Below are 57,170 nucleotides of genomic sequence, written 5' to 3'. Positions count from 1 at the left end.
GTTCATCTCGATCCGGTTGCTGCCCGCGTCCCTCGACGTGCCCGAGCAGACCCACTGGATCTCGCCGCTGTCCTTGTTGCTCGGGTAGCCGAAGATGTCGTAGTGGTACTCCCGGCCACCGCCGGTGAGCAGCCCGTTCGCGCCGACCGCGTCCACGATCGACCGGCTGCCGTAGACGAGCGCGACGGCCACGTCGTACTGCCGCTCACGCGTGCTGATCCAGCCGCTGGGCACCGCGAGCGTGGACCAGTCCCAGGTGCCGTACGGCTGCGCGCCGTTGCGGTACGACGGCACGAACATCCAGTTCGCGGTGTGCCAGTCCCGGCCCGGCCCGTCGTGCACGCAGTGCGCGGCGGTGAAGACCATGTTGCGCGCCGGGCTGTTCACCACGCTCGCCGAGCAGTAGTGGCCCAGGCCGTCGGTGGAGCTGGTGTAGAAGATCTTCCCCACCGTGATCGACTCGTTGAGCTGGGTGCCGAAGCCGCTGCCGTCCTTCGGCGCCACCGCCTCCGCGAAGCGCCGCACCCGCTCCGCCGCAGGGCTCTGGGTGACCGGGCCGGCGGGCTTCTCCACCTCGTCGGCGGGAGTGGCCGCCGCCATGCGCTCGGCCGTCCAGTAGGCCCTGGCCTGCGAGGACGACCCCGCCTTTCGCTCGATCGACGTGACAGCGGCCGGAGCGGCCGTGCCTGCGGCGGTGCCGGTGCCGGCCACTGCCGGCGTGCCGGCGAGGATCGCCGGCAGGATCAGGGCCGGCAGGGCCAGAAGTCTGATCGTCGTCTTCATGAAATCCTTCCCAGTGTTCGATTCTCGGATCGAAACTGGAGCGCCCCGTTGTTCATCGCGATGTCGGCAACGTATCGACGGAATTCGGAGCGTGTCAACGAATCATGGGCGTCGATTGTTTGCAGTGTCGGATGTGCGATCGGGGGCGAGGGGCATCATCGAATTGCAATTTCGACATAATCGCGGTTACCGCCTGCGGGCGGGTGCGGGGTCGCGGATTCGCCACGGAGGCGGCGGCCGCGTGTCGCGACCACGCGCGCGACCGGCTGGGCGTCGACCGCCTCGTCGCGATCATCCACCCGGACAACACGCCCTCCAAGCGGGTCGCGGAGCGGATCGGGTTGAGCTTCGAGCGTGCGACCACGTCCGAATCGGGGGATCCGGCGCACGTGTACGCCGCGCGCCTGGCCTGACCGGGCTCAGCGGCGAGTCGACGTCACGAACCGGGTGCACGCGGCCGGGGTGAAGGTATGCGTCGATCTCGGCGACTCGCTGAAGTGCGCGGCGGACTTCCGGGACAACAACTACACCTCGTAGCCGACAGAACCGCTCCTCGCACCTCCCGTGCGAGGACGCGAACAGCGCAAAAGCCGCCCGGAGGAATCCCTCCGGGCGGCTTCGCCGCCGCGGGGTCAGGGACCACGGCGTGGTCCCTGACCCCGCGGGTTCAGCTCGCGATCATGCGGCGCAGCACGTACTGCAGGATGCCGCCGTGCCGGTAGTAGTCCGCCTCACCCGGGGTGTCGATGCGGACCACGGCGTCGAACTCCACGCCGCTGTCGGTGGTGACCTTGACGGTGCGCGGGGTGTCGCCGTCGTTCAGTGCGGTGACGCCGCTGATCGAGAACGTCTCCGTGCCGGTCAGGCCCAGCGACTCGGCGGTCTCGCCGCCCGGGAACTGCAGCGGCAGCACGCCCATGCCGATCAGGTTCGAGCGGTGGATCCGCTCGTACGACTCGGCGATGACCGCCTTCACGCCCAGCAGCATCGTGCCCTTTGCCGCCCAGTCGCGCGACGAACCCGAGCCGTACTCCTTGCCTGCCAGGATGACCAGCGGGACGCCCGCCTCCTGGTAGGCCATCGAGGCGTCGTAGATCGAGGTCTGCTCGCCGGTCAGGTGGTTGACCGTGAAGCCGCCCTCGACACCCGGGACGAGCTGGTTGCGCAGCCGGATGTTGGCGAACGTGCCCCGGATCATCACCTCGTGGTTGCCCCGGCGGGAGCCGTACGAGTTGAACTCGTGCCGGGCCACGCCGTGCTCGGCCAGGTACTTGCCGGCGGGGGAGTCCGCCTTGATCGAACCGGCCGGGGAGATGTGGTCGGTGGTCACCGAGTCACCCAGCTTGGCCAGCACCCGCGCGTCGGCGATGTCCTGCACCGGGGTCGGCTCCTGCCGCATGCCCTCGAAGTACGGGGGCTTGCGCACGTACGTCGACTCGCCTTCCCAGGAGAACGTGTCACCGGTCGGGGTCGGCAGCGACTGCCAGCGCTCGTCACCGGCGAACACGTCGGCGTACGCGGCGCTGAAGCCGGTCGCGCCGATCGCCGAGGCGATGACGTCCTGGATCTCGGCGCTGTTCGGCCAGATCTCGCGCAGGAACACCGGGTTGCCCTGGGAGTCCTCACCGATCGGCTCGTTCGCCAGGTCGATGTCCATGGTGCCGGCCAGCGCGTACGCGACCACCAGCGGCGGGGACGCCAGGTAGTTCATCTTGACGTCCGGGTTGATCCGGCCCTCGAAGTTCCGGTTGCCGGACAGCACCGACACGACGGCCAGGTCACCGTCGTTGACGGCGGCGGAGACCTCCTCCGGCAGCGGGCCGGAGTTGCCGATGCAGGTGGTGCAGCCGTAGCCGACCAGGTTGAAGCCGAGCTTCTCCAGGTACGGCGTGAGGCCGGCGCGGTCGTAGTAGTCCATGACGACCTTCGAGCCCGGCGCCAGGGTGGTCTTCACCCACGGCTTGCGGGCCAGGCCCTTCTCCACCGCGTTGCGGGCCAGCAGCGCGGCACCGATCATGACCTGCGGGTTCGAGGTGTTGGTGCAGGAGGTGATCGCGGCGATCACCACGGCGCCGTGGTCCAGTTCGTACTCGACGCCGTCGGCGCCGGTCACGCGTACCGGATTGCTGGCCCGGCCGCCCGCGCCGACCGCGGCGGTCTCCAGGTCGCGCGGCGCGTCCGCCGGGTCGTTCACGCCGTTGGCGGGGGAGTCGCTGGCCGGGAAGGACTCGGCCGACGCCTCGTCGGCCGGGCCGTCGGCGCCGAACGGCTTCTCCTGCTGCGGCACGCCCGGCTTGCGGCCCGGGTCGCCGCCGGTCTCGTCGGCTGCCACGTAGTCGCTGAGCGCGGCGCGGAACAGCGTCTTGGCGCTGCCCAGCGGCACCCGGTCCTGCGGGCGCTTCGGGCCGGCCAGCGACGGCTCGATGGTGCCGAGGTCCAGCTCCAGGCGCTCGGAGTACTCCGGCTCGCGCTCCGGGTCGTGCCAGAGGCCCTGCTCCTTGGCGTACGCCTCGACCAGCGCGACCTGCTGTGCGTCGCGGCCGGTCAGCTCCAGGTAGCGGATGGTCTCGGCGTCGATCGGGAAGATCGCCACGGTCGAGCCGTACTCCGGCGACATGTTGCCGATGGTGGCGCGGTTCGCCAGCGGCACGGCGCTCACGCCCGGGCCGTAGAACTCGACGAACTTGCCGACCACGCCGTGCTTGCGCAGCATCTCGGTGATGGTCAGCACCAGGTCGGTGGCGGTGGTGCCGGCCGGCATCTCACCGGAGAGCTTGAAGCCGACCACGCGGGGGATCAGCATGCTGACCGGCTGGCCGAGCATCGCGGCCTCGGCCTCGATGCCGCCGACGCCCCAGCCCAGCACGCCCAGGCCGTTGACCATGGTGGTGTGCGAGTCGGTGCCGACGACCGTGTCCGGGTACGCCTGGCCGTTGCGCTCCATGATCGTACGGGCCAGGTACTCGATGTTGACCTGGTGCACGATGCCGGTGCCCGGCGGGACGACCTTGAACTCGTTGAACGCGGTCTGGCCCCAGCGCAGGAACTGGTAGCGCTCCTTGTTGCGCTCGTACTCCAGCTCGACGTTGCGCTCGAAGGCGTCCTCGCGGCCGAACAGGTCGGCGATGACCGAGTGGTCGATGACCAGCTCGGCCGGGGCCAGCGGGTTGACCTTTGTGGCGTCGCCGCCCAGGTCACGGACCGCCTCGCGCATGGTGGCCAGGTCGACCACGCAGGGCACGCCGGTGAAGTCCTGCATCAGCACCCGGGCCGGGGTGAACTGGATCTCCACGCTCGGGTCGGCGGTGGCGTCCCACGCGCCGAGCTGCTGGATGTGGTCGGCGGTGATGTTCGCGCCGTCCTCGGTCCGCAGCAGGTTCTCCAGCAGGATCTTCAAGCTGTAGGGCAGCCGCTCGTGGCCCTCCACCTTGTCGATCCTGAAAATCTCGTAGCTCGCGTCTCCGACGCGTAGCTGGGTCTTCGCACCGAAGGTGTCGAGGCTCGCCACGTCGTACTCCTTCACACCAGCGACCGTGAGTAGTCCTGAGCAGTTTGTCGCACCGACCGGGGCGCTGCCCTGCTTAGGCAACACTTACCTGCGTCGGTCTCTACAAAACCGTACGTCCGTCTTGCTATTCACGCAACCTCGTGCCACGCTGCGGGACGAGGAGGTGCCACCATGATCCATCACGTCCTGCTCGCCTGCCCCCGCGGCTCCGAGGACGCGTCCCGCTCCTTCTACACCGGCCTGCTCGGCCTCACCGAGAAGCCCAAACCCCCGGCCCTCGCCGCCCGCGGTGGTTGCTGGTTCACCGGGTACGACGCCGAACTGCACCTGGGCGTCGAGGACGACTTCCGTCCCGCCCGCAAGGCGCACCCCGCGCTCGTGCGCACCGACCTGGACGAGCTGGCCGCCCGCCTGGACGCCGCCGGGCACACCGTGACCTGGGGCGACGACGAGATTCCCGGCATGCGGCGGTTCCACACGTACGACCCGCACGGCAACCGGCTGGAGTTCCTGGCCCCCGCGGGCTGACCCGGCGCGGGTAGGGTCGACTGGTGGTCGACGTTCAGCACTGGCTCGCCGCGCTCCCGCCGGCCCTGATCTGCCTGCTCGTGGGCGGCGTGATCGGCGTGGAGAGCATGGGTATCCCGCTCCCCGGCGAGATCGTGCTGGTCAGCGCCGCTCTGCTCGCCGCCACCGGCGCGGTCGGGCCCGAGTGGGTGGCCGTCGCCGCGGCCACCGGCGCCATCGTCGGCGACTCCATCGGGTACGCGGTGGGCCGGCGCGGTGGTCGTCCCCTGCTGGAACGGCTCGGCCGGCGCTTCCCGAAACACCTCGGCCCGGCACACCTGGCCCGCGCCGAGCTGAGCTTCGCCCGGCACGGCGTCTGGGCCGTGTTCTTCGGGCGGTTCGTCGCGCTGCTGCGCATCCTCGCCGGGCCGCTCGCCGGGGCGCTGCGCGTGCCGTACCGCCGGTTCCTGGTCGCGAACGCGGCAGGCGGGCTGGTCTGGGCGTTCGGCACCACCTACCTGTTGTTCTACGTCGGGCAGGCCGCCGAGCACTGGCTCAAGGACATCTCCTGGGCCGGGCTGGTGCTGGCGGTGCTGGCTGGCGTGGCCAGCACCGCGTGGCTGCGCCGCCGCGCCAAGCGCCTGGAGCCGGTGGAGACCCCCGAGGAGCCCACCCCCCTCCGCGCAGCCGACCGCTGACCCACCCCGCCCCCCTCCCGCCCTCGCCCCCCAGGGGGGTGCCCTTCCCGGTTGATCAAGGAGTTCGCGTCCTGCGGCGGCTCTCGCAGTGACCCAAACTCCTTGATTACCGATGGCGATGAGGGCGGGAGACAGGGGAGGAGAGCGGGATGGAGCGCGGGCGGGGCCCGGCCGGTCGGAGTGCGCCGGGTGGCGCGGGGTGCGCGCGATCCCTGACGCCGACCGATCGCCTACCCCCGTCCCTGCCCTTGCCCTCCGCCCTCCCCCGCCCTCGGCCCGGTGATCATGAAGTTGGCGGCGACAAATCAGACAGAGACCGCAGTCAACTTCATGATCACCGAGGCAGGGCGGTGAGTCGGTGGAGATCTTGGTACGAAACGGCCCTCCCGGGGGCTCTCAGAGGGGCCGTTTCGTACCAAGATCTTGTGCGGCCTGCGCTTGGGGACGGGGACGGGGGCGGGGTGGGGTCAGGGGGCGGTGAGGAGGGTCAGCAGGGTGTCTCGGGCGGTGCGGACGGCGGCGCGGGACTCCTCTGTGTGATCGAGCGCGTCGAAGCCGTGCTGCCCGTTCGGCACGTCCACCACGTGCAGCGGGATGCCGCGCCGCCGCGCGACTGCGGTGAACGCCTCGATGGTGGGGGCGACCTCGGGCCGCTCCCGCCCGGCCCGGGTCAGCACGAGCGCCGGCCGCGTCGCGCCCTCCGCCGATCGCGCCGCGCCCTCCGCCGGCCGCGCCGCGCCCTCCGCCCGTGCGGCGTCGACGACCGCGTCGGCGGGCGGGTCGAGGGCGTCGATCGGGCGGAAGCGCGGGTCGACCGGCGGCCATCCGGGCAGCGGGGCCAGCAGCGGATAGGTCGCGGCCACGCCGCGCAGCCAGGCGGGCGGGTCGCGGAGCCAGTCACCGAGCAGCAGGCCGGCGCCGGAGAAGAACCAGAGGCCGAGCCGGTCGGGATCGACGCGCGGATCGGCGCGGAGCTGCGCGGCGGCGTCGGCCACCCGCGCGGCGACCGCGTACATGTCGTCCGGGCTCGCCACGGTGAGCCGGGGGATCGCGGCCAGCACGCCGGCCTCGGCGAGCAACGCGCCGTAACCCCGGTAGAGCGGCCAGTCCCGCGCGTCGGGGGCGTCGGGCGGGCCCGGTACGCCGTGCACGACGACCACCGCGGGATGCCGGCCGTCGCCGGTGGGCACGTGCAGGTCGACGTCGCCGTGCCGCTCCACGGCGGCCGGTGGGGGATCGAGGACGAACGGACTCTCCCAGAAAACGGTCTCCATCGTTGCGATGGTAGGAGAATCCGACCGTCCGATCAGGACGAGGAGGCCTTGGCGTGCCGCTCGCGCAGCCGGTCCCGGATCTCCTCCGGCGTGTACGCCCGGCGTCGCCGTTCCGCCCGGGCCACCACCACTCCGGTCGCCGCGACGCCGGCGAGACCCGCGAGACCGAGTACCTTCCACCACCGCATCCGTTGCCGCATCCGCATAGGGTAGTCCTCCATGAGCATCAGCCTGGACGAGGCCGTGGAGCTGACCCGCACCGGCGATCTGTGGGTGTTCCGCGGACGCAGCGTGCCCGACCGGGCCATCCAGTTCACCACGAACAGCCCGGTGAACCACGTGGGCATGGCCGTGGTGCTCGACGACATGCCGCCGCTGATGTGGCACGCCGAGCTGGGCCGAACGCTGCCGGACATGTGGACCGGCACCCACCAGCGCGGGGTGCAGTTGCACGACCTGCGGGACGCGGTCTGCGTCTGGGCCAACCGGTACGGCCAGCGGGGCTGGCTGCGCCAGCTCGAACCGCCGGCCGACACCGCGATGGAGGAGGCGGTGCTGCGTACCGTGGCACGGCTGGACGGGACGCCGTTCCCGTCCACCGCGCAGCTCGCCTGGCGGTGGGCCCGGGGCCGGCTGCCGGATCCGCGCCGCCTGAACCTCGGTGCCGTCACGGGAAGGATCGGCGACCGGGGCCGCACCGGTGACGGAGGCGGAAGTGTGGACGGGGGCGAGACCGCGGACGGGGGTAGGAACAGCGACAACGCGCTGGAGACGGCGTACTGCGCCGAGGTGGTGGCGGTGACCTACGAGGCGATGGGTCTGCTGCCCGCCGGCCGGCGGCCCAACTGGTACGACCCGGGCCGGTTCTGGAGCGGCGACGACCTGGGCCTCAGCGGCGGCGCGCACCTCGGCGCCGAGATCGAGGTGCGGGTCCCGTCGCGCTGAGGAAGGTTTGCCGCCGGCGCGGGCCGGTAATGAGGAGCGTCGTGACGGCTTCCACCGACCTCGACACGCTCACCGACTTCTTCGACCGGTACGGCGTGGCGCTGACCACCGCCGACGTGCCGGCCATCGCCGGCTGCTACGCCCTGCCCGGGCTGGTGGTCGCCGACACCTACAGCTTCTCGTTCACCTCGCCCGCGGCGGTGGCACTCAGCTTCGTCGGCGCCGCCCCCGACTACCAGGAGCGGGAACTCGTCGCCGCCAACGCGCAGATCGAGGACGTACAGCAGATCTCGGCGCTGCTCACCGAGGTGGCGGTGCGCTGGGAGTTCCTGGACAGCCAGGGCGGCGCGGTGCCCGGCGAGCGCTACCGCTACCTGCTGCGGGCCACCGACGACGGCCCGATGATCTGCACCGTCATCCGTACCGCCTGATCGTGCCGCTGTGGCGGCCGGCCGCGCGGGCCGGCCGCCACAGCGGTGTCAGCGGTGGTGGGCGCCGGCCCAGCGCTCGGCCTCGGGGGCCGGGTGCAGGCCGGGCTCGTGCAGGCCCTCCTCGGTGACCTGGCCGATCCGGCGGTACGTCTCCGGCCGGCTGGTGCGCAGCACCACGCCCCACAGCAGGCCGAGCACGCCCGCCGCCACCGGGATCGCCGGCAGCAGCCACTTCAGGTAGCTCGCGGTGTCGGGGGCGAGCAGCGCGTCGAAGTTGAACAGCAGCACCAGCAGCACGGCGGTGAGCAGGATCGTGCCGAGCGCCGGAGCGATCGACCGCTGCCACGCGCTCTCCGGGCCGGGACGGCCGCGGAAGAAGCCGACGACGGCGGCCGAGGTGAGCGTCATCAGCAGCACGACACCCACAGCGGCCGCGCCGGACAGCCAGGTGAACAGGTCGATGACCGGGTCACGGCCGGTCATCGCGAACGCCAGGAACACCACCACCGCCAGGACGCTCTGGACCACCGAGCCCGCGACCGGCGCGCCGCTGCGGCTGGAGGTGGCGCCGAGGAAGCGCGGCAGGACCCGCTCCCGGCCGAGCGCGAACAGGTAGCGCGCCACGCCGTTGTGGAACGACAGCAGGGCGGCCAGCACGCTGGTGATGAACAGGACGTTGGCGATGTCCGCGACGACGGCGCCGGTGTACTGGTCGAGCGCGCCGAAGATGATGCCCGGACCGGCCTCGGCGCTCGCCGCCGGTGCGTTCTCCGGGCCGGTGAGCACTGTGAGCGCCCAGGCGGAGAAGGCGTAGAACAGGCCGGTGAACGCGACAGCGATGTAGGTGGCCCGGGCCACGGTGCGCCGCGGGTCCTTGACCTCCTCGCTGTAGATGGCGCCGCTCTCGAATCCGGTGAAGGAGGCGATGGTGAACGCGAGCACCGCGCCGAAGCCGGCGCCGAACAGGTGGCCGGGGCTGATGCCCGCGGTGGTCACGGCACCGCCGTCCGGGTTGGCGAAGGCCACCAGGTCGAAGATCAGCACGGCCACGCACTCGAGGATGAGCAGCACCGCGAGCACCGTGGCGTTGAGGTCGATGCGCAGCACACCGAGCGCGCCGATGAACACCCAGGCCAGCAGCGCCCAGACCCACCAGTCGAGGCTGATGCCGGTCTTGGCGTCCATGAAGTCGCCCAGGATCGCGCCGAGCAGGCCGTACAGACCGATCTGGATCGCGTTGTACGCGGCCAGCGCGACCGCCGAGCCGGCCACCCCGCCGGCCCGGCCGAGGCCGTTGGCGATGTACGCGTAGAACGCGCCCGCGTTGGCGACGTACCGGCTCATCGCGGCGTAGCCGGTGGCGAAGACGGCGAGCACGGCGGCGAGCAGCACGTATCCGAGCGCGGCGCCGATGTTGCCGCTGACCGCGTACATGGTGGTCACACCACCGCCGAGAACGGTCAGCGGGGCGGACGCCGCGACGGTGAAGAAGACGAGGTGAGCGGTGCCGAGACGACCGCGGCGCAGCCCACCGTCGGAGAAGAACGGATCGGAGGACAAGGCTTCTCCAGGGGAGGGGGTAAGGGGATTGAGGTGTCTACTTCGGAACAACCTGAAGCAGGGTATTGGTGATCACGTATTGTGACAACCCCGCTTCGATATCGATTGGGGTGCGCGTGATCCGGCGGAATTGAGCTGTGCGTGGTCATGCCGTACCGTCCCGTGTCGACGATCACGGCCACCGTTCGAGGATGGACCATGACCTACCCCGGGGCGCAGGCCACTTACCGGCTTGCGGATGCGCTGTTCCTTATCGGACATGACGAGTTCACCGGCAAGCCACACGTCGCCGTCGACCGGCTGGAGTGCGGGCTGGCCGGCGCCGCGCTCGCCGAGCTGATGTTCGAGGGCCGGATCGCCCTCGACGGAGGGGGGATCGCCGCGGTGGATCCGCGGCTGTGGCAGGAGCCGCTCACCGACCTGCTGATAACCGAGATCCTGCGCCGCGAGGGAGCGCATCCGGCCCGGCTGTGGATCCGCTACCTGCGGACCCAGCTCAACATCAACGAACGGGTGGGCACCCGGCTGGTCACCGCCGGCGTGCTCCGCCGCGAGCAGGGCAAGCTGATCGGCCGCGCGGTGCGCTGGCCGGCCAACGACCCGAACCAGGCGGCCTCACCGCGGGTGCGGCTGACCGCGATGCTGATGCACTCGTCCCCGGCCGAGCTGGACCCGGGCACGCTGCTGCTGGCGACGCTCGCCGAGGCGGTCGGGCTGGCCGCGCACATCTTCGACCCGCAGGTGGCCACGCGGATGCGCGACTGCCGCCGGTTCCTGCCGGCGCAGCTCGACGGGCTGCTGGCCGCCGTCGTGGGCGCGCTCGACGTCAGCACCACCACGGTACGGCGATGACGTCCCGCCCCGGGCCGAGCCGGGGCGGGACGGCACCGGTCAGGCCGGGTCGCGCCACATCGGGTAGAGGCTGGGGCCCTCCGGCAGGTCGAGCGTGACCGGGCGGCGCCGGAACCCGAGCCGCTCGTAGAGCGCGGCGTTGCGCGGCGAACTGGCCTCCAGGTACGCCGCCGTGCCGGCCTGATCCAGCTCGGCCAGCCTGTTACGCAGCAGTGCCGACCCGACGCCCTTGCCGTGATGGTCCGGGTGCACGCCGATGAAGGGCAGGTACCAGTGCGGCTCACCCGGGTGCCGGGCGCTCATCATCTCGTCCAGCACGGCGAACCGCTTCATGGCCTCCGCGCCGATCGCGGCCTCCATCCCGTCGAACTCGCCGCTGTCCTCGGCGTCGTGGCCCTCGCCGGTGGGCAGCCACAGCGTGGCCCCCAGCCCGTCACCGGCGACGTACACCTCACCGGTGCGCAGCGCCAGCGCGACGAACGGTCCGAAGAAGGCGGCATGGACCCGCGCGCGGTGGTCGTCGTCGGGGAAGACCCAGCCGCTCACCGGATCCCGCATGAACGCCTCGGCGAGAATCGCTGTCACGGCGGCGGCGTCGGCCGCGGACGCCCGCCGGATACTGCCCTGCCACTCAGTCACTGGCCAACCGTCCTACCGGCTCGACGAGCCATTGTGGTCATTGATCGGCGTGCAAGGTATCAGGTGTGCGGTGCCGTGCGGCAGGGCTCGACAGCGATGCTCGCCGCGACCCGGTCCGGGTGGCTACTCTGGCCCGGACCCCGACAGGAGGACCATGTCCCGCACGCGTCGTCCCGGACCGCAGCCCGGGGCCGCCATGACCTCGTCCCCCTGGATCCTCGTCGCCGCCGGGGTGCTCGTGATGGTGGTCCTGCTGGTGGTGGCGCTCGGTTCGGTGCGGGGCCGCAGCACGTTCCCGTCGGCCGGACCGGCCGATCCGGTGATGTCGCTGCCCGGCATGCCGCTGACGCCCACGGCGGTCAGCGCCACCGGCCCCTCGCCGGTCGCCGCCACCGCGCCGGTGCCGGGCCTGTCACCCCGGTCCACGATGCTGCCCGCACGGCCGACGCCCGCCGCGCCGCCGCCGAGCCCGCGGGGCGTGGCCCGGCCGGTGCTGCCCCCGCCGCCTCCGCCCTCGCCGCCCGCGCCCTCCTCGGCGGTGGCCGGCCGGTACAGCGTGATGAGCTCCTTCGACGGCGGTTTCATCTCTGAGGTGCTGCTCGTCAACACCGCGCGTACGCCGCACGGCTGGACGGTGCGGGCGGTCTTCCCCGGTGGCCGGCTGGTCACCGCCTGGGTCGAGGGCGCCGAGCAGGGCGTCTTCGGCTTCGCCGACGGCGTGTTCACCTACCGCAGCGGATTTGACCTGGCCCCCGGGCAGTCGTTGCCGGTGCGCTTCCACATCGAGCGTGCCGGCACGCGGCCGGCGAGCTGCACCGTTGACGGCACGCCCTGCGCCGAGCGGTAGGTCCGGCACCCCGGGGCGGGGCCGGCATATGCGCCTCCCTTGCAAGGTAACTGCTTTGTTGCGGCATGGTTTGCAAGGTATTGCAGAATGTTTCGGCAAGGGCTAGCGTGCGGGCGAATCAGCGACCAGAGAAAGGCCGTCGATGAAACCCCCGCCGATATCCCCCAAGGCGCTGCTCGCCCTGGTCACCTCCCTCGTGCTCACTCTCGTCGGCGTCCCGGTGGCCCTCCACCAGCTCGGCGCCGACGCCGCCGGACCGGCCGCCACCCCCGACGTCCTGGCCGCCGGCAACGCTCCCCAGTGGAACCGCGAGCCGTCCCCTGACGCACTCCTCAAGGCCGCCACCAACACGGCGAAGGCCGAGCAGTTCTACTTCGTCCTGCCCGACCGCTTCGCCAACGGCGACAGGCGCAACGACACCGGCGGCCTGACCGGCGGCCGGCTCACCACCGGCCTCGACCCGGCCGACAAGGGCTTCTACCACGGCGGCGACCTCAAGGGCCTGATCGACCGGATGGACTACATCCAGGGTCTCGGCACCACCGCCATCTGGCTCGCCCCGATCTTCAAGAACCGGCCGGTGCAGGGCACCGGCGCGGACGTCTCGGCCGGCTACCACGGCTACTGGATCACCGACTTCACCCAGGTCGACCCGCACTTCGGCACCAACGCCGAGTTGAAGAAGCTGGTCGACCTGGCCCACCGGCGGGGCATCAAGGTCTACCTGGACATCATCGTCAACCACACCGCCGACGTGATCCGGTACGCCGAGGACAAGTACGGTTACGTGGACAAGAAGACCGCCCCCTACCGCGACGCGCAGGGGCGCCCCTTCGAGGACCGCAACTACGCCGACGGTACGCGCAGGTTCCCGGCGGTGAACGACAAGTCGTTCCCGTACACCCCGGTGTTCGCCACCCCGGCCGACGCGAAGGTCAAGGTGCCGGCGTGGCTCAACGACCCGACCATGTACCACAACCGCGGTGACTCCACCTTCGCCGGGGAGAACAGCGAGTACGGCGACTTCTTCGGCCTTGACGACCTGTGGACCGAGCGTCCCGAGGTGGTTCGCGGCATGACCGACATCTACGCCCAGTGGATCGGCAAGGTCGGCGTGGACGGTTTCCGCCTCGACACCGTCAAGCACACCAACCTCGACTTCTGGCCGCAGTTCGCCGGCGGAATCGACGCCGCCGCGAAGAAGGCCGGCAAGAAGGACTTCTTCATGTTCGGCGAGGTCTACAGCGCCGAGCAGGAGATCCAGTCGACGTACGTACGGCAGGGCGGGCTGCCCGCCACGCTCGACTTCTCCTTCCAGGAGGCGGCACGCGGGTACGCCGCCGCCGACGGCTCGGCCAGGACGCTCGCCGACGTCTACGCCAAGGACGACCTGTACTCGGCGCGGGACACGAACGCCAACCGGCTCACCACGTTCCTGGGCAACCACGACATGGGCCGGATCGGCTCGTTCGTCGCCGCCGCCGGCGGTGACGACGCCACCCAGTTGAGCCGCAGCCGGCTCGCCCACCAGCTCATGTTCCTCACCCGCGGCCAGCCGGTCGTCTACTCCGGTGACGAGCAGGGCTTCACCGGGCCGGGCGGCGACAAGGACGCCCGGCAGGACATGTTCGCCTCGCGGACCGCCGACTACCTCGACGACGACCTGATCGGCACCACCCGCACCCACGCCGCCGACCAGTACGACACCCGCCACCCGCTCTACCGGACGATCGCCGAGCTGGGCGAGCTGCGGGCGGCGCACCCGGCGCTGCGCGACGGCGTGCAGGTGACCCGGTACGCGGCTGACGGACCGGGCGTCTTCGCGTTCTCCCGCGTGCTGCCCGCCGACCGGATCGAGTACGTGGCGGCGGTGAACAACGCCGCGACACCGCAGACTGTCACAGTGGACACCTGGTCGGCCGGCGCCCGCTTCACCGGCGTGTACGGCGGCGCCGCGGGCGCGACGGCCGGCACGGACGGCAAGCTGAGCGTCACCGTGCCGGCCATGTCGGCGCTGGTGCTCAAGGCCGACCGGGCGATCCCGCAGGCCGGGGCCCCGAAGATCACGATTACCGAGCCGGGCGGCGACCCGGTCCCCGGCAAGGTCGCCGTCACCGCCCAGGTCACCGGCGACCCGCTCGCCTCGGTCACGTTCGCCGCCCGGGTCGCGGGCGGGAAGTGGACGCTGCTCGGCAGCGCGCACCGCGCGCCGTACACCGTGCACCACGACCTGACCGGCCTGCCCGGCGGCACCCGGGTGGAGTACAAGGCGGTGGTCCGCGACGGCAAGGGCCGCACCGCCACCGCCCGCGCCACCGGCACGGTCGGCACCCCGGCGCAGGGCGCGTCGCGGGACTGGGCGATCGTGCACTACCAGCGCCCGGCCGGCGGGTACGACGACTGGCGGCTCTACGCCTGGGGCGACATCGACCCGGCGTACGTGACGCAGTGGCCCGCCGGGCAGCCGTTCGCCGGTGAGGACTCCTACGGCCGGTTCGCCTGGGTAAAGCTCAAGCCCGGCGCGAAGTCGGTCGGTTTCCTCGTGATCGACGGCGACGGCAACAAGGACGTGGCGAACGACCGCACCATCGACGTGACTGCCACCGGCGAGGTCTGGGTCAAGCAGGGCGACCCGGCGGTCTACCCGACGAGGCAGGCCGCCACCGGCGAACCGGACCCGCCCGTCGCCCAGGACACCGCGCTGATCCACTGGCGCAAGGCCGACGGGAAGTACGACGGCTGGGGCCTGCACCTGTGGGACGGCGCGGCGAACCCGACCGACTGGGCCGCCCCGCTCAAGCCGGAGAAGATCGACGCGTACGGCGCGGTGTTCCGGGTGCCCCTCGCCGCCGGGGCGACCGGGCTGAGCTACATCATTCATTCCGGCGACGAGAAGGACCAGCCCGAGGACCAGCGGCTCGACTTCGCCTCCGCCGGACGCGAGGTGTGGCTGCTCGCCGGCGTGAAGGGGCGGCTGCTGCCGACCACCACGTCCGGCGCCGCCAAGGATCTCGACCTGACCAAGCAGAAGGCGCAGTGGATCGACAGGTCCACAGTCGCCTGGGCCACCGGGCCGACCGACGGCAGGCGGTACGCGCTCGCCGTCGCCCCGGCCGGTGGGATCGGCCTCGCCGACGGCGAGCTGACCGGCACGTACACCACGATCCCGCTGCGGGCGCAGCGCAACGGGTTGACCGAGGCGCAACGGCAGGCGTACCCCCATCTCTGGGCCTATCGCGCCTTCTCGCTGGACCGCGCCGACCTGGGCAAGGTGCCGGCGGCGCTGCGCGGCCAGATCGTGGTCACCGAGCGGGACGCCGAGGGCGCGCTGCTCGCCGCCACCGGCGTGCAGATCCCCGGCGTGCTCGACGACGTCTACGCGGCGGCGACCGGCGCGAAGCTCGGCCCGACGTTCGCCGGACGGGTGCCCACGCTGGCGGTGTGGGCGCCGACCGCGCGCACGGTGTCGCTGGAACTGTTCGACTCGCCCACGGCGCAGCCGGCCACCGTGGCGATGCGCCGCGACGACCGCACCGGCGTCTGGTCGGTGCGCGGCACGAAGGCGTGGAACGGCCGCTACTACCGCTACCGGGTGCAGGCGTGGCAGCCGGCCACGCAGAAGATGGTCACCGCGTCGGTGACCGACCCGTACTCCGTGGCGCTGGCGCCGGACTCCACACACAGCCAGATCGTCGACCTGACCGACCCGGCGCTCGCGCCGGCCGGCTGGGCCGACCTGCGCAAACCGGCCGCGCCGCCAGCGGCGAAGGTGCAGATCTCCGAGCTGTCGGTGCGGGACTTCTCCATCGCCGACACCACCGTCCCGGCCGACCGGCGGGGCACCTACCTGGCGTTCACCGACCCGGACACCGCCGGCATGAAGCACCTGCGCAAGCTCGGCGACGCCGGGGTCAACCACCTGCACCTGCTGCCGGCCTTCGACTTCGCCACCATCCCGGAGAAGCGGGCCGACCAGGCCCGGCCGGACTGCGACCTGGCCGCGCTGCCGCCGGACTCCGACAAGCAGCAGAAGTGCGTCGCGGCGGTCGCCGGCACCGACGGCTACAACTGGGGGTACGACCCGCTGCACTACACGGTGCCCGAGGGCGGGTACGCCACCGACCCGAACGGCGCGAAGCGCACCACCGAGTTCCGCCAGATGGTCGCCGGAGTGAACAAGGCCGGCCTGCGGGTGGTCATGGACGTGGTCTACAACCACACCTCGGCCGCCGGCGCCGACCCGAAGTCGGTGCTCGACCAGGTGGTGCCGGGCTACTACCACCGGTTGCTGGAGGACGGGACCGTCGCCAACTCCACCTGCTGCGCCAACACCGCCCCCGAGCACGCCATGATGGGCAAGCTCGTGGTGGACTCGCTGGTCACCTGGGCCAAGGCGTACAAGGTCGACGGTTTCCGGTTCGACCTGATGGGCCACCACCCGAAGGCGAACATCCTGGCCGTACGGGCCGCGCTGGACAAGCTCACGCTCGCCCGCGACGGCGTGGACGGGCGGAGGATCCTGCTCTACGGCGAGGGCTGGAACTTCGGCGAGGTCGCCGACGACGCCCGGTTCACCCAGGCCACCCAGGCCAACATGGCCGGCACCGGCATCGGCACGTTCAACGACCGGCTCCGCGACGCGGTGCGCGGTGGCGGCCCGTTCGACGCCAACCCGCGGGCGCAGGGCTTCGCCTCCGGTCTCTACACCGACCCGAACGGTGACGAGGTGAACGGCTCGGCCGCCGAGCAGCGGGCCCGGCTGCTGCACCAGCACGACCTGATCAAGGTGGGGCTGACCGGTAACCTGCGCGGCTACCGGTTCACCGACTCCACCGGCAAGCGGGTCACCGGCGCGCAGGTCGACTACAACGGCGCTCCGGCCGGGTACACCGCCGCGCCGGGCGAGGCGGTCACCTACGTCGACGCCCACGACAACGAGATCCTGTACGACGCGCTGGCGTACAAGCTGCCGCAGGGGACCTCGGCGCAGGACCGGGCCCGGATGCAGGTGCTCGCGCTGTCGACCACCGCGCTCGGGCAGGGCGCCGGGTTCGTCACCACCGGCTCGGAGCGGTTGCGCTCGAAGTCGCTGGACCGCAACTCGTACAACTCCGGTGACTGGTTCAACCAGATCCGGTGGGACTGCGCCCAGGGCAACGGGTTCGGCGCCGGCCTGCCACCGGAGGCCGACAACAAGGACAAGTGGTCGTACGCGAAGCCGCTGCTGGCCGATCCGTCGCTGGTGCCGGACTGCGCGGCGATCGACCTGGCCGACGCCCGGTACGCGGAGTTGCTGCGCATCCGCCGGTCCTCGCCGGTGTTCGGCCTCGACACCGCCGAGCAGGTGCAGAAGCGGGTGGCGTTCCCGCTGTCCGGCACGAAGGAGACGCCGGGCGTGCTCACCATGACGCTCGACGCGCGCGGACTGAACGGGAAGTGGAAGTCGGTGACAGTCGTCTTCAACGCCACCCCGGAGACGGCGAAGCAGACAGTCACCGGGCTGCGTGGGGCGAACGTGGCGCTGCACCCGGTGCTGCGGAACTCGGCCGACCCGGCGCTGCGTACCGCGTCGTTCGACAGGGGCGCCGGCACGTTCACGGTGCCCGCGCGCAGCGTCGCGGTGTTCGTCCAGAGCTGACCGTACGGCCGACCGGCCCCCCGCCACGTCACAGTGGCGGGGGGCCGGTCGCATACCCCGGACCGTCAGGTCAGTTGAAGCAGTCCTCGACGGTGTTGGCGCAGTTGGTGGGGTCGTTGTTGCTGATGAGGGACTTGTCGTCGAGCTTGACGCGTCCTTCGTTGTTGAGGACGCCGCCGGCTACCCGGTGGAGCTTGCTGGAGTCGGTGGCGGTGTTCTTGGTGACGAGGGTCTTGGTCAGGGTGATCTTCGCCTTGTTGTTGAAGATGCCGCCGCCGTTGAGGGCGGTGTTGCCCTTGATGTCGGTGTCGCGGATGGTGAGGGTGGCGTTGTCGTCCTTGTCGTACGGGCGGGCGAGGAAGCCGTCTTCGATCTTGATGAGCCACTCGCCGTTGTAGATGCCGCCACCGAACCGGTTGGCCGTGTTGTCGACGATCTTGCTGTCGGAGATCGTGGCGCTGGCGTGCTCCTTGTTGTTCGGGAAGCCCCAGTGCTTGCCACCGGTGACCACCACGCCGCCGCCGTTGCCGTCCGCGTGGTTCTTGGCGACGTGCACCTTGTCCAGGTCCAGGTCGGTGCTCTCGGCGTAGACGCCGCCGCCGTTCTCGCAGGCGGTGTTACCAGTGATGGCGGTGAAGGACACGGTGACGGTGCCGCCGCTGCTGAACAGGCCGCCGCCGTTCTTGCCGGCGTGGTTGTCCGACAGGCTCGACTCGACGCCGTCCTTGCCGTGGTCGGAACCGAAAATCTCGACGATGCCGGCCTCGTTGTGCTTGGCCTTCGGGTCGTAACCCTTCGGCGCGGCGGAGGCCCCCGGACCGTGCTCACCGGACAGGCCGCTGCCGTTGGCGACGCCGCCGCCGTTGCCGCCCGCGGTGTTGTCGTCGACGTGGGTGGTCTCGACCTTGAGGATGCCCTCGTTGTAGATGCCGCCGCCGTCGCCCTGGGCGTGGTTGTCGACGACCTTGCTGTCCTTCAGCCAGGTGCGGCCGTAGTTGGCCAGGGCGCCGCCGTCGCCTTCGGCGTTGTTGTCGGCGAGCTTGACGTTGTCCAGGTAGGCGCTGCCGCCGCGCTCGACGAGCAGCGCGCCGCCGTCACCCTCGACCCGCTTGTCGTCGTCCTTGCCGCCGTTCATGCCGTCGGCGACCGGCGTGACAGTGGCGGCCGTGGTCGCCGCGGCCGGAGCCGCGACAGCCGGGGCGGCGGCCGGGGCCGCTACCGCCGGGGCGGCGGCCGGCGGCTGGTCGCCGCCGGGGTACTTGAACTCGTTGGCGTTGCCGCCCTTGATGGTGAGGTCCTTGAGGGTGAGGTCGCCGCCGTCGGCGACGCGGAAGATGCGGAAGGTGTCTTCGGCGTCGCGCTTGATGGTGGAGCCGTTGCCCTTGATGGTGACGTCCTGCTTGATCTCGGGCAGGGCGGAGCCGACCTTGCGGTCCTTGACGCCGAGTTCGTAGGTGCAGTTCTCGGCGAGCTTGATGGTGCCGCCGTGGTCGCGGTTGGCCAGTTCGAGGGCGTCGATCAGGGCTTCGTCCTTGCAGGGGACCTCGCGGGTCTTGCCGTGGTCGTCCTTGCCGTCCTTGCCGCCCTTGTCCGGGCCCCATTCGCCCTTGTCCGGGCCCCACTCGCCACGGTCGCGGCCCTCCTGGCCACGGTCCTTGCCGTCCTTGCCGTGATCGTCCTTGCCGTAGTCGTCGCGGCCGTACTCGTCCTTGCCGCCCTTGTCGCCGTGGTCGTCGTCGCTGAGCTGCTGCGTGGTCGACCACTTCACGTCGGCGAGCCGGTGCGGGCCGGTGGCCCCGGTGGTCGCGTAGGCCACGCCGGCGAGGCTGACCGCTCCGGTCAGGCCCACGACGCCGGTGGCGAGCCACATCCGGCGACGCCGGAGCGGGGAGATGGTCTTGCTGGTGGCGCCATTGTTATTGCGAAGGTAGTTGGACATCGGAGCTCTCTGCCCTCTCCTTGTACCTGACAAGGTCGCTTCGCCCTGGCGAGGCGGCCTTCGCTACAAATCGGTTGTAGCTGCTGAAGACGACCGTATGAGAACCATCTTCGCCTCGTGGCCATATACGAAAAAAACCCGCATAAGGGTGCGGGTGGGATGGGTGGGCGCAGGGTGGTCCGGACGCCCCGGCGGGGGACACCACGGCCAGCCGGTCGGCTGCCGGGGTGGGAGCCCTCCTCACGCCGTACACGACGCGAGGAGGGCTCTCCGGTTATGTGGTGGTGCGGTTCAGTTGAAGCAGTCCTCGACGGTGTTGGCGCAGTTGGTGGGGTCGTTGTTGCTGATGAGGGACTTGTCGTCGAGCTTGACGCGTCCTTCGTTGTTGAGGACGCCGCCGGCTACCCGGTGGAGCTTGCTGGAGTCGGTGGCGGTGTTCTTGGTGACGAGGGTCTTGGTCAGGGTGATCTTCGCCTTGTTGTTGAAGATGCCGCCGCCGTTGAGGGCGGTGTTGCCCTTGATGTCGGTGTCGCGGATGGTGAGGGTGGCGTTGTCGTCCTTGTCGTACGGGCGGGCGAGGAAGCCGTCTTCGATCTTGATGAGCCACTCGCCGTTGTAGATGCCGCCACCGAACCGGCCGGCCGTGTTGTCCACGATGGCGCTCTCGGAGATCGTGGCGCTCGCCTCGCCGTCGGCCTTCTCGGCCCCGGTGGGCGTCCAGTCCCGCCCGCCGGTCGTCACCACGCCGCCGCCGTTGCCGTCGGCGTGGTTCCCGGCCACGAGGACCCGCTCCAGGAGCAGATCGGTGCTCTCGGCGTACACGCCGCCACCGTTGTCGCAGGCCGTGTTGCCCGTGATCGCGGTGAACGAGACGCTGACCCAGCCGCCGCTGCTGAACAGGCCGCCACCGTTGTGACCGGCCCGGTTGCGGCTCAACGTGCTGGACGCGGCGTCCTTGCCCTCGTGCCCACCGATGATCTCGACGGTGCCCGCGTGCTGCCGGCCGTGTCCGCCCTTGCCGGCCTTCGCGGCCGACGCCAGGTCGACCGGCCCGTCGTGGTGCGCGCCGCCGCCATTGGCGATACCGCCGCCGTTGCCGCCCGCGGTGTTGTCGTCGACGTGGGTGGTCTCGACCTTGAGGATGCCCTCGTTGTAGATGCCGCCGCCGTCGCCCTGGGCGTGGTTGTCGACGACCTTGCTGTCCATGAGCCAGGTGCGGCCGTAGTTGGCCAGGGCGCCGCCGTCGCCTTCGGCGCTGTTGCCGACGAGCTTGACGGCGTGCAGGTGAGCACTGCCGCCGCGCTCGACCAGGAGCGCGCCGCCGTCACCCTCGACCCGCTTGGCGTCCAGCTCGGCCGGGTCGGCCGCCTTCGGCGCGGACGGTCCCGGGTACTTGAACTCGTTGGCGTTGCCGCCCTTGATGGTGAGGTCCTTGAGGGTGAGGTCGCCGCCGTCGGTGACGCGGAAGATGCGGAAGGTGTCTTCGGCGTCGCGCTTGATGGTGGAGCCGTTGCCCTTGATGGTGACGTCCTGCTTGATCTCGGGCAGGGCGGAGCCGACCTTGCGGTCCTTGACGCCGAGTTCGTAGGTGCAGTTCTCGGCGAGCTTGATGGTGCCGCCGTGGTCGCGGTTGGCCAGTTCGAGGGCGTCGATCAGGGCTTCGTCCTTGCAGGGGACCTCGCGGGTCTTGCCGTGGTCGTCCTTGCCGTCCTTGCCGCCCTTGTCCGGGCCCCACTCGCCACGGTCGCGGCCCTCCTGGCCACGGTCCTCGCCGTCCTTGCCGTACCCGTCGTCGCCCTTGCCGCCCTCGGCGCGGGAGCCGTCGCCGGCGCTCTGCGGCGCCGCGGCGTGGTTGTCCGCCACCGGCTCGGTGCCGGACTTGTCGTCGCGGGCGGCGAGACCGCCGAGCGCCGCCAGCCCGACGACGCCGGTCAGCCCGGCCACGCCGGTGGCGACCCAGAGCGCCCGCCGCCTGCTCGTCCGCGGCGGAGGCGCCATCGGAGCGCCGCCGTCCGGTGTCGTTACGTCGTTCGACATGAGAGCCCTTTCGGTTCTTCCCAAACGGGTCGCACCGCCCCAGGACGGGCGACCAGCTACAAACCGGTTGTAGCCTCTGATCGACACCGTATGAGAAGGGTCCTCGCGAAGAGGACGTATCCGAGAAAAGCCCGCATTCCTCCCACTAATGGCGGTCGGTGAGCAACCACGTGTGCGGGACCGCAACGGCCCAGACGGCGGCGGGCCCCGTCACCGGACCATGGAGGCGCGGTGACGGGGCCCGACGAAGATCGCGGCCGCGGGATCAGCCGGGCAGGCGGGGGCCCGCCTCACGCTGCTCGGCCAGCCAGTTCTCCACCTCGGCGGAGGCGCGCGGCAGGCCGGCCGACAGGTTCACCGGGCCGTCGGCGGTCACCAGAATGTCGTCCTCGATCCGCACGCCGATGCCCCGCAGTTCCTCCGGGACCAGCTCGTCCTCCGGCTGGAAGTAGAGGCCCGGCTCGACGGTGAGCACGTACCCCTCGCCGAGCGGCCCCTCGCGGTAGTTCTCCTTGCGCGCGTTGGCGCAGTCGTGCACGTCGATGCCGAGCATGTGGCTGGTGCCGTGCAGCGTCCACCGCCGGTAGACGGTGGAGGCCGGGTCCATCGCCTCGTCCACGCTCACCGGCAGCAGCCCGAGATCCTTCAGCGCCTCCGCGAGGACCCGCATCGAGGCCAGGTGCACGTCCCGGAACGCCACGCCGGGACGGCACATCTCGATGCCGGCCTGCTGCGCGGCGTACACCGCGTCGTACACCTGACGCTGCAACGGCGTGAACCGGCCGTCGACCGGGAACACCCGGGTGACGTCGGCGGTGTAGAGGTTGCGGTTCTCCACGCCCATGTCCATCAGCAGCAGGTCACCGGGACGGGTGGCGCCGTGGTTGTGCACCCAGTGCAGGATCGTGGCGTGCTCGCCGGCCCCGACGATCGAGCCGTAGCCGACGTCGTTGCCGTCGTGCCGGGCGCGCAGCGCGAAGACGCCCTCCAGCAGACGCTCGGAGACCCCCCGGTCGGCCGGCAGCGCCCGCGCCACGTCCTCGAAGCCACGCACCGTGGCGTCGCACGCCTCCTGGAGCTGCGCGATCTCCCACTCGTCCTTGACCAGCTTCAGCTCGGCGATCGCGATCGCCAGCTCCCGGTCGCGGCCGGGCTGCCCCTCGGCGCGCGCGCCGTCGTACCGGCGCACCGCCGCGTCCACCCGGGCGTCGAAACCGCGAAGCACCCGGGTACGCCCCGGCGCCAGCTCGGCCAGCGCCGCGTCCAGCTCGCTCAGGTCGGCCGTCGGCAGGCCCAGCTCGGTGGACTTCTCCCGCAGCGTCGGCCGGCGGCCCACCCACAGCTCGCCGTGGCGGCTGCGGAAGAACTCGTCGGTCGCCCGGGACGACCGGGGCCGCATGAACAGGGTGGACTCGCCGCCCGGCCGCAGCACGAGGACGCTGTCCGGCTCCAGGTCGCCGGTCAGGTACGCGAAGTCGCTGCCCGGCCGGAACCGGTGGTCGGTGTCGTTGGCGCGTACCTTCTCGTTGCCGGTGGGGATGACGAGCGTCTCGCCCGGGAAGGCCTCGGCCAGCGCGGCCCGCCGCTTGGCGTGGTTGGGCACCTCCGGACGCGGGGTGACCGGCAGCTCGGTGTCCCGCCAGCCCTGGCGCATGAACGACAGGAACGCCTCCGGGAAATCCGGGTCGTGCGACTCCGTGCCGTCCGCCGGTTTGCCCTGCCGGGTCCGCTCCTCGGCCATGATCCGCCCTCCCTGAGCCTCATCGCTGGTCCCGACGGTACCGCGCGCACGACAGCGGTAGGTGCCTGCGGTGCCGCGACGACGGCTTCCGGCGCGTGGAAAGATGGCGGCCATGTGCGGACTCCTGGCCTTCTTCAGCGCGCGCGGCGACGCCGCCGCCCACCGCGACCACATCGCCGGCGCACTGGAGTGCCTGCACCACCGTGGCCCGGACGAGACAGGGGTCGAGGTGGTCGGCGACGCCTCCGGCCGGTACGCGGACGGTGTGTTCGCGCACAAGCGCCTGGCGATCATCGACGTGGCGCTGAGCCACGAGCCCCTGCCCTACGCGGGCGGGCGTTACCTGCTCACCTTCAACGGCGAGATCTACAACTACATCGAGCTGCGCGAGGAGCTGATCCGCGACTACGGCGCCCAGTTCGCCACGAACGGCGACGGCGAGGTGATCGTCGCCGGCTACCACTACTGGGGTGAGCAGGTGCTCACCAAGCTGCGCGGCATGTTCGCGTTCGTGATCTGGGACCGGCAGGAGCGGCGGGCCTTCGGCGCGCGGGACTACTTCGGCATCAAGCCGCTGCACTACCTGGAGACCCAGGACGGCCTCTACCTCGCCTCGGAGAAGAAGGCCCTGCTGCCGTTCGCGCACTCGGCGTACCAGGGCGACGCGGGCATCGACACCGCCAACCTGAGCCACTACCTGACCCTGCAGTACGTGCCCGAGCCGGGCACGCTGCACAAGGGGATCAGCCGGATCGGCTCGGGGGAGTACCTGACCTGGACCCCTGGTGGCCGGATCGAGGTGCGCCGCTGGTACCGGCCGGTGTTCCGCCCGGCCCCGGTCTCCGACGAGCAGCGGCTCTACCACGACATCCGGGAGACGCTGCGGGAGAGCGTCCGGATGCACATGCGCTCGGACGTGCCGGTCGGCTCGTTCCTGTCCAGCGGCATCGACTCCACCGCCGTGGTGGCGCTGGCCCGCGAGTTCAACCCGAACATCCTCACCTTCACCGTCGGCTACGACGTTCCCGGCTACTCCGAGATCGACGTGGCCCAGGACTCGGCCCGGCACCTCGACGTGACCACCATCCCGACCAAGATCGGGCCGCAGGACATGATCGACGCGCTGCCGAAGATCGTCTGGCACCTGGACGACCCGGTGGCCGACCCGGCGCTGGTGCCGCTCTACTTCGTGGCGAAGAAGGCCGCCGAGCACGTCACAGTGGTGCTCTCCGGCGAGGGCGCGGACGAGTTCTTCGGCGGCTACACCATCTACCGGGAGCCGCTGTCGCTCAACGCGGTGAACAGCCTGCCCGACGGCGTGCAGAAGGGCCTGCGCGCGGTCTCCAAGGCGATCCCGCAGGGAGTGAAGGGTAAGAGCTTCCTGGAACGCGGCACCACCCCGATCGAGGAGCGCTACTACGGCAACGCCCGGATGTTCACCGAGGAGGAGAAGCAGCACCTGCTGCGCCGCTACGACCCCTCGGTGCGCTACACCGACGTGACCGCGCCGATCTACGCCGAGTGCACCGAACTGGACGACGTCACCAAGATGCAGTACGTCGACCTCTACACCTGGCTGCGCGGTGACATCCTGGTCAAGGCCGACCGGATCTCGATGGCGCACTCGCTCGAGGTGCGGGTGCCGTTCCTGGACCGGGAGGTCTTCAACGTCGCCGCCGGCATCCCGGTCGACCTGAAGCTGCCGCCCCGCTCCGAGGCCACCAAGTACGCTATGCGCCAGGCGCTGCAGGGCGTGGTGCCGCCGGCCATCGTCAACCGCAAGAAGCTGGGCTTCCCGACCCCGACCCGGGTCTGGCTGCGCGGCGAGATGTACGAGTGGGCGCGGCACGTGCTGTCCACCTCGGGCGCCGGTGACCTGATCGACCTGTCGTACGCGATGCGCCTGCTGGAGGAGCACAAACGGGAGGAGGCCGACCACTCCCGCAAGGTGTGGACCGTGCTGATCTTCTGCATCTGGCACGCCATCTTCGTGGCCAAGACGCTCGACCCGGGCATCCAGCGCAACCAGTCCGCGCTGCTCACCAAGCCGGTCGTCGGCAGCATGGTCCGCTGACCCGAGCGTGATGAGGAAGGGCCCCCGGGGTGTTCCCCGGGGGCCCTTCCCGTTACGGGATCAGCGACCGGTGCAGGTGACCGTCGGCAGGGAGTTGGTGCCGGAGAAGTTCGCCGTGAAGCCGAACGTGGTGGTGCCCTCCGGCGGGACGCTGCCGTTGTAGGCGGCGTTGGAGACGCTGACCGACGCCCCGCTGCCGCTCAACGTGCCGTTCCACACCTGGTTGATGGTCTGGCCGCTGGGCCAGGTCCAGTTCGCGGTCCACCCGGAGTAGGTCCGGGTGCTGTGGTTCATGATCGTCACTTCGCCCTGGAAGCCGCCACCCCAGGCGGTGACCACCTTGTACACCGCCATGCAGGAGCCGGCCGGCATCGTCGGGCTGGTCGTCACCGGCGGAGGTGAGGTCGGCGGCGCGGTCGTCGGGGGAGCGGTCGTCGGCGGCGCGGTGGTCGGCGGCGCGGTCGTCGGGGGGGTGCTGCCGCCCGAGCCGATCCCGGTCACCTCGCCGTTACCGCCGTCGAACGTCACGTCCGAGCAGCCGAAGAAGTTCTCCTGGCTGTCCGAGCGGACCCAGCGCGAGTAGATGATGTGCCGGCCGCTCTTGTTCGACGGCAGGTTGCCGGTGAAGTAGTAGTGACCGTCGTTGGTGCCGACCGCGCCGCGCTGCGGCGGGTTGGTCACCTGCAGGAACGGCTGCTCCTCCAGATCGCTCCAGGCCAGCGGGCGGTTCGGGCTCCAGCTGTCCTTCGTCACGTAGAAGTAGAACGTGCCCGGGTGGTGGGCCCAGTTGCTGTACCGGAACTCCATCGACCGGCCCGCCGTCAGGTGGGTGATCGGCCAGTCGTTGCGCGCCGCGTCGTACCCGCTGAAGTTGGGGTTGCCGCCGCTGCAGAGCTTGCCGTCGGGGATGAACCCGACGGTCCGCCCGCCGGCGTCGGAGCGCAGCACGCTGAACCAGTTGTACAGCGAGTTCGCCCCGTTCGCGGCCACCGCCGACGAGCAGGCGGGGTTGTTCGGCCGGATCTCACCGGTTCCGGTGAGGCCGTCCTTCCAGCACAGGTAGGTGCGGGCGCCCGGCGTCATGGCCGCGCCGTGCGCGGCCGCCGGTCCGGAGTTGGTGGCCAGGGCGAACGCGCCCAGGGCCAGGGTGGCGGCCGCGGTGAGCAACGCGGCCGTACGGGATCGGTGCACGGGGATCTCCTGACTCGCGGAGCGTGGCCTGGTTCGGCCCGCTCCGCTGGGACGAGCGGATGCGGCGATCGCGGTGCCCGCGCCTGCGCGGCCGGGGCCGTCGGCGGGCGCGCACCGTCTGCGATCCGTTGCCCACGGACCGCGTGGATGCCCTCGCGTCGGCTCGACCCGGCGGCCGGTGACGCGGCAGCCCCCGCGTCGTTACCCGGCACCGCCATCCCACCACGTCCGCTCCCCGCCCGCAATAGGCGCTGCTCGATGCCCGGGTCCCGGCGCGGCGTGGCGCCGGCATGCGCCAGGATCGGGGGAGACGATGAGAGGAGCCAGGATGGGGTACGCGGTGGTGCTCGGCGAGGCGCTGGTGGACCTGCTCGACGCCGAGCACGACGGAGAACCCGTCTACCGGCAGGCGATCGGCGGCGGTCCACTGAACGTCGCGGTGGCGGTCGCCCGGCTCGGCGGGGACGCGCGGTTCGTCGGGTCGCTCGGCGACGACGCGCTGGCCGGACGGATCCGCGCCTTCCTCACCGACGCCGGTGTGGACGTGAGCGGGACGGTCGCGGTGCCGGCTCCGACCGCGCTGGCGGTGGCCACGTTCGCCGGGCCCGAGCCGGATTTCCGCTTCTACGGCGAACCCCGCTCGTACGCGCTGCTCGGCCCGGACGACCTGGACGTGGCGCTGGTCGAGGGCGCGGACGTGCTCTACTGCGGCTCGATCGTGCTGCTCGACCCGCCGGTGCTGGCCGCCGCCCGCCGCGCCTGGTCGATCGCGGGCGGGTTGCGGGTGTTCGACCCCAACGTGCGGCCCCGCCTGCTCACCGCACCGGGCGCGCTGGACGGGCTGCGGGCGGTCGTCGCCGAGTTCGCCTCCGCCGCGCACCTGGTCAAGCTCAGCAGCGCCGACGCGCGGCTGCTCTACCCGGACGAGCCGGTCGAGGGCGTCGCCGCGTACCTGCGGGAACTGGGCGCGGGCACGGTCGTGGTCACGCTCGGCGCGGACGGTGCCCTGGTCGCCGCCGCCGACGACGTGGTACGCGTCCCCGCCCCGAAGGTGGACGCGGTGGACGCGACGGGCGCGGGCGACTCGGTGATGGGCGCGCTGATCGCCGACCTGCTGGTCGCCGGTGACCCGGCCGACCCGGCCGGGTGGCGGGAGCGGGTCGCGTTCGCGCTGCGGGTGGCGGCTGTGGTGTGCGAGTCACCGGGCGGCGCCACCGCCATGCCCACCCGCGCGCGGGTGTCCGCCCGCTTCCCGTGAACCCGCCGGGGTCAGGCGCGCCGGCGGGTCATCGTCAGGACGGCGGTCAGGGACAGCAGCGACCCGCCGGCCAGGACCACTGCCATCGGCAGCGCGCTGCCCTCGCCGCCCAGCCCGACCAGCGGGGCGGCCAGCGCGCCCACCACCGACTGGATGCCGCCCATCAGCGCGGCGGCGGTGCCCGCGTGCCGGGCGTGCGCGTCCAGCGCCAGCGCGGTGCTGTTCGGCATCACCATGCCGATCGAGCCGACGAAGACGAACAGCGGCACCGCCGTCACGACCAGGCTCCCGGCCAGCGCGCCGGTCAGCACGCCGGCCGCCGCCACCAGGCCTACCACGAGCATGGTGACCAGCAGCCGGCGCGGGGAGAACCGGTCGAGCAGCCGGGCGTTTGCCTGCCCGAGGGCCACCAGGGCGAGCGCGTTGACCCCGAAGATCACGCTGTACACCATCATGGAGACACCGAAGACGTCCTGGAACACGAAGGACGACCCCGAGATGTACGCGAACAGCCCGGCGAACGCGAAACCCTGTGTCAGCGCGTACCCGAGGTAGACCCGGTCGGCGAGCAGCGACCGCATGGTCCGGAGGGTGCCCCCGAGGCCGCCGGTGCTGCGCCGCTCGGCCGGCAGCGTCTCCGGCAGGCGCAGCGCGGCCGCGACCGCGAGCATCGCCCCGATGACGGCCAGGACCAGGAAGACGGCCCGCCACGAGCCGAACCGCAGCACGAGGCTGCCCGCGCCCGGTGCCGCCACCGGCGCCACGCCGAAGACCAGGATGAGCCGGGAGAAGTACTTCGCGGCGGCGCGGCCCGCGTAGAGGTCGCGGACCACCGCGCGGGCGACCACCACACCCATGCCGCCGGCCATACCCTGGGCGAACCGGGCGACGGCGAGCAGCGGGGCGTTCGGCGCCGCGGCGCACGCCAGCGTCAGCACCGTGTACGCGACCAGGCCCACCAGCACCGGGAGGCGGCGCCCCCAGCGGTCGCTCAGCGGTCCGGTGACGAGCTGGCCGAACGCCAGGCCGATCAGGTAGGTGGTGAGCGAGAGTTGGATGCCGGCCTGGTCGGCGCCGAGGTCGCGGGTCATGGCCGGGAACGCCGGCAGGTACATGTCCAGCGACAGCGGGCCGACCGCGGTGAGCCCGCCGAGCAGGAGCAGCAGCGTCACGCCGCCGGTGGGTGCGGTGGACGCGGTGGTGCGATCGGTCGGGCGCGCGGCGGCGGGCGCGGCGTTGCTCACGAGTGGGTACCCCCTGATCCGGTGCTTCGGGGTACCTTACCTCTGTAGTCAGAACTATTGCGATGTGAGGCGGGTGACTCCGTGGCGACGAACGAGCAGGTGGCGCGGTTCGGCGCGGCGCTGGGCGAGGTGCACCGGCTCCTGCGCCGCCGAGCCATGGCGCGCGCCGGGCGGGACCCGCTGCCCGAGGCTCAGGTGGAGGTGCTCCTGCTGGTCCACCAGACGCCGGGGATCAGCGGCAAGGAGGTGGCCCGGCGTCTCGGCACCGCGCCCAACACGGTGAGCACGCTGGTCCGCGACCTCACCGACGCCGGGCTGCTGGCTCGCGACCGTGACCCCGCCGACCGCCGGGTGGTCCGGCTGCGCACCACCGACGCCGCCCGGGCGCGGATCGCCCACTACGCGACCCACCGCGCGGCGCTGCTCGCCGCCGCCCTGGACGCGCTGGACCCGCCGGCGCGGGCGGCGATCCTGGCCGCCGCCCCGCACCTCGACGCGCTGCGCGACGCGCTCGCCGGACCCGTCCGGCCCGAGGGGTCCGAACCCGCGGCGGGAAACCCGGTGGCCGCCGTACCGCCCCTCGGCACATGATCGCGGGGTGCTGCACCAGGACGAGATACCGGTGGACGAGGGCGTGGTCCGCGCGCTGCTGACCGAGCAGCGCCCCGAGTGGGCCGCCCTGCCGGTGACGCCCGCCGGTGGCGGGACCGACAACACGATGTACCGCCTCGGCACCGACCTGCTGGTCCGGCTGCCCCGTACGGCGGAGAATTCCACTGCCCTGCGCAAGGAACAGCGGTGGCTGCCCCGGCTCGCGCCGCTGCTGCCGGTGCGCGTGCCCGAACCGCTGTACGCGGGCACGCCGGGCGCCGCCTTCCCGCTGCCCTGGTCGGTGCTGCGGTGGATACCGGGCGACGAGGTCCGGCCCGGCACCGTCGGGGACTGGACCGCCCTCGGCACCGACCTGGCGATGTTCGTCCGGCACCTGCACGCGGCCGACCTGCTCGGCGCGACCCGGGCGGGCCCGCTGGGTGGATACCGCGGCGGCAGCCTGCGTCCCTGCGACACCTGGATCTCCCCGGCGCTCGACGACTGCCGGACCCTGATCGGGGAGGAGGCGGACGTCGGCACGCTCCAGCGGCTGTGGCGCGAGGCCCTCACCCTGCCCGAACCCGCCGGGCCGCACGTCTGGCTGCACGGCGACCTCAAGCCCACCAACCTGCTGGTGCGCGACGGCCGGCTGCGGGCGGTCATCGACTTCGGCGGCCTCGCCGTCGGGCACCCCGACGCCGAACACGCGCCGATCTGGGACCTCCCGCCACCCGCCCGGCACGCCTACCGCGAGGCGCTCGGCGTGGACGACGTGACCTGGGCGCGGGCCCGCGCCTGGGCGCTCGGCGTGGCGGCCAGCGGCGTCTCCTACTACTGGCACACGTTCCCGGCGTTCGTCGCCGAGTGCCGCAACCGTCTCCGCGAGATCCTGGCCGACGCCGGCTGACTTCGGCCTCCGCCGCCGGTCAGGCCGTGCCGTCCAGCTCCGCGTAGCCGCGCCGGGCCGCGATCAGGCCCGGCCGGGCGCCGAACGGCGACTCGGCCGCCACCCGCTCCGGCGGCGCGCCGCCGGTGTGCCCGGCGCGGATCAGCCACGCCTGCCGCGCGAGCTGCGCGTGCTGCTCGCGGACGAAGTCCGCGCCGACCGGCTCGCCGTGGCCGGGCACCACCACCGTCGCGGGCGTGGTCAGCCGCAGCAGGTCGGCCAGCGCGTCCGGCCACTTCAGGGGGTACGACTCCTCGAACGCCGGTGGCCCGCTCTGCTCCACCAGGTCGCCAGCGACGAGCACGTCCGCGTCCGGCACGTGCACCACCAGATCGGCGTCGGTGTGCCCGTGCCCGGGATGGCGCAGCACCACCCGCCGGCCGCCCACGTCGAGCACCGTCTCGGAGACCACCTCGCGCGTCGGCGCCCGCAGCTCGGTCCGCGCCAGCTCCTCGGCCAGCGCCGGATGCCCGGCGCGCATCTCCTCGTACGCGGCCCGGCGCACCGCCTCGGGGCGGTCCCGCAGCGCCGCCGCGGCCTGGGCGTGCGCGTAGATCGCGGTGTCCGGCCCGGCCAGCGTGGCGTTGCCGAAGCAGTGGTCGAAGTGGTGGTGCGTGTTGACGATCGTCCACGGGTGAGGCGTCACCGCCCGCGCCGCCTCCGCCAGCTCCCCGGCCTGCGCGGCGGTGGAGAGCGTGTCCACCAGCAGCGCCGCGCCGTCACCGGCCACCAGCACCACGTTCACCGCGAGCACCGGCTCGCGTCTCACGTACACCCCGGTGGCGACCTCGGTGAACCCGGCGGTCATGACGGGCCGAGAGCCCGCTCGACGAAGCGCTGCCGGTCGACGAGCGCCCGCTCGACCCGGCCCCGCGCCGCCACAGTGGGCCCGTCGGTGACAGTCACGTCGAAGACGAGTCGCTTCCCGTCGACCTTCACCAGCTCGGCGTGGGCGGAAACGGTACGCCCGACCGGGGTGGCCGCGCGGTGCTCCAGCTCGACCCGTACGCCGACGGTGGTGGACCCCGGCGGCATCCGGGTCGCGGTGGCGGCCACCGTGGCCGCCTCGGCCAGCGCCAGCACCCGTGGGGTGCCGAGCACCGGCACGTCCCCGGAGCCGACCGCCTGCGCGGTGTCGGCGTCGGTCACTGTGAGCTCGACCCGGGCGGTCAGGCCCGGCGCGAAGGGCGGCTCCGGCTGCTCCTGCATGCGGCCGAGCCTAGTGCAGCCGGCCCGGGTCCGTCCGGCGTCCGAGCCGCCGCCCCCGCGTCGTTCCCGCCCGCCCGCAGGCCCGCCCGTCGCCCGCCGTTAACCTTGTCCGCGATGGCCGAGCAGACACAATCTCCGACCCCCGCCCCCGACGCGACCACCGAATCGCCCGACGGCGGGCGTCGCCGTGTGATCGCGATGACCATCTGGGGCGTCGCGTTCGTCGCCGCCTGGCTCGCCATCGGCCTGCCCACCGACCCGGCGTACGCGTTCCTGTGGATCTGGGCCGGCACCATCGCCTGGAACTCGGACCGCCCGTGGCGCAGCCACCTGCGCTTCGCCCGGGACTGGATCCCGGTGGTGCTGCTGCTCGCCGCGTACAACCTGTCCCGTGGGTTCGCCGACAACGGCGCCACCCCGCACGCCATGGAACTGATCGTCGCCGACCGGTTCCTCACCGGATGGCTCACCGGCGGCGAGGTGCCGACGATCTGGCTCCAGGAGCGGCTGTACGACCCGGCCGAGGTGCGCTGGTGGGACGTGCTGGTGAGCTGGATCTACTTCTCGCACTTCGTGGCGACGTTCGCCGCCGCGGCGGTGCTGTGGATGCGCAACCGGCGGCGCTGGATCGCGTACATGTCCCGCTGGGGCTTCCTGTGCGCGGCCGGGCTGGTCACCTACTTCGCCTACCCGGCCGCGCCGCCGTGGTGGGCGGCCCAGAACGGCCTGCTCACCGAGGTCGCGCGGATCTCCACCCGGGGCTGGAAGGAGATCGGCATGCACGGCGCGGGCAACCTGCTCAACGCCGGGCAGATCGCCTCCAACCCGGTCGCCGCAATGCCGTCGCTGCACACCGCGTTCGCGCTGTTCGTGGTGCTGTTCTTCATGCGCTCGGTGCGCAAGCGCTGGTGGCCGCTGATGCTGGCGTATCCGCTGGCCATGACGTTCACGCTGATGTACAGCGGTGAGCACTACCTGATCGACGTGCTGGTCGGCTGGGCGTACGTCGGCATGACGTTCCTGGTGGTCGGCCTGGCCGAGCGCTGGTGGGCGGCGCGGCGGGCCCGGCGTGCCGGCGAGCCCGCCGTCGCCGCCGGCGAGCCGCCCGCCGTCGGCGACACCACCGACACCCCGGACCGGGCCGCCGACGACCGGGACGCGGTGCCCGCCGAGCGCCGGTAGGCCCGGCGGGTCAGCGGTCGGTACGGCGGGCGGCCCGCGAGCGCTCGGTCAGCTCCGCGGCCAGCGCCCACGCGTCGGCCAGGTCCCTGTCGACGGCCGCGGCCCCGGCCCCACCGGCGGTGTCCGCGTGCACCGTGGCCAGCCGCAGCAGCCGCTGCACCGGACCCCGGGTGACGCGCACGCTCTGGATCCGGGCGTACGGCACCAGCGTCAACCGGCGGGTCAGCAGCCCGGAGCGGGCCACGAACACCCGATCGTCGAGGCCGGCGCCGACCACCTTGCGGCTCAGCGGGCGCAGCCACCGGGCCCGTGCCGGCGGCGGCGTGGCGGGCAGCGCGTCCAGCCGGACGCCGGGCAGCACCTCCGCCACGACCCGCGCGCCGGTGTCCGCGTCGCCGACCGGCAGCAGGCGGTCCGGGCGGTTGCGGTCGTCCGGCTCACCGGCCGAGTAACCGGCCACCTCCAGCCGCAGCCGCAGCCATCCCTTCATCCGCCAGAGCAGCGGCCAGGTCGCCCGTACGGTCTGCACCCGGTGCAGCGGCACGGTCTGCACCCGCGTCTCCAGCAGCCCGTTGTGCACGCGCAGCGTGCCGTCGTCCCGGTCGAGCCGGAAGCTCCAGTCGTCGAGCACCCGGCGGATCGGTTGCAGCACCACGCCGGCCATCGCGGTGAGCGTGCTCGCCACCGCGATGAACGACCACGAGTCCTCGGAGAGGAACTGCGCGCCGACGAAGACCAGGCCCAGCGGCAGCAGGAACGCCTGCGGCGTGAGCAGCTGGCTGACCAGCAGGTCCTGGTTGCGGACGGTGTGCAGCCGGCGCCCCTCCGGCGCGGGCACGGCCGGGAGGCCGGGTTCGGCAGCCGGTGCGGGCGCCGGACCTGAGCGACCGGCGACCGCGAGCAGCCGCTGCCGCAGCGCGGTGGCCTCGGCCACGCTGAGGTAGGCCAGCGGCGCCTCGGTCTTGCCCCCGCCGACCACCTCCAGCCGCAGCTCGGCCAGGCCGGTGAGCTGGGCCAGCAGGGGCCGGACCACCTCCACCGCCTGCAACCGCTCCAGCGGGATGGCCCGGGTACGCCGCCACAGCAGCCCTTCGTGGACCCGCAGTTCGCGGCCCACCAGGTGGTAGCCGGTGTTCCACCAGCTCACCACGGACAGCACCGTGGCGCCGAGGACGAAGACCGTGACCAGCACCGCGAACCAGCCGAACCCGACCCGCGACAGCGTCGACCAGGAGAGCCCGGCGATCACCACGACAAGCGACTTCGCGCCGTGCAGCGCCGGGCTGAGCGGATGCAGCCGCTGCCGGGGCTCCTCGCCACCGACAGGTCCGGCGGCCGGACCCCACAGTCCCGGGTACGGCGGCAGTGGCACGGGCCACGGCCCGGGCGCCGCCGGATCGGGGCCGGGCGACGGCCCGTGACCGGGTGCCGCCGAGCCGGGCGGCCCGTAGCCGGGTGGTGGCCCGTAGCCGGGCTGCGGCGGTCCGTATCCGGGCGGCCCAGGGGCGGGCGGCGCGGCGGGCGGACCGTGGCCCGGCGCGGGCGGGCCGGGCGTCGGCTCGGACCGGCCGTCGGGGGGCGGCGGGGCGCCGGGCTCGCTCCGGTCGCTCACAGGCCCTCCGCCCGGTCCTCGCCCAGCGCGGTCAGCCGGTCGCGCAGCCGGGACGCCTCGGCCGGGCGCAGACCGGGCACCCGGGCGTCGCTCGCGGCCGCCGCCGTATGCAATTGCACTGTGGCGAGGTCGAAGGCGCGCTCCAGCGGACCGGCGCTCACATCGACGAACTGCATCCGGGAGTACGGCACGATGGACAGCCGCCGCACCAGCAGGCCGTGCCGCACGAGCAGATCGTCGTCGCGCTCGGCGTACCCCCAGGCGCGGACCGCGCGCACGATGGTGACGGACCGCCAGACGCCCAGCAGCAGCGCTCCGCCCACGGCGGCGCCGAGCAGCCAGTGCCCGGCCAGCGCCCAGGCGGCGCCGAGCACCACGAGCGTCACCGCCAGCCCGATGCCGAGCCGGATCAGCTCCACCCAGATCAGGTCGCGGGAGATCGGCTGCCAGCGGACCGTGTCCGGCCAGGGCTCCAGCGCGCTGCGCGAGGCGGGCGGCGGGCCGGCGGGACCGTCACCGCTCATCGGGGAGACCTGCCGTGTTCGCCGCCGGTACGGGCTCGGATCATCTGCTCGCTCACGCTTCGAGCGTAGGCGATCAGGGCAGCGGGACCACCTCGCGGAGGAAGCCGCGTGCGTCGAGGAAGTCGCCGAGGGACCCCCGGTGCTCCGGGCAGGCCAGCCACGTCTTGCGCCGGTCCGGCGCGTGCAGGCGGGGGTTGTGCCAGCGGAGCTGGTACGCGGCGGGTGCGCGACATCCCCGCGCCGAGCAGATCAGCGTTTCGTCCGGGCTGGTGGGAGTCGTCACCGGGGCGAGTCTAGAGGCCGCACGCCGGGAGTTTTAGCGCCGGGCGGCCACGGGGGGAGCCGCCCGGCGACGGGGTGAATCGTACACACTGCGGACCCCTCGTTGTCCACCCGTGTTCAGCGTTTTCCGCACGCCGGGACGGCGTGGCCGGACGGCGCGGCGAAAATCGTGCCTCTCCCACCCTCGGCTCTCAGGGAGGCATGACAGTCTTGGTACGCACCACGCCGCGACGACGACCCTGCTGTGGAGGACCGGTGGCCCAGCCGACCACACCCGACGTGCCGAACCCGACCGAGGCGGCGCCGGACGCGCCGCCCCCGGCGGGCACCACCCCGGCCCAGGACGCCACGCTGCTGGAGCGGGCCCTGTTCGAGACCAAGCGGGTGATCGTCGGCCAGGACCGGATGGTCGAGCGGATGTTCGTCGCGCTGCTGGCGCGGGGCCACTGCCTGCTGGAGGGCGTGCCGGGGGTGGCGAAGACACTCGCCGTGGAGACCCTGGCGCGGGTCGTCGGCGGCTCGTTCGCCCGGGTCCAGTTCACCCCCGACCTGGTGCCCGCCGACATCATGGGCACCCGGATCTACCGGCAGTCCAGCGAGAAGTTCGACGTCGAGCTGGGCCCGGTCTTCGTCAACTTCCTGCTCGCCGACGAGATCAACCGCGCGCCGGCCAAGGTGCAGTCGGCGCTGCTGGAGGTGATGAGCGAGCGGCAGGTCTCCATCGGCGGCGAGAGCCACCGGGTGCCGGACCCGTTCCTGGTCATGGCCACCCAGAACCCGATCGAGCAGGAGGGTGTCTACCCGCTGCCGGAGGCACAGCGGGACCGGTTCCTCATGAAGATCGTCGTGGGCTACCCGACCGATGCCGAGGAGCGCGAGATCGTCTACCGGATGGGCGTGACGCCGCCCGAGCCGGCCCGGGTGTTCGACACCCCGGACCTGGTCGCCCTCCAGCACAAGGCCGACCAGGTGTTCGTGCACAACGCGCTGGTCGACTACGCGGTGCGGCTGGTGCTCGCCACCCGGGCGCCGGCCGAGCACGGCATGCCCGACGTGGCCCAGCTCATCCAGTACGGCGCCAGCCCGCGCGCCTCGCTCGGCCTGGTCCGGGCCACCCGCGCGCTGGCGCTGCTGCGCGGCCGGGACTACGCGTTGCCGCAGGACGTGCAGGACATCGCGCCGGACATCCTGCGCCACCGGCTGGTGCTCAGCTACGACGCGCTCGCCGACGACGTGCCGGCCGACCACATCGTGCACCGGGTGATGTCGACCATCCCGCTGCCCGCCGTCGCGCCCCGCCAGCAGGCCACACCACCGCCGCCGGCCGTGCCGCACAACGGGTGGCCCGGGCAGCGGCCGTGACCTCGCCCACCCCGCTGAGCGCCGCCGGCGACCGCTCGGGGGCCGTGCTGGCCCGGCTCCAGCTCATGGTGACCCGCAAGCTGGACGGCCTGCTCCAGGGCGACTACGCCGGGCTGCTGCCCGGACCGGGCAGCGAGGCGGGGGAGTCCCGGGAGTACCGGCCCGGCGACGACGTGCGCCGGATGGACTGGCCGGTCACCGCCCGCACCACCATGCCGCACGTTCGGCGTACGGTGGCCGACCGCGAGCTGGAGACGTGGCTGGCGGTGGACATGTCGGCCAGCCTGGACTTCGGCAGCGGACGGTGGCTCAAGCGGGACGTGGCGGTGGCCGCCGTCGCCGCGCTGGCCCACCTCACCGTGCGGGGCGGCAACCGGATCGGGGCGGTGGTCGGCACCGGCGGGCCGGGCACGATGCTGCGGCTGCCCGCCCGCTCCGGCCGCAAGGAGGCCCAGGGGCTGCTGCGGGCGGTCGCCGGAGCCGAGATCCGGCCCGGCCGCAGCGACCTCGGCGCGCTCGTCGACATGCTCAACCGGCCGCCCCGGCGGCGCGGCGTCGCGGTGGTGATCTCCGACTTCCTCGCGCCGCCGCAGCAGTGGGGCCGTCCGCTGCGTAAGCTGCGGGTCCGCCACGACGTGCTGGCCGTCGAGGTGGTCGATCCGCGGGAACTGGAACTGCCCGACGTGGGGGTGCTGCCGGTGGTCGACCCGGAGAGCGGGGAGCTGCACGAGGTGCAGACCGCCGACCCGGGCCTGCGCCGCCGGTACGCCGAGGCGGCGGCCGCCCAGCGCGGGGCGATCGCCGCCGAACTGCGTGCCGCGGGCGCGGCCCACCTGCGCCTGCGTACCGACCGAGACTGGCTGCTGGACATGGTGCGTTTCGTCGCCGCGCAGCGGCACGCCCGCACCAGAGGGACGACTCGATGATCCGTTTTCTGCAACCGTGGTGGCTGCTCGCCGTGCTGCCGGTGCTCGCCCTCGCCGCCGCGTACGTCTGGCGGCAACTGCACCGCCGGCAGTACGCCCTGCGGTTCACAAACGTCGACCTGCTGCGTACCGTCGCGCCCAAGGGACTGGGCTGGCGGCGGCACGTGGCGGCCACCGCGTTCCTGCTCTGCCTGCTGGTGCTGGCGACCGGGCTGGCCCGTCCGGCGATCGACACCCGGGAGCCGCTGGAGCGGGCCACCGTGATGCTCGCCATCGACGTGTCGCTGTCGATGCAGGCCGACGACGTGTCACCGAACCGCCTGGAGGCGGCGCAGGAGGCGGCCAAGCAGTTCGTCGGCGAGCTGCCGCAGAGCTACAACCTGGGGCTCGTCTCGTTCGCGAAGTCGGCGAACGTGCTGGTGCCACCGACGAAGGACCGGGCCGCCGTCACCACCGCCATCGACGGGCTGGTGCTGGCCGAGGCAACCGCCACCGGCGAGGCGGTCTTCACCTGCCTGGAGGCGATCCGCTCGGTGCCGGCCGACGGCGCCGCCGGCATCCCGCCGGCCCGGATCGTGCTGCTCTCCGACGGCTACCGCACGTCGGGCCGGTCGGTGGAGGAGGCCGCGGCGGCGGCGCAGGCGGCGAACGTGCCGGTGTCCACCATCGCGTTCGGCACCGACTCCGGGCAGGTCGACATCGGCGGGCAGCTCCAGCGGGTGCCGGTGGACCGCACCGCGCTGTCCCAGCTCGCGGAGACCACGCAGGGCTTCTTCTACGAGGCGGCTTCGGCCAGCGAGCTGAAGCAGGTCTACCAGGACATGGGCAGCTCGATCGGCTACCGCACCGAGCCGCGTGAGATCACCCAGTGGTACGCGGGGATCGCGCTGCTGCTGGCCCTGTGCGCGGGCGGGCTGAGTCTGCTCTGGACGTCCCGGCTGGTCTGAGCCGGGAACCGGCCGGCGGCGGTCAGTGACCGCCGCCGACCAGCACGAACAGGACGGCCACCCAGACGGCGGCGAGGGTGAAGCCCAGCGGGGCGACGTAACGGCTCATGGGTGTGCTCCGTGGCGACGGGCGGCCCGGTGCGGGCCGTTGGGGGTCGGGGCGTACGCGCACGAAGTCGTGACCGGGTGCTCCGCCGCGCGGCAGGCCACACCCCGGCGTGGTCGCCGGAGAGCGAATGCGGTGCGGAGGGCGGGAAGCGGGTCAGCCGCGTCGGCAGAGCCGTGGCTCAGCGGGGCTGACGGTGGGCCCGGCCACGACTGGGAGGATCGCTATCTCGCACAGCGATCACCTCCTGCGGTCGGCGGGGCCCGGCGCGGGCGCAGACCGGCCCGCGAACGCGATCATCGTACACCCGGGGGTGTGGGTGTCGCGCGCGCGGCCGCCGGTCCCGCGGACCCCGGTTGGAGCGGCGCTGTGACCTGCGCGGGTTAGCGCTTACCTGTCGGTAACCCCTAGGCTCCGACCGACCGAGAGATCACTGAGCAGAGGGGGATCCGTGGCCCGAACCGTGCTGGTGACCGGCGGCAACCGGGGGATCGGCCTGGCCATCGCGCAGGCGTTCGCCAAGCAGGGCGACCGGGTGGCGGTGACGTACCGGAGCGGCGAAGCCCTCGAGGGCCTGTTCGGCGTGCGGTGCGACGTGACCGACGCCGAGTCGGTCGACGCCGCGTTCACCGCGATCGAGGCGGAACTCGGCCCGGTGGAGGTGCTCGTCGCGAACGCCGGCATCACCGACGACACGCTGATCATGCGGATGTCCGAGGAGCAGTTCGCCCGCGTCCTCGACACCAACCTGACCGGCTCGTTCCGGGTCGCCAAGCGGGCCTCGACGAAGATGCTCCGCGGCCGCTGGGGCCGCATGATCTTCATCTCCTCGGTGGTCGGCCTCTCCGGCGGCGCGGGCCAGGTCAACTACGCGGCCAGCAAGGCCGGCCTGGTCGGCGTGGCCCGCTCGATCACCCGCGAGCTGGGCGCCCGCAACATCACCGCGAACGTGGTGGCGCCCGGCTTCATCGACACCGACATGACGGCGGGCCTGCCCGAGGAGCGCAAGGCGGAGATCCGCAAGTCGATCCCGGCCGGCCGGATGGCCACCCCGGACGAGGTAGCCGGTGTCGTCACCTGGCTCGCCTCGGACGCGGCCGGATACGTCACCGGCGCCGTCATCCCGGTCGACGGCGGCCTCGGCATGGGTCACTGAGCGAAGCACACGGAGGAGACACGCAATGTCCGGACTTCTCGCCGGTAAGCGGCTGCTTGTCACCGGCGTCATCACCGACGCGTCGATCGCCTTCTCGGTGGCGAAGCTCGCCCAGGAGAACGGCGCCCAGGTCGTGCTCACCGGTTACGGCCGGCTCTCCCTGGTGGAGCGGATCGCCAGGCGGCTGCCCGAGCCGGCGCCCGTGATCGAGCTGGACGTGACGAACGAGGAACACCTGGCCGGGCTGGCCGACAAGGTACGCGAGCACGTCGACGGCCTGGACGGGGTGGTCCACTCGATCGGATTCGCGCCGCAGAGCTGCCTCGGCGGCGGTTTCCTCGACGCCCCCTGGGCGGACGTGGCCACCGCGCTCCAGGTCTCCACCTACTCGTACAAGTCGCTGGCCATGGCCGCGCTGCCGCTGATGTCGGCCGGTGGCGCCGTGGTGGGCCTCACCTTCGACGCCACCAAGGCGTGGCCGGTCTACGACTGGATGGGCGTCGCCAAGGCCGGGCTGGAGTCCGCCTCCCGCTACCTGGCGCTGCACCTGGGCAAGCAGGGCATCCGCAGCAACCTGGTCGCGGCCGGCCCGCTGCGCACCATCGCGGCCAAGTCCATCCCCGGCTTCGACCAGTTCGAGGACGCCTGGACCGAGCGGGCCCCGCTGGGCTGGAGCCTCACCGACCAGGAGCCGGCCGCGCGGGCCTGCCTGGCGCTGCTGTCCGACTGGTTCCCGGCCACCACCGGCGAGATCGTCCACGTCGACGGCGGCTACCACGCCATCGGCGCCTGAGAGGTAAGGAAGGGCCCCCTCTTAACGCCTCGCGCAGCGGAAGGGGCCCTTCTTAACACGCCGCCGCCCGGGTGGTCACCACACCGACCAGGGGGCGTCGCCACGCCGTGACGGCGGGCGAGGAAGAATGGCCCCATGGCGTACGACGCGTTGGTGCTGGTCTCCTTCGGCGGCCCGGAGCGGCCCGAGGACGTTCTCCCGTTCCTGCAGAACGTGACCCGGGGGCGGGGCGTGCCGCCGGAGCGGCTGGCCGAGGTCGCCGAGCACTACCTGCACTTCGGCGGGGTGTCGCCGATCAACCAGCAGTGCCGTGACCTGCTCGCGGCGATCCGCGAGGACTTCGCCGCAAACGGCGTCGACCTGCCGGTCTACTGGGGCAACCGCAACTGGGATCCGATGCTCGCCGACACCGTCGCGCGGATGCGCGACGACGGGATCACCCGGGCGCTGGCGTTCGTCACCAGCGCGTACGGCGGCTACTCCTCCTGCCGGCAATACCAGGAGGACATCGCCTCGGCCCGCGCCGCTGTCGGCCCGGACGCCCCGCTGATCGAGAAGCTGCGCCAGTTCTGGGACCACCCCGGCTTCATCGAGCCGCACGCCGACGCGGTCCGCGCCGCGCTCGCCCAGCTCGACCCGGCGAAGCGGGACAGCACCCGGCTGGTCTTCACCGCGCACTCGGTCCCGATGTCCGCTGCCGCCACCGCCGGCCCGCACGGCGGCCGGTACACCGCCCAGCTGGAGGAGGTCGCCCGGCTGGTGCACGCCGCTGCCGCGCCCGACCTGCCGTACGACCTGGTCTGGCAGAGCCGGTCCGGGCCGCCGCAGGTGCCGTGGCTGGAGCCGGACGTCAACGACCACCTGGCCACCCTGCCCGAGCAGGGCGTGACGAGCGTGGTGGTCAGCCCGATCGGCTTCGTCTCCGACCACCTGGAGGTGGTGTGGGACCTGGACACCGAGGCGCTGGAGACGGCCAAGCAGCTCGGCCTCGACTTCGTCCGCGCCGGCACCCCCGGGGTCGACCCGCGATTCGTGGCGATGGTCCGCGAGCTGGTGCTGGAGCGCACCGCCCCGGACGGCGAGCGGCTGCGCCGCCGCCTCGGCGAGCTGCCCGCCTGGGACACCTGCCCGGCGTTGTGTTGCGTACCCCCGGCCCGCAGGCCCTGAGCCCGACCCGACGACACCCCTGGGGACGACACGATGCTTGACCGCAAGCCGGTGCAGAGCTGGCTCACCGACATGGACGGCGTGCTGGTGCACGAGGGGCAGCCGGTGCCCGGCGCTCCGGAGTTCGTCAAGAAGCTGCGTGCCTCTGGCAAGCCGTTCCTGGTGCTGACGAACAACTCCATCTACACCCCGCGCGACCTCCAGGCCCGGCTGGCCCGGATGGGGCTGGACGTGCCGGAGGAGGCGATCTGGTCCTCCGCGTTGGCCACCGCCCAGTTCCTGGCCGACCAGCGGCCGGGCGGCACCGCGTACGTCATCGGTGAGGCCGGCCTGACCACGGCGCTGCACGCGGTGGGTTACGTGCTCAGCGACTTCGCCCCGGACTACGTGGTGCTGGGGGAGACGCGCACCTACAGCTTCGAGGCGATAACCAAGGCGATCCGGCTGATCAACGACGGTGCCCGGTTCATCTGCACCAACCCCGACGCCACCGGCCCGTCGATGGAGGGCGCGCTGCCGGCGGCCGGTTCGGTGGCGGCGATGATCTCGAAGGCGACGGGTGTCGACCCGTACTTCGTCGGCAAGCCCAACCCGATGATGATGCGCTCCGCGCTGAACACCATCGACGCGCACTCCGAGTCGACCGCGATGATCGGCGACCGGATGGACACCGACATCCTGTGCGGGCTGGAAGCCGGGCTGGAGACGATCCTGGTGCTCACCGGCATCAGCAGCCGGACCGAGGCGGAGCGGTACCCGTACCGTCCGTCGCGGATCGTCGATTCGGTGGCCGACCTGATCGACGAGGTCTGAGCCGGGGGTCTGGTGCGGCTCCGGCGTTAGAGCCGCAGCGGCGCGTTGCAGGCGGCCACCAGGGCCTGCCGGCACGCGGTGGTCAGCGGCCGCAGCGCCGCGTCGCGCTGCTGCGCCTCGTAGGTGTTCACCGCGCCGCCGGGCGCGCTCTCCCCGGCCAGCGCGAGCACCCGATCGAGTACGGCGGCGCGCGCGAACAGGCGGCGGGCCCGCGGGTCGAAGCCCGGCGGCAGGTCGGTGCCGCCGTCCGGGCGGCGCAGCGCGGCGAGCGCGCCGGCCAGCTCGGGCCGCCACTGCGCGACGTCCAGCCGGGTCAGCGTGGCGGTGGTCTCGGCCAGCACGGCGGCGAGTTCGGCCTCGGCCTCCGCCGCGCCGGGCGTGGCGAGCGACGCCTTCGGCGCGTCCACCGGCAGCGGGTGGACCCGCCACAGCACCGTCTCCCAGGTCATCCCGGAGCCGGAGGTGTGCGTGCGGACCTCGGGCACCAGCCCCATCCCGCTCGCCACCACCGCCTCGCCCGCCACCAGCGCCGCCCCGGCGAACGCACCCGGGCCGGGCAGGCCGCGCGGGTCGCCGGGCGCGGGCAGCACCAGGCGGATGTCGTCGGGCGAGTGCTTGGCGAGGCTGGGCAGGGCCTCCCGCAGCGACACGTCGGTCCAGGTGCCGGGGGCGTCGGCGACGAGGTGCTCCTCGTCGCCGGTCACGGCGTCGGCCACCTCGTCGAACGGCACCAGGCCGGCTCGCCAGGCACGCACCCAGGCGACGAACCGGCTCGACCGGCGCGGAGCCAGCGTGGCCGCGCCCGCTGCGGGGGAGGACATGCCGAAAGGGTACGTGCTCCGCGCCGCTGCTGTCTCGGCTGCCGCTCCGGCGGCGCTACCTGGTCCCAACTACCCCCTTCGCACCGTTTCGTACCGACGGATGATCACGCGGTCGGCGCGTCGCCGGGCGGCACTCCGGGACGCTGGTTAGCGTTTCCGGCATGGCAGGGCGATACGACGGCGACGTGCTAGCCGGCGACTGGCGGCGACGGAAGGTCACCCCCGAGGTCGACGCCGAACCCGACCTGGTGGTCGAGGACGCCGACTCCGGGTTCTGCGGCGCCGTGGTCGGCTTCGACTCCGGCGCGGTGGTGCTGGAGGACCGGCACGGGCGGCGGCGCAACTTCCCGCTGCTGCCCGCCGCGTTCCTGCTCGACGGCAGGCCGGTCACGCTGCGGCGGCCCGCCCGCGCCCCGGTGCCCGCCGCGCGACGCCGTACCGCGTCCGGCTCGATCGCTGTGGACGGCGTACGGGCGCAGGTCGCCAAGGCCAGCCGGATCTGGGTCGAGGGCGTGCACGACGCCGCGCTGGTCGAGCGGATCTGGGGCGACGACCTGCGCGTCGAAGGCGTGGTCGTGGAGCCGCTGGACGGCATCGACGCGCTCGCCGACGAGGTGCGCGCGTTCGCGCCCGGCCCGGGTCGCCGGCTCGGCGTGCTCGTCGACCACCTCGTGCCCGGCTCCAAGGAGAGCCGGATCGTGGCGCGGGTGAACTCGCCGCACGTGCTGGTCACCGGGCACCCGTACGTCGACGTGTGGCAGGCGGTACGCCCGGCGGCGCTCGGCATCTCCGCGTGGCCTGTGGTGCCACCGGGGCAGCCCTGGAAGGAGGGCGTCTGCGCGGCGCTCGGGGTGGCCGGGCCGGCCGACATGTGGCGGCACATCCTGTCCCGTGTGGACAGTTTCGCCGACGTCGAGACGCCGCTGATCAACGCCATGGAGCGCCTGATCGACTTCGTCACCGAGCCCGGGTGATCGGTGCCGCCCGGGGTGGTCGCGGTTGTGGTCCGGGGGCGACCGTGCCCGGCTCCGGGCGGTCAGGCTTGATCCCCGCGCCGGTCACGATCGCCCCCGGACCCGTCGTGCACCGACTCCACCCGCCCCGCCCCCGTCCTCCTCGCGGGCGCCTCTCTCGCCTGGTTGATCAAGGAGTTTGTGGGCGTCTCAGAGATCAACGCCGACACGAACTCCTTGATCACCGGCGCGGGGTGGCGGGGTGTGCGTCGATCTGTGAGTGGGGGTTGTCAAGTGGTTCGGTGGTGGTTGGTGATGGTGCGGTAGAGCTGTCGGGCGATGTAGCGCTTGAGGCAGCGGGTGATTTCTCTGGTGGTGCGGCCTTCGGCGCGGCGTCGGGTGATGTAGTCGCGGGTTTCGGGGTGGATGCGGCGGCGGGTCAGGGCGATGGTGTGCAGGGCGCTGTTGAGGGTTCTGTCGCCGCCGCGGTTGAGGCGGTGTCGGTCGGTGCGGCCGCTGGCCACGGGGATGGGGGCGGCGCCGGCGAGGGTGGCGTAGGCGGCTTCTGATCGGATGCGGCCGGGGTGGGACCAGGCGGTCAGGGCGATCGCGGCGGTGACGGGTCCGATGCCGGGTTGGTCGAGTAGGGGTGGGCACAGTTGGGTGACGAGGGTTCGTAGGTGGCGGTGGTTGTCGGCGAGGGTGGCGTCGAGGGTCTGGATCTGCCGGGCGAGGGTGGTCAGCTCGCGGCGGCGGGTGTGTTCTTCGAGGGGCAGGTCGGTAGTTTCGGGTAGGTCGAGGGCGGCCAGGCGGGCGACCTGCGTGGTGGTCGACAGTCCGCGCAGTGTGTGGCGCAGGGTGTCGTCGGCGGTCAGGATCAGCGCTTTGATCAGGTTGATCGCGGCGGTGCGGGCGTCGCTGTGGTGTCGGCGGCAGACCAGCAGCAGGCGCAGCGCCTCGCGTGGTCCGTCGCTGCGGGGCACGGCGATGCGCTCGGCGGGCAGGGCGAGCACGGCGTGAGCGGCGGCGACCGCGTCCAGGCGGTCGGACTTACCGCCCCGGCGACGGGCCGCGGCGGCGGGTTTGGGCGCCTCGCAGACGGGCTCGTCGGCGGCGCTCAGCAGCCGGCACAACCCTTGACCGTGCGCCCGGGTGCCTTCCACCGCCCACAACCGGCGCCCCTGCGGGGGAGTGTGCTCGACGGCGAAGGCCAACAGCTGGCTCAACCCGTCCGGGTCGGTGGACACGGTGACCTGCGCCAACACCCCACCGAGCCGGTCAACCACAGCTGCGGTATGCGTGTCGGTGTGGGTGTCCACCCCCACCACCACGTCGCAGCGATCCGCGACCCGCTCTACGATCCTTGCCATCTCGGATTGTTGCTCCTTAGCCAGCGACGACCGGGACAGTTGGCGTCGGCTCGGGAAGCAGTCACCACGGCGGCAGATCTTGCAGTTGTGGCCCGTGCGGATCGGGCATATGGGGCGAAACGAGGGCCGCAAGTGCAAGATCGGCGCGGGCGGGTGGGTGAGGGCGGGCGGGGGCGGGTGCGGGTGGGTCAGGGGGACTCTTCGGGGGAGCGGGTCAGGACGAAGGTGGCCATGTCGAGGGCTACCGGGGTGCCGGAACCGTCGCGGATCACGGTGAGGATCTCGCCGTCCTGGGGGCCGGAACGGCCGCGCCACCGGTCCGGGCCCTCCGGCGTGAAGCGGAGCAGCGGCTTGCCGGCCAGGCCACCGACCAGGTCCCCGGCGGCGTCGACGCGGAACTCGTACTCGCCGCCCATCCACCACCAGCGGCCGGTGAGCGCGGCGAGGTCGGCGGCGGGCGGGTCGGCCGGGTGCCAGGGGGCGGGCGCGGCCGGTTCGGCGTCCAGCACCAGCGTGAGCGCCTCGCGGCCGAGCGCGCCGATGTGGTGGCCGCGCATCCCGTACGCGTTGGCGAAGTTGACCACGGCGGTCCGGGTGGGCCGGTGCACGGCCAGGCCGGCGACGTAGCCGGGCATGGAACCGCCGTGCCCGGCGTACACGCGGTCGCCGACCCGGTAGAGCTCGATGCCGAGGCCGTGCCCCCCGGTCCACGAGTCGAGGTCGTTGATCACCAGCGGGGCGCACATCTCGGTGAGGGTGGCGGGGGAGAGCACCGCCGGGTCCGGGTCGGCCAGGAACGTCGCCCAGCGGCCCAGGTCCTCGACAGTCGACCAGAGTTGCCCGGCCGGCGCCATCGCCCCGGTGTCGGTACGCGGCTCCTCCCGCAGCGTCTCGTGCCAGGGGTGGACGACGTAGCCGTGGGCGTACGGCTCGGCCGGGTGGTACGTGGTGCGGCGCAGGCCCAGCGGCGCCAGCAGCCGCTCGGTGAGCAGGTCGGCCCACGGCGTGCCGGTGATCCGTTCCAGCAGGCCGCCCAGCAGCCCGTACGCCAGGTTCGAGTAGTGGTAGACGAAGTGCGGCGGATAGGCGATCTTGCCCGGCGTCAGCCCGGCCAGCAGCGTGTCCAGGTCCATGCCCTCGGCCCGCTCCCACCACTGGCCGTCCGGCTCGCGTTGCAGCCCGCCGGCGTGGCTGAGCAGCTGGCGCACGGTGACCGCGCCGACCGGGGTGCCGGGCAGGTGGGCGTCCAGCGGGTCGTCGAGCGCCAGCCGGCCGGCGTCGCGCTGCTGCATCACCAGCACCGCGGTCATGGTCTTGGTGATCGAGCCGACCCGGTACTGCAGGTCGCCGTCGGGCGGGGGTGTCGCACCGGCCACCGCCAGGTGCGCCAGGTGACCGTCGCGGACCACGCCGAGGGCGAGCGAGGGCGCCCGCCCCTCGGCCTGGGCCCGGGCGACCAGCAGGTCCACTTGACGCGCGGTCTCGGGCAGCAGGGGCATGTCGTCCTCCTCGTCGGCGGGTGACGCGGTACGCCGCGCCGAGCCTAGCGATCATGACAGTTCGATGACACGTGCGTTGACGTGTCAGGATTGTTCTCGTGGACGCCGTGTTCTGGATCGTTCTAGGTGTGGTATTAGCGGTCGCCGAGATCTTCACGACGACGCTCTTCCTGATCATGTTCGGGGTCGGGGCGTTCGCCGCCGCCGGCGCCGCGGCGCTCGGTGCGCCGGTGGCGCTCCAGGTGGCGATCTTCGCGGTGGTGTCGGCGCTGTCGGTGGTGGTGGCCCGTCCGGTGGTCCGGCGGCACGCCCGGCCGGCACTGGAGACCGGGGAGCAGCCGTTCGGGGTCGAGGCGCTGGAAGGGGCCACCGCTGTGGTCCTGGAGGCGGTCGACGCCGAGCGGGGCATGGTCAAGATCGATGGTGAGCTGTGGACGGCCCGCTCGTACGACGCGACGCGCGCGTACGCCGAGGGTGAGCGGGTGCAGGTGATCAAGGTCCGGGGCGCTACTGCCCTGGTGTGGCAGGACGACATTTCCACCCCGGGCGAGCTGCCCGAAGCGAAAAGGTGAACGGTATGGAGTTTCTGGCGATCCTGATGATCGCGGTGGCGTTGATCGGCGTGGTGACGCTGTTCAAGGCGGTGCGGATCGTGCCGCAGCAGCGTCAGGACGTGGTGGAGCGGCTCGGTAAGTACAAGCGCACGCTGAACCCGGGCCTCAACCTGCTGGTGCCGTTCGTCGACGCGGTGCGCACCAAGGTCGACATGCGCGAGCAGGTGGTCAGCTTCCCGCCCCAGCCGGTGATCACCTCCGACAACCTGGTCGTCTCGATCGACACTGTCCTCTACTTCAAGGTGGTCGACTCGGTCCGCGCCACCTACGAGATCTCCAACTTCCTCCAGGCCATCGAGCAGCTCACGGTCACCACGCTGCGTAACGTGATCGGCTCGCTCGACCTGGAGCGCGCGCTGACCAGCCGCGAGGAGATCAACAGGCACCTGTCCGGCGTGCTGGACGAGACCACCGGTCGCTGGGGCATCAAGGTGACCCGGGTCGAGATCAAGGCGATCGAGCCGCCGCCGAGCATCCGCGACTCGATGGAGAAGCAGATGCGCGCCGAGCGGGACCGCCGTGCCGCGATCCTCAACGCCGAGGGCCACAAGCAGTCGCAGATCCTCACCGCCGAGGGTGAGAAGCAGGCCGCGGTGCTGCGCGCCGACGGTGACCGGCAGGCCCGGATCCTCCAGGCGGAGGGCCAGGCCAAGGCGATCCGTACCGTCTTCGACGCGATCCACACCGCCAACCCGAGCCAGAAGGTGCTGGCCTACCAATACCTCCAGGCGCTGCCGCAGATCGCCAACGGCACTGCAAACAAGGTCTGGATCGTCCCGACCGAGCTGACCAGGGCTCTGGAGGGCATGGGCGGCGCGCTGGGCGGGCTCGCGAACATGGTCGGCGACCAGCCGTCGCCGGAGGCCGCCAAGAGCGCCGGCGAGGTCGAGCGGGAGGCCGCCGAGGCCGCCCAGGCCGCGGCCATCGCGGCCCAGGAGATCCACGACGAGGTACGCGTGGCGGAGGCGCAGGCCACCGGCGGTAACACCCCGCAGGGCCTGCCCGCGCCGGAGCCGGTGTCGCCGGCCAGCCTGGTGAACGACCCGGCGGACCAGCGCGAGCGGGGCTGACCGGAAACCCGAGAATCCCTCATACGGCGCTCCGGCGGCTGCCACCATCGGTCTGAGGACTGGTGGTGGCAGGGCCGGAGCGCCGTCGCGCGTCCCGGGCCGCCCGTGGCGCGAACGAGGTGAGGCATGAAGGACCCGGCTAACCGGTTGTTCTCCCGTACCCCCGTCCCCGGCGCGCACGACCCCGCCGGACCGATCGGCTCCCGGCGTACCGGAGGGGGTTTCGGGGTCCTGCCGTTCGTCTCCGAGCCGGGCCCGGGGGCGCCGGCCACCGACGCGACCTGGGCCTGGTCGATCCGCCGGTTCGCCCGCGCGGCGGTCTGGCTGCTCCCGGCGTACGCGGTCCTCTACGGCCTGGTGGCGATGGCCAGCGACGGCGGCGTGGGCAACGACCCGTATCCGGCCGACGGCCGGCCGCTCTACCTGGTCGGCTGGGTCGCGGCGGTGTGGCTCGGGCTGCTCGCCCTGCTCGCGCTGACCGGCCTGCTCGCCGCCACCCGCTGCCGCCGCGTCGCACTGGCCGGGCTGCTCGCGAGCATCGGCGGGATGGTGCTGATGCTGCCGTTCGCCGGGCTGGCCGAGCAGACGCCGGTGTTCGGGGTGACCGCGCGCGGCATCGTGCTGTTCGGCGCCACCCTCTACAGCGCCGGCTGGTTCCTCACCGGCTGGTCGGTCGCCCGGTCCGGGATGTTCTCCTACGGCGACGGGACCATGCTGATGATCGCCGCCCCGCTGCTCGGCCTGGGCGGCGCGCTGATCGGCTCGCTCCAGACGTTCGGTGCGATCTTCGTGCTGGTCGCGGGCATCGGCATCGGCTACCGCAGTGGCCGGCTGGTGCCCGAGACCATCGCCCGGGACGCGGCCGCGGCGAGCGTCGCCGCCGCACCCGTGCCGCCCGCGTCACCGAAGGGCCCACTCGGGGCGGGGTGACCGGTTCTCCAGCTGAACGGTCGCCGTGAGGTAACTGACAGTTGCCTGGCGAGGTGGCCGGTAGGCGGCTTTGGTGGCAATCCTTGCGTCCATGCCGTCTCCCAGGTCGCCGCTGTCGCGGCTGTTCACCGTGCTGCTGGCCGGCCTGCTCGCCGGGCTCGTCCTCGCGGTCGCCGCGCTGCCCGGCGGCCTGCTCGGCGGGTTCGCCGCCCGGGCGGCGCTGGGCGCGTACGCGGACCTGCCGGACGCGCTGCGCACCCCGGTGCAGCCGCAGCGCTCCTACCTCTACGCCAACGACGGCACCACGCTGATCACCACGTTCTACGACGTGAACCGCACCGACGTGCCGCTGGCCGAGATCGCCCCGGTGATGCGGCAGGCGATCATCGCGGCCGAGGACCGCCGGTTCTACTCGCACGGCGGCGCGGACCCGCGCGGCATCGCCCGCGCGCTGGTGGCGAACGTCTCCGGCGGCGGCACCGAGCAGGGCGGCTCCACGCTGACCATGCAGTACGTCCGCAACGTGCTCAAGACCGACCCGAACCGCACCCCGGAGGAGCGGCAGGCCGCCACCGAGCAGACCGTCGGGCGCAAGCTCCAGGAGATCCGGTACGCGAACGCGCTGGAGCAGTCGCTGTCCAAGGACGAGATCCTCAACCGCTACCTCAACATCGCGTACTTCGGTTCCGGCGCGTACGGCGTCGCCGCCGCCAGCCAGCGCTACTTCGGCAAGGCCCCGGCCGACCTGACGCTGGGCGAGGCGGCGCTGCTCGCCGGCCTGGTGCAGTCGCCGGACGCGTACAGCCCGATCGACGGCGACAAGGACCAGGCGCTGGCCCGGCGCGGGTACGTGCTCGACGCGATGGCCGAGACCGGCGCGATCACCGCGCAGCAGGCCGCCGCGGCGAAGACCGAGGCGCTGACGCTGCGCCCGACCGCCCAGCCCAACGGCTGCACCGCCACCGCCCAGGGCCACGACGACTGGGGCTTCTTCTGCGACTACCTGCGCCGCTGGTGGCTCACCCAGCCGGCCTTCGGCAGCACCCCCGAGGAGCGGGAGCAGGCGCTGCGCCGGGGCGGCTACCGGGTCGTCACCACGCTCGACCCGGCGATCCAGCAGACCGCGCAGGAGCAGGCCACGAAGGTCTACGGGTACGGCAACAAGCGCGCGCTGCCGATCGCCGCGGTCGAGCCCGGCACCGGCCGGGTGCTCGCCATGGCGGTGAACCGGCACTACAGCCTCGACGCCAACCCGGACGGGCAGGCCAACCACCCGAACACGGTCAACCCGCTGATCTCCGGCGGCGCCAGCGTCGACGGCTACCAGGCCGGCTCGACGTTCAAGATGTTCACCATGCTGGCCGCGCTGGAGGCCGGCAAGCCGCTGTCCACCGGCTTCGACGCCCCGAGCCGGCTGCCCACCCGGTACGCCTCGGACGACGAGGGCAACTGCGACGGCACGTGGTGCCCGGCCAACGCCAACCCGCAGTGGATGGACGGCTACCGGATGATGTGGGACGGCTTCGGCCGTTCCGTCAACACGTACTTCGTCTGGCTCGCCGAGCAGGTCGGCGAGGACAAGGTGGTGGAGATGGCCCAGCGCCTCGGCATCACCTTCCGGGCCGACTCCGACGCCGCGTTCGCCCGCGACAACGCCGCGAACTGGGGTGCCTTCACCCTCGGCGTCGCCGCCACCACCCCGCTGGACCTGGCGAACGCGTACGCCACTGTGGCCGCCGAGGGCACGTACTGCACGCCGCTGCCGGTGGTCTCGGTGACCGCGCCCGACGGGGACGCCGTCGACGTGGCGCAGCCGTCCTGCAAGCGGGTGCTCGAACCGGACGTGGCCCGCGCCGCCACCGACGCGGCCCGCTGCCCGGTCGGCCAGCAGTCCTCGGTCGGGCAGTGCAACGGCGGCACCGCCACCGCCGTCGACCGGATCGTCGGCCGCCCGGTGGCCGGCAAGACCGGCAGCTCGGAGCGGAACGCCACGGAGACGTTCGTCGGCTACACCCCGCAGATCGCGGTGGCGGGCATCGCCGCCAACCCGGACGACGTCAACGACCTGGTCGGCTCCGCCGTGCAGGCGAAGGTGATCGACGCGGTGGCCCGGACCATCAGGACGGCGCTCACCGGCAAGCCGGTGGCCGGCTTCACCGCGCCGAGCCGGGCGCTGGTCGGCGACCCGCAGCGCCCGCAGCCGCCCCGGCGGACCGAGCCGGACAACCGCCGCGAGCAGCGCCAGGACAGCGAGCTGCCCGCCGACGTGCTGCGCTGGCTGCGCGGCCGCGGGTAAGGAGGGGCCCCTTCTTAACGCCTCCGGTTGAGGAAGGGCCCCTTCTTAACGCCGCGCCCCGCGTCCCGCGCCGCGCCCACGACGGCGCCCACCACCGCGTCGAGGGCGGCGGCCACCTCGTCCGGGGTGCCGTCGCCGTCGAGCGTGACGAACGAGCCGAACTCCGGCAACGCCCGGTAGGCGGCGTCCAGCGCGCGCAGGTGCGCCAGCTCCTCGGTGTCGATGCCGCGCGCTGCCACCCGCCGCTGGGCCACCGCCGGCGAGGTGGACAAGAAGCACACCACCGCCGGGCGGGGGAAGACCGCGTAGACCACGCGCACCACGCGCCGTCCCCGGTCGCCCCGGGCCGCCATGATCACGTCCTGGCACCAGGTCCACCGGTCCAGCACCGCCACCCGGCCGGTCAGGCGGGCCACCGCCACGGTGCGGGTCATCGCCACCGCGCGCACCGTCGCCTCCAGGACCGGATAGAGGGTACGGCCGAACAGCGCCACCCCGTCCGGCCGGCCGAGCGCCCGCGCCAGCCGGTTCCACAGCGGCCGCCCACCGGCGTTCTCGAAGTACCGCGCCCGGACACCCCGCTCGCCCAGCCGCGCCGCGAGCGCCCTGGCCTGGGTGGTCTTGCCGGAACCGTCGACGCCGATCAACGCGATCAGCAGAGGGCGGGCCACAGCCCCGGACGCTAACGCACCCGGGCAACGACGTGTCGGGTCCGGGCCGGCGGCTCCGACCCACCGGTGAGCGCGCCAGACCGGGACGCGCCGCGACGCGGAGGAACACATCATGGGCACTGTCATCTACGGGGTGCACACGTCGGTCGACGGCTTCATCGAGGGGCCGGACGGCGAGTTCGACTGGCCGCAGATGGGGGAGGAGCTGTCCGCGTACTCGATCGGGCTGGCCGCGCGGGCCGACGCCTTCGTCTACGGGCGGCGGGTGTGGGAGATGATGTCCTCCTACTGGCCGCAGGTCGAGTCGATCTCCGACCACCCGCACGACCTGGCGTTCGCGCCGGTCTGGCGGCGTACCCCGAAGGTCGTGGTCTCCCGCACGCTCGCCGAGGCTTCCCACGGCGCCGTGGTGGTCGGCGGCGGCGACCTGGCGAAGGAGTTCGCGCAGGTCCGCGAGCGGTTCCCCGGCGACCTGCTGGTCACCGGCGGCACCGGCGCGGCAACAGCGCTGGCCGCGCTGGGGCTCGTCGACACCTACGAGGTGATCGTGCACCCGGTGGTGCTCGGCGGCGGGCGGCAGGTGCTGCCCGGCCTGGCCCGGCAGCACCTGCGGCTGGTCGAGACGCGCGCCTTCGACGGACGGTCGGTGCTGCTGCGCTACGCGCGGGCCTGACGGCTCAGCGGCCCCGGCGGCGGGGCCGGTACGTGGCGAGCGCGGCCGGCACACCGCGCCGCACGATGCCGGCCCGGTCGCTGTCCCCGCGCAGCACCGCGGCGGCGGTCTTGCGGGCCTGCTCGGCGGTGAAGTGCGGCGGCAGCATCAGCTCGGCCGGGTCCACCACCGCGTTGACCACCACCGGACGGTCCGCGTCGAGCACCCGCTGCCACAGGCCGTCCACCCCGGCGGGGGAGTCGACCAGCTCACCGCCGAGACCCAGCACCTCGGCCCACCTGTGGTACGCCACGTCCGGCAGGTCCTGGCTGTCCGGGAACATCGGCGTGCCCTCGCCGGAGCGCTGCTCCCAGCTGACGAACGCCAGCTGGCGGTTGTTGAGCACGAGCACCACGAACCGGGGGTCCGGCCACTCCCGCCAGTACCTCGCCACCGTGATCAGCTCGTTGACGCCGTTCATCTGCATCGCCCCGTCGCCGAGCAGCGCGATCACCGGCCGGTCCGGGTGGGCGAACTTCGCCGCCAGCGCGTACGGCATCCCGCCGCCCATGGACAGCAGCGTGCCGGAGAGGCTGGCCAGCATGCCGGGGCGGACCCGTACGTGCCGGGCGTACCAGGCGGTGACGGTGCCGCAGTCCACCGCCAGCATGGCGTCGTCCGGCAGCGCGTCGTCGAGCGTGGTGAACAGCGACTGCGGGTTGACCGGGTCGGCCGGCTGGGCGGCGACCTCGCGTTGCGCGGCCCGCCACTTGCCGGTGGCGTCGGCGAGGGTGGCCCGCCAGGCGGTCGGGCCCGGCCCCGGGCCCAGCTCCTTGAGCAGCGCGCGCAGCGTCGGCGCGGCGTCGCCGGTCAGGTTCACCTCGGTCGGGTAGCGCAGCCCCATCCGGGTGCCGTCGATGTCGATCTGCACCGCCCGCGCCTGACCCTCCGGCGGGTAGAACTCCGAGTACGGCATCTGGCTGCCGACGATCAGCAGCCTGTCGCACTCGCGCATGAGCTGCCAGCTCGGGCGGGTGCCGAGCAGGCCGATCGCGCCGGTCACCCAGGGCTGCCGGTGGTCGACGGCGGTGAAGCCGAGCAGCGCTGTGGTGACGCCGGCGCCGAGCCGGTCGGCGATCCGGCGTACCTCGTCCTCGGCGCCGAGCGCGCCCTGCCCGACGAGCATCGCCACGCGCTCGCCGCCGCGCAGCACCTCGGCCGCGCGGCGCACGCCGGCCTCCGGCGGCACCGTCGGCTCGCTGCTCGGCACCACGCTGGTGTGGTAGTAGCCGTGCGCGTGCGGCGGGTCGGGCACCGCCGGCAGGTCCTGCACGTCGGAGGGGAGGACCAGGGCGGTCACGGTACGCCGGGCCAGTGCCGTGCGGCAGGCCCGGTCGACCAGGTGCCGGGCCTGGGACGGGTCGTCGAGCTGGGCCAGGAAGGCCGACGCCACGTCCTTGTAGAGCGCGAGCAGGTCCACCTCCTGGTAGTAGCCGCCGCCCTCGGCGGGCAGCGCGGTGTGCCCGAGCAGCGCCACCACCGGCTGGTGGTCGAGTTTCGCGTCGTAGAGGCCGTTGAGGGCGTGGATCGCGCCCGGGCCGCTGGTCACCACCACGCAGCCGAGCGGACCGCCGCCGTACTTGACGTGCGCGCCGGCCGCGAATCCGGCGGTCTCCTCGTGCCGTACCTGGATGAACCGGGCCCGTCCCTCGGCGCGTTGCAGCGCCGAGGTCATGCCGTTGATCCCGTCGCCCGGGTAGCCGTAGTAGCGGTGCACGCCCCACTGGGCGAGCCGGGCCACCAGGTAGTCGGCGACGGTGGCGTCGCGGGGGAGGTTGCCGTCGTGATCCGCGCCCATCGTGGTCCCCTCCGTCGCGTCGACCTCCCGGCTTGCTTCCCCGCCCGGGGCGGCGGAAACCCGGCCCGTGCCGGGGCGGCCGGGTGGGCCGGGCAGAATCGCCTGGTGCCCGTCCACGAGATCACCGACCCCGACGACGACCGGATCGCCGACTACCGCGCGCTCACCGACGTGGAGCTGCGTACCCGCTGGGAACCGCCGCACGGGCTGTTCATCGCCGAGGGGGAGCTGGTGCTGCGGCGGGCGCTGCGGGCCGGTTACCCGGCCCGGTCGTACCTGGTCGACGCCAAGCGGGTCGACCAGCTCGCCGACCTGGACACCGGCGACACGCCGGTGTACGCGGCCACGCCGGACGTGCTCCAGCGCGCCACCGGCTTCCACGTGCACCGGGGCGTGCTCGCGTCGTTCCACCGCAAGCCGCTGCGCCCGGCCGACGAGGTGCTGGCCGCCGCCCGGCGGGTGGTGGTCCTGGAGGACGTGAACAACCACACCAACCTGGGCGCGATCTTCCGGGGCGCCGCCGCGCTCGGCGTCGACGCGGTGCTGCTGTCGCCCACCTGCGCCGACCCGCTCTACCGGCGCAGCGTACGGGTCAGCATGGGCGAGGTGTTCGCGGTGCCGTACGCCAAGCTCGACAGCTGGCCCGAAGGGCTGGACCAGGTCCGGGCGGCCGGTTTCACGGTGCTCGCGATGACACCGGCGCCTGATGCCGTACCGATGCAGCGGCTGACCCCGGCGCAGCGGGAGCGGGCGGCGCTGCTGCTGGGCGCGGAGGGGCCCGGCCTGACCGCGGCGGCGCAGGCGGCCAGTGACGTGCGGGTGGTGATCCCGATGCGGCGCGGCGTGGACTCGCTGAACGTGGCCGCCGCGGCGGCGGTGGCGTTCTGGGAGCTGGGACGCGAGGACGCGCTCTGACCAACGGGCTTGCATGACCATGCGAGACCGTGCATAATCTTCCTTGTGTCCAAGGTTCTCACCTCCCTGCCCATCGGCGAACGTGTCGGCATCGCCTTCTCCGGCGGCCTCGACACCTCGGTAGCCGTCGCGTGGATGCGCGACAAGGGTGCCGTCCCCTGCGCCTACACCGCCGACATCGGCCAGTACGACGAGCCCGACATCGCCTCGGTGCCCGGCCGCGCGCTCAGCTACGGCGCCGAGGTCGCCCGCCTGGTCGACTGCCGCGCCGCCCTGGTCGAGGAAGGGCTGGCGGCGCTCACCTGCGGCGCCTTCCACATCCGCTCCGGCGGGCGGGCCTACTTCAACACCACGCCGCTGGGCCGCGCCGTCACCGGCACGCTGCTGGTGCGCGCGATGATCGCCGACGACGTGCAGATCTGGGGCGACGGCTCGACGTTCAAGGGCAACGACATCGAGCGGTTCTACCGGTACGGCCTGCTGGCCAACCCGCAGCTGCGGATCTACAAGCCGTGGCTGGACACCGCCTTCGTCACCGAGCTGGGCGGGCGCACCGAGATGTCGGAGTGGCTGCTGGAGCGCGGCCTGCCCTACCGGGACAGCACCGAGAAGGCGTACTCCACCGACGCCAACATCTGGGGCGCCACGCACGAGGCCAAGACGCTCGAACACCTGGACACCGGCATCGAGACGGTCGAGCCGATCATGGGCGTCAAGTTCTGGGACCCGTCCGTGGAGA

Annotated in this window: 49 protein-coding genes (2 of these 49 only partly in view); 28 read left to right on the top strand and 21 right to left on the bottom strand. The window is 72.6% G+C overall.

The genetic code is table 11. The annotated features are described in order from the left end of the window. Window positions 1–783: the 5' portion of a trypsin-like serine peptidase gene (locus tag ACGFIA_RS07945; protein WP_393259159.1), read on the bottom strand. It extends 183 nt beyond the left edge of the window; 783 of the gene's 966 nt are visible here — the first part of the coding sequence; the start codon lies at window positions 781–783; its stop codon lies beyond the left edge, outside the window. Between the two features lie 203 nt (window positions 784–986). Between ACGFIA_RS07945 and ACGFIA_RS07940 the strand changes: the two genes are divergently transcribed. After that, a complete protein-coding gene (locus ACGFIA_RS07940) occupies window positions 987–1,196 on the top strand; it encodes a GNAT family N-acetyltransferase (RefSeq protein WP_357381117.1) in 210 nt (69 codons plus the stop codon). A gap of 254 nt (window positions 1,197–1,450) precedes the next feature. On the opposite strand, the gene ACGFIA_RS07935 is transcribed toward ACGFIA_RS07940, so the two are convergent. After that, window positions 1,451–4,306 carry an aconitate hydratase gene (locus ACGFIA_RS07935; protein WP_393259156.1) on the bottom strand — a complete coding sequence of 952 codons (2,856 nt, stop codon included), beginning with the start codon at window positions 4,304–4,306 and terminating at the stop codon, window positions 1,451–1,453. Between the two features lie 156 nt (window positions 4,307–4,462). On the opposite strand from ACGFIA_RS07935, the gene ACGFIA_RS07930 reads away from it, so the two are divergent. Together ACGFIA_RS07930 and ACGFIA_RS07925 are read left to right on the top strand one after the other, a co-directional pair. Then, complete coding sequence (locus ACGFIA_RS07930; RefSeq protein ID WP_357472599.1) at window positions 4,463–4,819, top strand: VOC family protein; 357 nt, start codon at window positions 4,463–4,465, stop codon at window positions 4,817–4,819. Window positions 4,820–4,842: 23 nt separating this feature from the next. Further along, window positions 4,843–5,496: a DedA family protein gene (locus tag ACGFIA_RS07925; protein WP_393259154.1), complete on the top strand. Its 654-nt coding sequence runs from the start codon at window positions 4,843–4,845 to the stop codon at window positions 5,494–5,496. 467 nt (window positions 5,497–5,963) lie between these two features. Here ACGFIA_RS07925 and ACGFIA_RS07920 read toward each other — a convergent pair whose 3' ends face one another. Both ACGFIA_RS07920 and ACGFIA_RS07915 read right to left on the bottom strand, forming a co-directional pair. Beyond that, window positions 5,964–6,770 (bottom strand): hypothetical protein, encoded by an 807-nt coding sequence (locus ACGFIA_RS07920; protein WP_393259152.1) that lies wholly within the window; start codon window positions 6,768–6,770, stop codon window positions 5,964–5,966. Between the two features lie 32 nt (window positions 6,771–6,802). Continuing rightward, entirely contained in the window at window positions 6,803–6,991 is a 189-nt protein-coding gene (locus tag ACGFIA_RS07915; RefSeq protein WP_141708223.1) for a hypothetical protein, read from the bottom strand. Here ACGFIA_RS07915 and ACGFIA_RS07910 point away from each other — a divergent pair. Then, window positions 6,990–7,715, top strand: coding sequence for a hypothetical protein (locus ACGFIA_RS07910; protein ID WP_357381128.1), 726 nt, complete (start codon window positions 6,990–6,992; stop codon window positions 7,713–7,715). The two genes, ACGFIA_RS07915 and ACGFIA_RS07910, sit on opposite strands and share 2 nt — an antisense overlap. A 41-nt stretch (window positions 7,716–7,756) precedes the next feature. Continuing rightward, entirely contained in the window at window positions 7,757–8,146 is a 390-nt protein-coding gene (locus ACGFIA_RS07905; protein ID WP_357381130.1) for a hypothetical protein, read from the top strand. Window positions 8,147–8,194: 48 nt separating this feature from the next. On the opposite strand, the gene ACGFIA_RS07900 is transcribed toward ACGFIA_RS07905, so the two are convergent. After that, window positions 8,195–9,706, bottom strand: a complete 1,512-nt coding sequence (locus ACGFIA_RS07900) for an APC family permease (RefSeq protein WP_357381132.1) — start codon at window positions 9,704–9,706, stop codon at window positions 8,195–8,197. 198 nt (window positions 9,707–9,904) lie between these two features. Between ACGFIA_RS07900 and ACGFIA_RS07895 the strand changes: the two genes are divergently transcribed. Then, window positions 9,905–10,558 (top strand): GPP34 family phosphoprotein, encoded by a 654-nt coding sequence (locus tag ACGFIA_RS07895; RefSeq protein WP_357381134.1) that lies wholly within the window; start codon window positions 9,905–9,907, stop codon window positions 10,556–10,558. A gap of 39 nt (window positions 10,559–10,597) precedes the next feature. Here ACGFIA_RS07895 and ACGFIA_RS07890 read toward each other — a convergent pair whose 3' ends face one another. Further along, window positions 10,598–11,197 (bottom strand): GNAT family N-acetyltransferase, encoded by a 600-nt coding sequence (locus tag ACGFIA_RS07890; protein WP_357381136.1) that lies wholly within the window; start codon window positions 11,195–11,197, stop codon window positions 10,598–10,600. A 196-nt stretch (window positions 11,198–11,393) separates the two neighbouring features. Between ACGFIA_RS07890 and ACGFIA_RS07885 the strand changes: the two genes are divergently transcribed. Together ACGFIA_RS07885 and pulA are read left to right on the top strand one after the other, a co-directional pair. Next, the gene (locus ACGFIA_RS07885) at window positions 11,394–12,044 is read left to right on the top strand and encodes a cellulose binding domain-containing protein (protein WP_393259148.1); all 651 of its coding nucleotides are present in this window, start codon (window positions 11,394–11,396) and stop codon (window positions 12,042–12,044) included. A gap of 142 nt (window positions 12,045–12,186) precedes the next feature. Continuing rightward, entirely contained in the window at window positions 12,187–17,682 is a 5,496-nt protein-coding gene (gene pulA, locus ACGFIA_RS07880) for a pullulanase-type alpha-1,6-glucosidase (RefSeq protein WP_393259146.1), read from the top strand. Window positions 17,683–17,752: 70 nt separating this feature from the next. Here the strand turns inward: pulA and ACGFIA_RS07875 are convergent, their stop codons facing one another. The 3 genes from ACGFIA_RS07875 to ACGFIA_RS07865 all read right to left on the bottom strand — a co-directional run bounded on the left by ACGFIA_RS07875 (window position 17,753) and on the right by ACGFIA_RS07865 (window position 23,399). Further along, window positions 17,753–19,621, bottom strand: a complete 1,869-nt coding sequence (locus ACGFIA_RS07875) for a hypothetical protein (RefSeq protein WP_393259144.1) — start codon at window positions 19,619–19,621, stop codon at window positions 17,753–17,755. A gap of 291 nt (window positions 19,622–19,912) precedes the next feature. After that, a complete protein-coding gene (locus tag ACGFIA_RS07870; RefSeq protein WP_393259142.1) occupies window positions 19,913–21,658 on the bottom strand; it encodes a hypothetical protein in 1,746 nt (581 codons plus the stop codon). A 265-nt stretch (window positions 21,659–21,923) separates the two neighbouring features. After that, on the bottom strand, window positions 21,924–23,399 hold the full coding sequence (locus tag ACGFIA_RS07865) for an aminopeptidase P family protein (RefSeq protein WP_357476988.1): 1,476 nt from the start codon (window positions 23,397–23,399) through the stop codon (window positions 21,924–21,926). Between the two features lie 112 nt (window positions 23,400–23,511). On the opposite strand from ACGFIA_RS07865, the gene asnB reads away from it, so the two are divergent. Next, complete coding sequence (gene asnB, locus ACGFIA_RS07860) at window positions 23,512–25,473, top strand: asparagine synthase (glutamine-hydrolyzing) (RefSeq protein ID WP_135241123.1); 1,962 nt, start codon at window positions 23,512–23,514, stop codon at window positions 25,471–25,473. Window positions 25,474–25,533: 60 nt separating this feature from the next. On the opposite strand, the gene ACGFIA_RS07855 is transcribed toward asnB, so the two are convergent. Beyond that, window positions 25,534–26,670 carry a lytic polysaccharide monooxygenase gene (locus tag ACGFIA_RS07855; protein ID WP_357388127.1) on the bottom strand — a complete coding sequence of 379 codons (1,137 nt, stop codon included), beginning with the start codon at window positions 26,668–26,670 and terminating at the stop codon, window positions 25,534–25,536. A 322-nt stretch (window positions 26,671–26,992) separates the two neighbouring features. Between ACGFIA_RS07855 and ACGFIA_RS07850 the strand changes: the two genes are divergently transcribed. Next, entirely contained in the window at window positions 26,993–27,922 is a 930-nt protein-coding gene (locus tag ACGFIA_RS07850; protein WP_393259139.1) for a carbohydrate kinase, read from the top strand. An 11-nt stretch (window positions 27,923–27,933) separates the two neighbouring features. Here ACGFIA_RS07850 and ACGFIA_RS07845 read toward each other — a convergent pair whose 3' ends face one another. Further along, window positions 27,934–29,166: a multidrug effflux MFS transporter gene (locus ACGFIA_RS07845; RefSeq protein ID WP_393259137.1), complete on the bottom strand. Its 1,233-nt coding sequence runs from the start codon at window positions 29,164–29,166 to the stop codon at window positions 27,934–27,936. A gap of 81 nt (window positions 29,167–29,247) precedes the next feature. Here ACGFIA_RS07845 and ACGFIA_RS07840 point away from each other — a divergent pair, with 81 nt between their 5' ends. After that, window positions 29,248–29,757: a MarR family transcriptional regulator gene (locus ACGFIA_RS07840; RefSeq protein WP_357387996.1), complete on the top strand. Its 510-nt coding sequence runs from the start codon at window positions 29,248–29,250 to the stop codon at window positions 29,755–29,757. Between the two features lie 7 nt (window positions 29,758–29,764). Next, window positions 29,765–30,664 (top strand): aminoglycoside phosphotransferase family protein, encoded by a 900-nt coding sequence (locus tag ACGFIA_RS07835; protein ID WP_393259135.1) that lies wholly within the window; start codon window positions 29,765–29,767, stop codon window positions 30,662–30,664. Window positions 30,665–30,683: 19 nt separating this feature from the next. Here ACGFIA_RS07835 and ACGFIA_RS07830 read toward each other — a convergent pair whose 3' ends face one another. Further along, complete coding sequence (locus ACGFIA_RS07830) at window positions 30,684–31,511, bottom strand: MBL fold metallo-hydrolase (RefSeq protein WP_357388000.1); 828 nt, start codon at window positions 31,509–31,511, stop codon at window positions 30,684–30,686. Further along, window positions 31,508–31,912 (bottom strand): hotdog domain-containing protein, encoded by a 405-nt coding sequence (locus tag ACGFIA_RS07825; protein WP_357388002.1) that lies wholly within the window; start codon window positions 31,910–31,912, stop codon window positions 31,508–31,510. The genes ACGFIA_RS07830 and ACGFIA_RS07825 overlap by 4 nt, the downstream gene beginning before the upstream one ends. A 114-nt stretch (window positions 31,913–32,026) precedes the next feature. Between ACGFIA_RS07825 and ACGFIA_RS07820 the strand changes: the two genes are divergently transcribed. Further along, on the top strand, window positions 32,027–33,094 hold the full coding sequence (locus tag ACGFIA_RS07820; RefSeq protein WP_357388004.1) for a phosphatase PAP2 family protein: 1,068 nt from the start codon (window positions 32,027–32,029) through the stop codon (window positions 33,092–33,094). A 10-nt stretch (window positions 33,095–33,104) separates the two neighbouring features. On the opposite strand, the gene ACGFIA_RS07815 is transcribed toward ACGFIA_RS07820, so the two are convergent. The 3 genes from ACGFIA_RS07815 to ACGFIA_RS07805 form a co-directional block, all read right to left on the bottom strand. Further along, window positions 33,105–34,466 carry a PH domain-containing protein gene (locus ACGFIA_RS07815; protein WP_393259328.1) on the bottom strand — a complete coding sequence of 454 codons (1,362 nt, stop codon included), beginning with the start codon at window positions 34,464–34,466 and terminating at the stop codon, window positions 33,105–33,107. A 236-nt stretch (window positions 34,467–34,702) separates the two neighbouring features. Next, a complete protein-coding gene (locus tag ACGFIA_RS07810; protein WP_357476998.1) occupies window positions 34,703–35,230 on the bottom strand; it encodes a PH domain-containing protein in 528 nt (175 codons plus the stop codon). A 73-nt stretch (window positions 35,231–35,303) separates the two neighbouring features. Then, the gene (locus ACGFIA_RS07805) at window positions 35,304–35,513 is read right to left on the bottom strand and encodes a hypothetical protein (RefSeq protein ID WP_357388008.1); all 210 of its coding nucleotides are present in this window, start codon (window positions 35,511–35,513) and stop codon (window positions 35,304–35,306) included. Between the two features lie 254 nt (window positions 35,514–35,767). Here ACGFIA_RS07805 and ACGFIA_RS07800 point away from each other — a divergent pair, with 254 nt between their 5' ends. The 7 genes from ACGFIA_RS07800 to ACGFIA_RS07770 all read left to right on the top strand — a co-directional run bounded on the left by ACGFIA_RS07800 (window position 35,768) and on the right by ACGFIA_RS07770 (window position 42,782). Continuing rightward, a complete protein-coding gene (locus tag ACGFIA_RS07800) occupies window positions 35,768–36,874 on the top strand; it encodes a MoxR family ATPase (RefSeq protein WP_357388010.1) in 1,107 nt (368 codons plus the stop codon). Then, on the top strand, window positions 36,853–37,800 hold the full coding sequence (locus ACGFIA_RS07795; RefSeq protein ID WP_357388012.1) for a DUF58 domain-containing protein: 948 nt from the start codon (window positions 36,853–36,855) through the stop codon (window positions 37,798–37,800). The genes ACGFIA_RS07800 and ACGFIA_RS07795 overlap by 22 nt, the downstream gene beginning before the upstream one ends. Next, window positions 37,797–38,747 (top strand): VWA domain-containing protein, encoded by a 951-nt coding sequence (locus ACGFIA_RS07790; protein ID WP_302907890.1) that lies wholly within the window; start codon window positions 37,797–37,799, stop codon window positions 38,745–38,747. Before ACGFIA_RS07795 ends, ACGFIA_RS07790 begins: the two co-directional genes overlap by 4 nt. Window positions 38,748–39,304: 557 nt before the next feature. Then, window positions 39,305–40,009, top strand: a complete 705-nt coding sequence (locus ACGFIA_RS07785; RefSeq protein WP_357388014.1) for a beta-ketoacyl-ACP reductase — start codon at window positions 39,305–39,307, stop codon at window positions 40,007–40,009. 25 nt (window positions 40,010–40,034) lie between these two features. Continuing rightward, window positions 40,035–40,802 carry an enoyl-ACP reductase FabI gene (gene fabI, locus ACGFIA_RS07780; RefSeq protein ID WP_357388016.1) on the top strand — a complete coding sequence of 256 codons (768 nt, stop codon included), beginning with the start codon at window positions 40,035–40,037 and terminating at the stop codon, window positions 40,800–40,802. Window positions 40,803–40,937: 135 nt separating this feature from the next. Beyond that, window positions 40,938–41,969, top strand: a complete 1,032-nt coding sequence (locus ACGFIA_RS07775) for a ferrochelatase (protein WP_357388018.1) — start codon at window positions 40,938–40,940, stop codon at window positions 41,967–41,969. 33 nt (window positions 41,970–42,002) lie between these two features. Further along, window positions 42,003–42,782, top strand: coding sequence for an HAD-IIA family hydrolase (locus ACGFIA_RS07770; protein ID WP_091048117.1), 780 nt, complete (start codon window positions 42,003–42,005; stop codon window positions 42,780–42,782). A 26-nt stretch (window positions 42,783–42,808) separates the two neighbouring features. Here ACGFIA_RS07770 and ACGFIA_RS07765 read toward each other — a convergent pair whose 3' ends face one another. Continuing rightward, window positions 42,809–43,603: a hypothetical protein gene (locus ACGFIA_RS07765; RefSeq protein WP_357388020.1), complete on the bottom strand. Its 795-nt coding sequence runs from the start codon at window positions 43,601–43,603 to the stop codon at window positions 42,809–42,811. Window positions 43,604–43,764: 161 nt separating this feature from the next. Here ACGFIA_RS07765 and ACGFIA_RS07760 point away from each other — a divergent pair, with 161 nt between their 5' ends. After that, the gene (locus tag ACGFIA_RS07760; RefSeq protein WP_393259128.1) at window positions 43,765–44,577 is read left to right on the top strand and encodes a DUF3097 domain-containing protein; all 813 of its coding nucleotides are present in this window, start codon (window positions 43,765–43,767) and stop codon (window positions 44,575–44,577) included. 269 nt (window positions 44,578–44,846) lie between these two features. Here ACGFIA_RS07760 and ACGFIA_RS07755 read toward each other — a convergent pair whose 3' ends face one another. Further along, entirely contained in the window at window positions 44,847–45,926 is a 1,080-nt protein-coding gene (locus ACGFIA_RS07755; RefSeq protein ID WP_357391262.1) for an IS110 family transposase, read from the bottom strand. Between the two features lie 188 nt (window positions 45,927–46,114). Then, on the bottom strand, window positions 46,115–47,425 hold the full coding sequence (locus tag ACGFIA_RS07750) for a serine hydrolase domain-containing protein (RefSeq protein WP_393259126.1): 1,311 nt from the start codon (window positions 47,423–47,425) through the stop codon (window positions 46,115–46,117). Between the two features lie 98 nt (window positions 47,426–47,523). On the opposite strand from ACGFIA_RS07750, the gene ACGFIA_RS07745 reads away from it, so the two are divergent. The 4 genes from ACGFIA_RS07745 (at window position 47,524) to ACGFIA_RS07730 (ending at window position 52,335) form a co-directional block, all read left to right on the top strand. Continuing rightward, window positions 47,524–47,997, top strand: a complete 474-nt coding sequence (locus tag ACGFIA_RS07745) for an NfeD family protein (protein ID WP_357388026.1) — start codon at window positions 47,524–47,526, stop codon at window positions 47,995–47,997. Window positions 47,998–48,002: 5 nt separating this feature from the next. Then, window positions 48,003–49,109 carry an SPFH domain-containing protein gene (locus ACGFIA_RS07740; RefSeq protein ID WP_357388028.1) on the top strand — a complete coding sequence of 369 codons (1,107 nt, stop codon included), beginning with the start codon at window positions 48,003–48,005 and terminating at the stop codon, window positions 49,107–49,109. A 126-nt stretch (window positions 49,110–49,235) separates the two neighbouring features. Next, window positions 49,236–50,039 carry a hypothetical protein gene (locus ACGFIA_RS07735; RefSeq protein WP_357388030.1) on the top strand — a complete coding sequence of 268 codons (804 nt, stop codon included), beginning with the start codon at window positions 49,236–49,238 and terminating at the stop codon, window positions 50,037–50,039. Between the two features lie 91 nt (window positions 50,040–50,130). Further along, complete coding sequence (locus tag ACGFIA_RS07730; protein WP_357472546.1) at window positions 50,131–52,335, top strand: transglycosylase domain-containing protein; 2,205 nt, start codon at window positions 50,131–50,133, stop codon at window positions 52,333–52,335. A 14-nt stretch (window positions 52,336–52,349) separates the two neighbouring features. Here the strand turns inward: ACGFIA_RS07730 and ACGFIA_RS07725 are convergent, their stop codons facing one another. Next, window positions 52,350–53,006 (bottom strand): thymidylate kinase, encoded by a 657-nt coding sequence (locus ACGFIA_RS07725; protein WP_393259123.1) that lies wholly within the window; start codon window positions 53,004–53,006, stop codon window positions 52,350–52,352. A gap of 112 nt (window positions 53,007–53,118) precedes the next feature. On the opposite strand from ACGFIA_RS07725, the gene ACGFIA_RS07720 reads away from it, so the two are divergent. Continuing rightward, window positions 53,119–53,679, top strand: coding sequence for a dihydrofolate reductase family protein (locus tag ACGFIA_RS07720; RefSeq protein WP_357388036.1), 561 nt, complete (start codon window positions 53,119–53,121; stop codon window positions 53,677–53,679). Window positions 53,680–53,683: 4 nt separating this feature from the next. Here the strand turns inward: ACGFIA_RS07720 and ACGFIA_RS07715 are convergent, their stop codons facing one another. Then, window positions 53,684–55,516: a thiamine pyrophosphate-requiring protein gene (locus ACGFIA_RS07715; RefSeq protein WP_357388038.1), complete on the bottom strand. Its 1,833-nt coding sequence runs from the start codon at window positions 55,514–55,516 to the stop codon at window positions 53,684–53,686. On the opposite strand from ACGFIA_RS07715, the gene ACGFIA_RS07710 reads away from it, so the two are divergent. Both ACGFIA_RS07710 and argG read left to right on the top strand, forming a co-directional pair. Then, on the top strand, window positions 55,502–56,431 hold the full coding sequence (locus tag ACGFIA_RS07710; protein WP_393259120.1) for a TrmH family RNA methyltransferase: 930 nt from the start codon (window positions 55,502–55,504) through the stop codon (window positions 56,429–56,431). The two genes, ACGFIA_RS07715 and ACGFIA_RS07710, sit on opposite strands and share 15 nt — an antisense overlap. 45 nt (window positions 56,432–56,476) lie before the next feature. Continuing rightward, window positions 56,477–57,170 carry the 5' portion of an argininosuccinate synthase gene (argG, locus tag ACGFIA_RS07705; protein ID WP_357477017.1) on the top strand. Its footprint extends 758 nt past the window's final position, so only the first 694 of its 1,452 coding nucleotides appear in the window; the start codon lies at window positions 56,477–56,479; its stop codon lies off the right edge, out of view.

This window comes from Micromonospora sp. NPDC049203 (genome assembly GCF_043197215.1).
In the GTDB taxonomy this organism is placed as follows: Bacteria; Actinomycetota; Actinomycetes; order Mycobacteriales; family Micromonosporaceae; genus Micromonospora.
This window is presented reverse-complemented; position numbering and strand designations above follow the sequence as displayed.

Coding starts and splice junctions, on each gene's coding strand:
- ACGFIA_RS07930 (WP_357472599.1), top strand. CDS start 4,463: ATGATCCATCACGTCCTGCTCGCCTGCCCCCGCGGCTCCGAGGACGCG.
- ACGFIA_RS07920 (WP_393259152.1), bottom strand. CDS start 6,770: ATGGAGACCGTTTTCTGGGAGAGTCCGTTCGTCCTCGATCCCCCACCG.
- ACGFIA_RS07910 (WP_357381128.1), top strand. CDS start 6,990: ATGAGCATCAGCCTGGACGAGGCCGTGGAGCTGACCCGCACCGGCGAT.
- ACGFIA_RS07915 (WP_141708223.1), bottom strand. CDS start 6,991: ATGGAGGACTACCCTATGCGGATGCGGCAACGGATGCGGTGGTGGAAG.
- ACGFIA_RS07895 (WP_357381134.1), top strand. CDS start 9,905: ATGACCTACCCCGGGGCGCAGGCCACTTACCGGCTTGCGGATGCGCTG.
- ACGFIA_RS07885 (WP_393259148.1), top strand. CDS start 11,394: ATGACCTCGTCCCCCTGGATCCTCGTCGCCGCCGGGGTGCTCGTGATG.
- pulA (WP_393259146.1), top strand. CDS start 12,187: ATGAAACCCCCGCCGATATCCCCCAAGGCGCTGCTCGCCCTGGTCACC.
- ACGFIA_RS07875 (WP_393259144.1), bottom strand. CDS start 19,621: ATGTCCAACTACCTTCGCAATAACAATGGCGCCACCAGCAAGACCATC.
- ACGFIA_RS07870 (WP_393259142.1), bottom strand. CDS start 21,658: ATGTCGAACGACGTAACGACACCGGACGGCGGCGCTCCGATGGCGCCT.
- ACGFIA_RS07865 (WP_357476988.1), bottom strand. CDS start 23,399: ATGGCCGAGGAGCGGACCCGGCAGGGCAAACCGGCGGACGGCACGGAG.
- asnB (WP_135241123.1), top strand. CDS start 23,512: ATGTGCGGACTCCTGGCCTTCTTCAGCGCGCGCGGCGACGCCGCCGCC.
- ACGFIA_RS07850 (WP_393259139.1), top strand. CDS start 26,993: ATGGGGTACGCGGTGGTGCTCGGCGAGGCGCTGGTGGACCTGCTCGAC.
- ACGFIA_RS07830 (WP_357388000.1), bottom strand. CDS start 31,511: ATGACCGCCGGGTTCACCGAGGTCGCCACCGGGGTGTACGTGAGACGC.
- ACGFIA_RS07825 (WP_357388002.1), bottom strand. CDS start 31,912: ATGCAGGAGCAGCCGGAGCCGCCCTTCGCGCCGGGCCTGACCGCCCGG.
- ACGFIA_RS07820 (WP_357388004.1), top strand. CDS start 32,027: ATGGCCGAGCAGACACAATCTCCGACCCCCGCCCCCGACGCGACCACC.
- ACGFIA_RS07810 (WP_357476998.1), bottom strand. CDS start 35,230: ATGAGCGGTGACGGTCCCGCCGGCCCGCCGCCCGCCTCGCGCAGCGCG.
- ACGFIA_RS07790 (WP_302907890.1), top strand. CDS start 37,797: ATGATCCGTTTTCTGCAACCGTGGTGGCTGCTCGCCGTGCTGCCGGTG.
- fabI (WP_357388016.1), top strand. CDS start 40,035: ATGTCCGGACTTCTCGCCGGTAAGCGGCTGCTTGTCACCGGCGTCATC.
- ACGFIA_RS07775 (WP_357388018.1), top strand. CDS start 40,938: ATGGCGTACGACGCGTTGGTGCTGGTCTCCTTCGGCGGCCCGGAGCGG.
- ACGFIA_RS07770 (WP_091048117.1), top strand. CDS start 42,003: ATGCTTGACCGCAAGCCGGTGCAGAGCTGGCTCACCGACATGGACGGC.
- ACGFIA_RS07765 (WP_357388020.1), bottom strand. CDS start 43,603: ATGTCCTCCCCCGCAGCGGGCGCGGCCACGCTGGCTCCGCGCCGGTCG.
- ACGFIA_RS07760 (WP_393259128.1), top strand. CDS start 43,765: ATGGCAGGGCGATACGACGGCGACGTGCTAGCCGGCGACTGGCGGCGA.
- ACGFIA_RS07755 (WP_357391262.1), bottom strand. CDS start 45,926: ATGGCAAGGATCGTAGAGCGGGTCGCGGATCGCTGCGACGTGGTGGTG.
- ACGFIA_RS07750 (WP_393259126.1), bottom strand. CDS start 47,425: ATGCCCCTGCTGCCCGAGACCGCGCGTCAAGTGGACCTGCTGGTCGCC.
- ACGFIA_RS07740 (WP_357388028.1), top strand. CDS start 48,003: ATGGAGTTTCTGGCGATCCTGATGATCGCGGTGGCGTTGATCGGCGTG.
- ACGFIA_RS07735 (WP_357388030.1), top strand. CDS start 49,236: ATGAAGGACCCGGCTAACCGGTTGTTCTCCCGTACCCCCGTCCCCGGC.
- ACGFIA_RS07730 (WP_357472546.1), top strand. CDS start 50,131: ATGCCGTCTCCCAGGTCGCCGCTGTCGCGGCTGTTCACCGTGCTGCTG.
- ACGFIA_RS07720 (WP_357388036.1), top strand. CDS start 53,119: ATGGGCACTGTCATCTACGGGGTGCACACGTCGGTCGACGGCTTCATC.
- ACGFIA_RS07715 (WP_357388038.1), bottom strand. CDS start 55,516: ATGGGCGCGGATCACGACGGCAACCTCCCCCGCGACGCCACCGTCGCC.